This is a genomic window from Caballeronia sp. NCF2 (assembly GCF_023631205.1).
Classification (GTDB): Bacteria; Pseudomonadota; Gammaproteobacteria; order Burkholderiales; family Burkholderiaceae; genus Caballeronia; species Caballeronia zhejiangensis.
This window is the reverse complement of sequence record NZ_JALQDN010000064.1, coordinates 1-57,340: the sequence shown is the minus strand read 5'-3', so window position 1 is coordinate 57,340 and position 57,340 is coordinate 1. Positions and strand designations below refer to the sequence as shown.

Genomic DNA, 57,340 nt, shown 5'->3' with positions numbered 1-57,340 from the left:
GCGAAGCCAGCCGATGACCGACAGGCAAGGCGACGAACATCGGCTCGTCGTCCCAGTCATGCTGCTGCACTACGTCCGCGACGCGACGCTCCGGACGAACGATGGCGACATCGAGCTGCCCCGCTTCGATCTCGTCCAGCAGCACGCCGGAAGCGGCTTCGTGCAGCGTCAGTTCCGCATCGGGATACGCTTCGCGAAATTTGCGGATCAGCGCCGACACGCGCTCGTTGAACGCCGCCGTGCCCGTGAACCCGACGCGCAAATGTCCGGTTTCACCCCGCGCCGCGCGTTGGGCCGCTCGCGCTGCGCGTTGCGCGTCGTCGAGCACGCGGCGCGCTTCGTCGGCGAACACGCGTCCGGCCAGCGTCAGTTCCGCGCCGCGCGCGGTGCGCTTGAACAACACGACATCGAGTTCCTGCTCCAGCGCTTTCACTTGCTGGGAAAGAGGCGGCTGGCCGATGCCGAGCATCTCGGCGGCCTTCGTGAAATTCGCGGTTTCGGCCACAGCCAGGAAATAACGCAGATGCCGAAGCTCCATTTTCTTGTTCCTTTTGCATGAACACGATCGAGCCAGTGCTAAAAGATATTGCCGGGCATACTTTCATATATTGGACATATGAGCGCGCATTGGCAAGAATGAATCCGGTTACTTCTCAACCGGCGACGCCCATGTCCTCCCCTTCGATTTCACCGTCGGCGACCCACGAACGCACCGCCGCGACGCGCCCGCTTCCCAGCGGCATTTCTCCTGCTTCGGCCGCGTATCGGCGCATCGCGCTCGCGCTCTTTCTCGCGGGCTTCTCGACGTTTTCGCTGCTCTATTGCGTCCAGCCGCTGCTTCCGGCGTTCGCGCGCGAGTTTCATATCGGCGCGGCGGCGAGTTCGCTGTCGCTGTCGGTTTCGACCGGATTTCTCGCGGTGTCCATTCTGTGCGCGGGCGCGTTGTCCGAGCGCGTCGGGCGGCGCGGGCTGATGTTCGCATCGATGACATCGGCGGCCGTGTTCAATCTGCTGGCGGCGAGCGCATCGCACTGGGACGCGATGCTCGTATGGCGCGCGCTCGAAGGCTTCGCGCTTGGCGGCGTGCCCGCCGTCGCCATGGCGTATCTCGCCGAAGAAATCGCAGCCGAAGGGCTCGGCTTCGCGATGGGCCTTTACGTCGGCGGCACGGCTTTCGGCGGCATGATCGGGCGGATCGGCATGAGCGCGCTCGAGGAATATTTCTCGTGGCGCACGGCGATGTGGACGATCAGCGTCATCGATCTGATCGCGGCCATCGCATTCGTGATGCTGCTGCCGCCGTCACGGCGTTTCGTCAAACGCACCGATCTCACGCTTCGGCATCATTTTCAGCTGTGGAAAGCGCAATTGCTTCACGGACTTCTGCCGCTCGTGTTCGCCATCGGCTTTCTCGCGATGGGCGCGTTCGTGACCGTGTACAACTACGCGGGATTCCGTCTTGTCGCGCCGCCGTTCAACCTGAGCGCGACCGCATGCGGCCTGATCTTCGGCGCGTATCTGTTCGGGATGGTGTCGTCGTCGACGGCGGGCGCGCTTGCCGACAGGTTCGGACGAGCGCCGGTTCTCGTCAGCGGTGTCGTGCTGTTCGCTCTGGGTCTCGCGCTGACGCTTTCGGGCGCGCTCGTGACGATCATCGTCGGCATCGTGCTCGTGACGATCGGCTTCTTCGTCACGCATTCGGTCGCGAGCGGATGGGTCGGGCAACTCGCCGGCAGTGCCAAGGGTCACGCGGCATCGCTCTATCTGCTCGCTTACTACGTCGGGTCGAGCGTGCTCGGATCGATTGGCGGATCTTTCTGGCAGCACGGCGGATGGCTGGCCGTCGTGGGCTATATCGGCGTGTTGCTCGCGGTTTGTCTCGTGGTGGTGAGCCGCATCGTTCAGAAGCGCGACATCCGGTAGCGCTAGAACAACTCCGTTTCGAGCGGGAGCAGGTTGATCCATTTCACGGCGGTGCGCCGCTCCACGCCGTCGTCATGAATCGACCGTATCATCACGCGCTGGCCGCGCGCCTCCCCGAGAACTTCGACGATCCGGTTGCGATATCGCGCAAGCGAGCCGCGTAATGGCTTGCGCTTCCTGCTCTTGCGGGGAGAAACTGCGGGCATGGACGTGACAACGATTTATGACGGCCACATCATAACGATGCTCACGCCTGCACTCAAATATTCAACCTCCTCACTGCGGCCCGCCACACCATGCGTCGAATCACTGTCCGGACATCGCCCGTTCATGGCCGGGGCGTTTTCGCTCTCGCCGACCTTCCCACGGGCGCGCTGCTGCTCGAATACAAGGGTCTGCGCCTGTCGTGGAAGGAGGCGCAGCGCATGCACGCGAAATCGAACGCGGAAGAGGGTCATACCTTCCTCTTCGGTCTCGATGACGGCACGGTCATCGACGGCGCGCGCGGCGGCAATTCCGCGCGCTGGCTCAATCATAGTTGCGCGCCGAACTGCGAAGCGGAGCAGGACGGCGAGCGCGTGTTCATCCGCGCGATCCGGCCGATCGGCAAAGGCCAGGAGTTGTTCATCGACTATTGCCTGACCGTCGATGGCCGGCGCACCGCGGCGCTCAAGCGGCTCTATGCGTGCCGGTGTCTCGCGTCGGGTTGCCGTGGAACGATGCTTTCGCACAAGTAGGGATTGCACCGCGAGACACCTGACCTGCACATGACGGACACCTACTCCGGCGATATCGAACGCCTGCCCCGCGAGCGCATCGACGAGATGCTCACGAACGTCGCGAAGGGCGACGAACAGGCGTTCGCCGACTTGTATCGCGCGACATCGGCGCGAGTGTTCGGCGTGATCGTGCGCATGATCCGCGATCGCGGCGAAGCCGAAGACCTGCTGCAGGAAGTGTTCGCCACGGCCTGGCGTCGCGCGGATACCTTCGATCCGGCACGCGGCAGCGCGATGACATGGCTCGTCGCGCTCGGGCGCAATCGCACGATCGACCGCATGCGTCAGCATCGCGAAGAACTGCTTGGCGAAGGCGATGCGCCCGAAATCGCCGACGAAGCGCCCACGCCCGCGGCCGCGGCGGAATCGAGCGAGGAACGGCGGCGGCTCGAATCGTGTCTCGACCGGCTGGAGCCGCAGCAGAAGAGCGCGATCCGCGAGGCGTTCTTCACCGGCGCGACGTACAACGAACTGGCGCAAAGGCTCGCCGTGCCGCTCGGCACGATGAAAAGCTGGATTCGCCGCAGCCTGATGCAGCTCAAGACCTGCCTCGAACAATGAACACGCCCGCTCGCGACGACGACGATCTGCGCTGCGCCGAATATGCGCTCGGCGTGCTCGACGCGCGCGAACGCGCAGCGCTCGAAGCGGACGTGTCGCGCGATCCCGCGTTGCGGCACACGCTCGATGACTGGCAGCGACGTCTTGCCCCGCTCGCCGACGATGTCCGCGCGATCGCGCCGTCGCCGCGCGTGTGGACGCGCATCCGCCGCGATCTGGGATTCATCGCGCCGCAGCCGAAACGCGAACGCTGGCGCGACAGCCTGAACGTGTGGCGCTGGCTGACGATCGGCGCGAGCGTCGCCGCGCTCGTCCTGCTCGGCGTGACCTTCACCTTGCTGCGGCAAGCCCCGCAAACGCCGACGACGGCAGCCGTCTCCGGCGAGTACATGGTCGCGTCGATCGCGCGCAAGGACGGCGTCGTGCACTGGACCGCGACCGTCGATGTGCGGCGCGCGCGCATGGTCGTCGTGCCCGCGTCGCACGTTACGATCCCCGCGAATCGCGCGACGGAACTGTGGCTGATTCCGCCGAACGCGAAGCCGATTGCCCTCGGCGTCTTCCCGCCCGATCGTCCCGCGACGATGACGCTGCCGCCCGAGATCGTCGCGCAACTCAGCGCGCAGGCCGTGCTCGCCGTATCCGACGAACCCCCCGGCGGCTCGCCGACGGGCGCCCCGACCGGACCCGTGCTCGCAACCGGCCAGATGCGTTCGACCTGACGATCGATCGCATCGCGACTCTCGCACAGCGAACGTCCATCTTTCGTTCGCTGCATCCAATCGCACTCGGCATCCGTATGACTCGGTGAACGCCTGTTCGCGGAGCCGCCATGCCTTTCATCGTCACCGTGCTCGTCGTCGTCAGCGGATTCGTGCTGGTCTTTTTTGCCGCGTGGCTCTGGCAGTTGCGCACGGAAAACGCGGGCATGGTCGATCCGCTCTGGGCCGCTTCGCTCGGCGCGGCCGCGCTCGTCATCACCGCGTGCGGGACAGGCGCGACGGTCAATCGCGTATGCGTCGCGGCGGGCGGCGGGCTCTGGAGCGCGCGGCTCGCGCGGCATCTGTGGCGGCGCAATCGCGGCAAGCCGGAAGACACGCGCTATCGCGCGTTTCGCGAACGCTGGGGCGAACACGCCGCGCGCAACATGCTCGGCTTCTTCCAGTTGCAGGCGTTCATTTCGATGCTGCTTGCCATCGCGTTCTTCGTGCCCGCCTATGCGCGCGAGGCGGCGAGTCCGCTGTGCATCGCGGGATTCGCCGCCGTGTGGATCGTCGCGGTCGCGGGCGAAGCGGCGGCCGATCGTCAACTCAAGCGCTTCGCCGCCGATCCCGCGCATCGCGGAAAAGTGTGCCGCAATGGCTGGTGGCGCTATTCGCGCCATCCGAATTACTTCTTCGAATGCGTGCATTGGCTCGCGTACGCGGTGCTCTCGATCGGCATGCCGTGGGGCTGGGCGACGCTCGCGCCGCCCGTGCTGATGGCGTGGCTGCTGTTGAAGGTATCGGGCATTCCGATTCTCGAAGCGCATCTCGCTGATACGCGCGACGGCTATCGCGACTACATGCGAACGACGAGCGCGCTGATTCCGTGGCCGCGTAAACGCGCATGAACAAAGCAAGGACACGCCGATGAACATCACCGCCCGCGATACCTCATCCGCGCCCGCCGCACCCGCCGACATGCCCGCGCTCGACGAAAGCCGCATCATTCGCGCGTGCGAGCGCGGCCTCGTGCCTGATGCGCTCGTGCGCGCCGGCATGCGCCTGCTGATCCGTCAGCGTCTCATCGACGAATATGCGAACGACAACGCACAACGCACGCAGGCGTTCGAGCGCTTTCTGAACGAACTGCGCGCGAGCCCGATCGCGATCGATACGCACGCCGCCAACGCGCAGCATTACGAGCTGCCCGATGCGTTCTTCGAAGCGCACCTCGGCCCGCGCCTGAAGTACTCGTGCGGTCTGTACCCGCGCGGCGACGAAACGCTCGCGCAAGCCGAACTCGCGATGCTCGAACGCTATGCCGAGCGCGCGCAACTCGCCGATGGTCAACGCATCCTCGATCTCGGCTGCGGCTGGGGCTCGCTCGCGCTGTGGATGGCGGAGCGTTATCCGCGCGCACAAATCGTCGCGCTGTCTAATTCGGGCGGGCAACGCGCGTTCATCGAAGCGCGGGCGCAGCAGCGCGGCCTTCGCAACTTGCGCGTCGTGACGGGCGATGTCGTCGATTTCGATTTCGCGCACGACGAGACGCCGTTCGATCGCATTCTGTCGATCGAAATGTTCGAGCACATGAAGCATTACGGCCTGTTGCTCGCGAAGATCGCGCGCTGGCTCGCCGATGACGGACGACTTTTTGTCCACCACTTCGCGCACGCGACGCTTGCGTATCACTTCACATCGCGCGACGGCGGCGACTGGATGTCGCGCTATTTCTTCACCGGCGGCACGATGCCATCCGCGTCCTTGCTGCTGCACTTTCAGGACGATTTGCGCGTCACGCGTCAGTGGTGGATGAACGGCACGCCCTACGCGCGCACGGCGAATCAATGGCTCGCGAATCTCGATGCCGCTCGCGATCGCGTCATGCCGATGCTGCGCGACGTCTATGGCGATGCGGCCGCCATCTGGTTTCAGCGCTGGCGCATGTTCTACATGGCGGTGGCCGAGTTGTTCGGCTACGCGCGCGGCCGCGAATGGGGCGTCGCGCACTATCTGTTCGAGAAGCGTCCGATAAAGGTGATGCCATGACAAACACGAAGCGGGCGCTCATCGTGGCGCTGGTGGCGGCCGGCGTCGTCGTGGCGGTGGCGAGCTGTTCGAGTCCGCCGAATCCGAATCCGCGAGCGAACCGACCGCTCGAAACCGTTGCCGTGGACGTGCCGCGCTACATGGGGCGCTGGTATGTCATCGCGAATATTCCGTACTTCGCGGAACGCGATTTCGTCGGCACGCATGTCGAATGGTCGCTGCGCGCGGACGGAAAAATCGACGACGTCTTTTTCGGCCGCAAGAACGGCTTCGGGCAAGAGGAAACGACGCATCGTTTCGTCGATACCGTGAAGCCCGGCAGCAACGGCGGCGAATGGAGCGTGCAACTCTTCTGGCCGATACGCGTGACGCAACTCACGCTCTACGTCGATCCGGATTATCGCTACACGATCCTCGGCTATCCGAACAGAAAGCTCGGCTGGATCTTCTCGCGCGAGCCGGCGATGAGCGACGACATCTATCGCTCGATGCTCGCGCGCCTCGACGCGATGGGCTACGACACCGCGCGTTTTAGCCGCGTGCCGCAATCGCCGGAGCAGATCGGTCAGCCGGGATTTCAAAGTCCCGGTCAGCGCGACTGAAGCAGCGCGGCGCGCGTGCATCCGCGCGCGCGTCTTTCTCGTATTTGATCTCGCACTCGTCTGGAACAGCCACGTCCACGCGGCGCGAGGAGACCTTTTGGCGCGAGGAGACCGCCCGTCATGGAATCATCGACAAAAGAAAGACAGCAGCGCATCGCGGTGATCGGCGCGGGGATCGCCGGTCTCGCGAGCGCGTACCTGCTCTCGCGCGCGCATCGCGTGACGCTTTTCGAAGCCGCCGATTATCTCGGCGGCCATACGCATACCGTCGATGTCGCGCTCGACGGCGTGCAGCATCCCGTCGATACGGGCTTTCTCGTGTTCAACGACCGAACGTATCCCAATCTCATCGCGCTGTTCGATGAACTCGGCGTCGCGGCGCATCGCAGCGGCATGACGTTTTCCGTTTCGCTCGACGGCGGACGCTTCGAATGGGCGGGCACAAACCTCAACACCGTGTTCGCGCAGCGGCGCAATCTCTTCTCGCCGTCGTTCATCGGCATGCTGGGCGACATTCTGCGCTTCAATGCATCGGCTCATAGGCAGCTCGAACGCGTGAGCGCGACGCGCTGCTCGGTCGGCGAACTGCTCGTCGAGGGCGGATACGGCGCGCCGTTTCAGCGCCACTATCTTCTGCCGATGGCCGCGGCGATCTGGTCGAGCGCCGCGCACGACATCCTGCGCTTTCCCGCCGCCACGTTCCTGCGCTTCTGTCTCAATCACGCGCTATTGCAGGTGAACGGCCGGCCGCCGTGGAAGACCGTCGCGGGCGGCGCGCGCGAGTATGTGCGGCGCATCGCGGCCACGCTCGACGACGTACGCACGCGCGCGCCCGTGCGAGGCGTGCGCCGCGACGACAACGGCGTCACCGTGATGACCGACGATGCCGGTCCCGAGCGCTTCGATGCCGTCGTGCTCGCGACGCACGCACCGACGAGCCTGCGCCTCATCGACAACGCATCCGCCGATGAGCGCGCAGTGCTCGGCGCCGTGCGGTATCAGCGCAACATCGCGGTGCTGCATACGGATTGCGCGCTCTTGCCGCGCCGCCGCCGCGTGTGGTCGGCCTGGAACTACATCGGCGCGCGTGCGGCGCTTGCGCGCGACGCGGCCGCGCCCGTCTGCGTGAGCTATCTGCTCGATCAGCTTCAGCCGCTTCCTTTCAGGATGCCGGTCATCGTCACGCTCAATCCCGTCGATGAACCCGCGCCTCGCACGCAACTCGGCCGCTACGAATACGAACATCCGCTCTTCGATCTCGCCGCCATCGATGCTCAGGCGCGTCTGCCGCGCATTCAGGGCGTGCGCCGGACGTGGCACGCGGGCGCGTGGACCGGCTACGGCTTTCACGAAGACGGCCTGAAATCGGCGTTGCGCGTCGCGCGCGATTTCGGCGTCCAGCCGGCATGGGCGCGACCATGAAGACGGCGCAATGGCTGACGGGCCGCGTGATGCACGAGCGGCTGCGTCCGGCGCGGCATCGCTTCGAGTATCCGGTGCGCTACGTGCGTTGCGACGTCGCGCGTCTCGACGCGTTGCGCTGTGCGTGGTTCGGCATCGACCGCATTCGGCCGCTCGCGCTGTTTCGATGCGATTACGGCGCGCGCGAACACTGCGATCTCGATCTATGGATGCGCGCGTGCCTCGCGCAGTCGCGCATTCCCGCCGACGGCGAAATCCATCTTCTGACGATTCCGCGCGTCTTCGGCTACGCGTTCAATCCGGTGAGCTTCTGGTTCTGTCATGACCGCGCAGGCGCGTTGCGCGCGCTTTACGCCGATGTGCGCAACACCTTCGGCGAGCATCGCGGCTATTTGCTGAGCGCGCAGGATCATGCGCCGATCGTCGAAGACACCGTGCTCGTCTGCCGCAAGACGCTGCACGTTTCGCCCTTTTGCGATGTCGCCGGCGACTACGCGTTTCGCGTGCGGCAGCGTGGCGACCGCTTGAGCATCTCGATCGATTATCGCGACCGCGACGGGCTGCTGCTGCGCACCGCGATCGGTCTCGTCGCGCGGCCGCTCACCGGCGCGCTCGCGTGTCGCACGCTCTTGTGCGCGCCGCTCTTCGCCGCGGGCGTCATTGCGCGCATTCACTGGCAGGCGCTGCGGCTGTGGATAAAGCGCGTGCCTTTTTACGGCAAGCATCCACCGACGAGGGACGAGACGGGACCATGAACCTGCTGCGATCTTTCTCCGCGACATCGGCGATGCCGATGTCCGCGCGGATCTTTCTCGGCCTTCTGCGTCGCATCAGCGTCGGACATCTCGTGCTCGTCATGCCGGATGGCGGGCGCTCTGTGTTCGGCGATCCGCTGATGCAACCAGCCGCGCTTCTTTTCATCCGCGACTGGCGCGCGTGCCGGGCGATTCTGCGCGCGGGCGACATCGGCTTCGCGCGGGCGTATCGGGCGAAATGGCTCGATACGCCCGATCCGTGCGCCCTGCTGCGGCTCGCGATCCGCAACGAGACGGCGCTCGCGCGCACGGTCGCGGGCGGCTTTGTCGCGCGGTGCTGGCACAACGTGCGGCATCGTCTGCGCCTGAACACGCGCGCGGGGAGCCGCCGCAACATTCACGCGCATTACGACATCGGCAACGCGTTCTACGGGCTCTGGCTCGATCCGACGTGGACGTATTCGAGCGCATGGTTCGATGGCGACGCCGGTCTTCCGCTCGAAGCGGCGCAGGAACGGAAGTATCGGCGCATCGTCGATACGCTCGGACTCACGGCGGGGATGCGCGTGCTGGAGATCGGCTGCGGCTGGGGCGGCTTCGCGCGGCACGCGGCGCGTCTCGGCATACGCGTGCACGGCGTGACCGTTTCGACCGCGCAGCATGCGTTCGCCGTGGAACGCGTGGCGCGCGAAGGTTTGAGCGGGCTTGTCGATATCGAACTGCGCGACTATCGCGATGTGTATGGACAGTACGACGCGGTGGTGTCGATCGAAATGTTCGAAGCCGTGGGCGAACGGTTCTGGCCGGCGTATTTCCGCGTGCTGCGCCGCTGTCTCGCGCCGGGCGCGAAGGCGCTCGTGCAGTCGATCACCATCGACGATGCGCGCTTTGCCGCGTATCGCGCGTCCAGTGACTTCATCCGCGAGACGATCTTTCCGGGCGGCATGCTGCCGAGCCCGGAGCGCTTCGCACGCGCGGCGCGGCGCGCGGGACTCGATGCACGCGCGACGCTTTCGTTCGGCGCGGATTACGCAAGGACGCTGAGGTGTTGGCGAGACGCGTTCGAGATGCACGCCGATGCAGTCCGCGCGCAAGGATTCGATGAAGCCTTCGTGCGGACGTGGCGGCTGTATCTGGCTTATTGCGAAGCGGGCTTCGACGAGGCGCGCACCGATGTCATGCACTTTGTGGTGTGGAGGGAGGGGTGAGGACGTCGATCGGGCGAAAAAAAGCCCCGACCCTGTCGGGGCAAAGGTACGAGACCACCTTGTAGCGTTGCAGCTACCCGGCGAGCATAGGCGACTGCGCGCGCACTTCCCACCAGTAAAGTCCGAAACCTCACGCGCGACTTCAGAATCGGCGGACGTTGCCGATAACACACGCACACGTCCACCAGGCATCGCCGCCACCGCACACGATGAATCGCGCCCCATCCGACAGTTCGCTCCAGGCCGCTTTCCTGCGGCACGAAGACACACTCGCGCCGCCCGAGCGCGCGCTCGGCGAGGACGATCACGCCGTCTATCGCACGCTGCTCGAATCGACCAAGGCGATTCCGTGGAAGATCGACTGGGCGACGATGGAATTCGCCTACATCGGCCCGCAGATCGAGGCCTTGCTCGGCTGGGCGCCGTCGTCGTGGAAAACGGTCAACGACTGGGCCGAGCGCATGCATCCCGACGACCGCGAAGCAGTCGTCAACTTCTGCGTCTCTCAATCGAAGGCGGGCACGGATCACGAAGCGGATTACCGCGCGCTCACCCGCGACGGCGGCTACGTGTGGCTGCGCGATGTCGTGCACGTCGAGCGCAACGAGAAAGGCGAGGTCGAGGCGCTGATCGGCTTCATGTTCGATATCAGCGAACGCAAGCGCACCGAAGAAAAGCTCGCGCAAATGCAGCGCGAACTGGAACGCCTGTCGTTCAGCGACAGCCTGACCGGCGTCGGCAATCGCCGCCGCTTCGACGACGTGATGGCGCGCGAATGGCATGCCGCGAAGGATTCGGGCAAGCCGCTGTCGCTCGTGATGATCGATATCGACTTCTTCAAGTCGTACAACGATTACTACGGCCACGTTCAGGGCGACGAGTGTCTGAAGCGCATTGCGCGCGTGCTCGGCGAGGCGGCGGGTCCGCAGCACTTTCTCGGCCGGTTCGGCGGCGAGGAATTCGCGCTGATTCTCGCCGATACCGACGCCGAATCCGCGATACGCGTCGCGGAGCGTTGCCGCGCGCTGATCGCCGAGGAAGCGATTGCGCACGTGCGCTCGCCGCACGATCAGCGAGTGACGGCGAGCTTCGGCGTGGGCACCGTCGTTCCGGGCGAGCGCATGGACGTGACGGCGTTCATCAATCTGACCGACGCGCAGTTGTATCAGGCGAAGGACAACGGCCGCAACCGCATTGCGGCGGTGGATCGCGCGGGCATGCAGGGCGAAGGCTTCAAGGCGCAGTCGCGCTGAAACGTCAGACGCGTCCCGTCACCGGAATCGCCGCGCCCGTGATGCATTGCGCATCCGGCGAAAGCAGGAACGCGATCACCGCGCCGAGCGCTTCGGGCCGCACCCAGCGGGAGAAATCGGCGTCGGGCATGTCGCGGCGATTGGGCGCGGTATCGATGATCGACGGCAACACCGCGTTCACCGTCACGCCCGTGTCCTTCAACTCTTCGGCGAGCGCTTCGGTCAGGCGCAACAGCGCGGCCTTCGATGCCGCGTAAGCGCCCATCCCCATGCCCGCTTTCATCGCCGCGAGCGCGCCCACATTGACGATGCGCCCGCCTTCCTTCGCGCCCAGTTGCGCGAGCGCGGCCTTCGATGCGTTGAGCGCGGTCTTCACGTTGACATCGAACATCGCTTGCCAGGTGTCGGCGCTGCCGTCCGCGACCGTTTCCCAGGCGAATGCGCCGGCGACGTTCACGAGCGCATCGAGGCCGCCCGTCCGCTGAACGACCGTATCGATGGCTTGTTGCGCCGATTTCGCATCCGTCAGATCGATGCCGGTCACGATGCACGCGTCGCCGAGCGGCGCGGGCAACGCTTCCGACGCCGCGCCGTGGCCGATCAGCGCGACCCGCGCGCCGCGTTGCGCGAGCACGCGCGCCGTCGCGAGTCCGAGACTGCCGAAGCCGCCCGTGATGGCGACGATCTTTCCTTCGAGGCTGTTCATGACGTTGTCGCTCCCTTCGATGGCGCCTGATGAAGCATAGGACGGAACGCGGCGATCTTCAGGGCGCGTGTCGCGCATCGCGTTTCACCGCGCGCTGGACCGCGAACACGGCCACCGCCGTCGTCGTGCCGGTGACGAGCACGCCATACAAGCCCAGCAACATCGACAAGGCTCGCCCGATGCCCGTCGTCGCGACGACATCGCCGTATCCGATGGTCAGCGCCGTCACGCCGCAGTAATAGACGGTTGCGCCGAACGAAACGCGCGCGTGCGTCGCGGTTTCGACGGGCGCGCCGAGCCAGAACATCGCCGCGCAGAGCGCGAAGAACGCCATCAGCAGCGTGCCGAGCAGCGAGCGCAAATGCCACAGCGCGCGGATGAACTCGACCGTCACCTCGCGTGAATTGATCGTTTCGACCTTGAAGAGTTTCGTGATGCTATTCATTCGGAATGGACCTGCGGCGCGTGAACGAAAGCCGTCATCCTACCTTCGCCTGCATCGGCCCGAAGCATCCGGGCGCGTTATTCAGCCAGCGCCGATCTCGTCTTTCCGGAAGCCTTCGCGCCGCTTTCGGCGGCCGTCAGGTCGTATCCGGATTTCGCGTCTTCATGGCCCGAGCGCCGATCGCGCGACACGCTCGAATCCCGCCCGATGCGCCTTCGCGAGCGCCGATGCCGTCTCGCGAAGCGCCGCGCGATCCATCGCCCGCGCTTCGTGCATGGCGGGGTGCAATTCGGCGATGCTCACCACACCCGGCGCGCCCGCGATCTCCCACGTCGAGGCGTACGCGCGCTGCTTGGCCGCGTCCGCGTGCGCCACATTCACGCGCGGCAAGCCGTACGCCATCGCGACGATCCGGCCATGCAGGCTGCTGCCCGCGTAACCGTCGCTTTTCGCGATCAGCGCGCAGATGTCCCAGACGTCGAGCGAATCGAAGATCGTCACCGACGGATGGCGCATACGCGCCGCCATGCGCTCGTAGACCGCGATGTCGTCGTGCCACGGCGCCGCGCCCGCGCGAAACAGCGCGATGCCCAGTCCCGTCGATGCGCCGATCAGATCCAGTTGATGCGCGATCTGCGCGAGCGTCGCGTCGTCGCCGAAATCCGCGCTGAACTGGACGGCCAGATAACCGCGCGGGAACGCGCGGCATGCGCCGGCGCGCGTCCGGATGCGCGCGTCGAAAAGCTCGGCGACCATCGATGCCGGATCGGGGACGAGGCGCGCGTCGATTCCCGCGCGCTTCAGGAAGGCTTGCGTGTGCGTGTCTCGGACGCTGATGTCATCGGCTGAACGGAGCTTGGCCAGCACTTCGGCCTGAAACGCGGCATCGCGGGCGTCGAGCGTCGCGCCGCCGATCGCATCGAAGGAAATCGACGCCGCTCGCGGAAACATCTCGCGGCCGATGACGTACGGCGCGAGCGCGTCCATGCCGAGTTCGGCGCGCGCCCACGCGTTTCGATCCGCCGCGCGCGACTCGTATCGGGCGATGCAGGCTTGCGCTTCGTCGGGATGCTTCAGCATCACGGCGGCTTCCCACGCGTCGCACGTCAGCAACTCGCCGCCCGCGTGGATCAGCACGACGGGCTCATCGCGCCAGCGCGCGGCCAGTTGCGAAAGCGCGGCGACGCCGTGGCCGCCGTGCGCGCGCAGTTCGCGCCGCGCGCATCCGGCGAATATCGGTTCGACGTTCGGACGGCGTTCAGCGAGCAAGGCCGCGACGACATGCGCGAACAACATGTCGCCGAAGTTATGCCGGTCGAACGCGCCGAACACGATGATCCGCCGATTGCTTCCCATCCGAACGCACCTCACGATCCGCTCATTCTGCACGTTCACACTTCCTTCACACGATCACGCCGTCACGCGCGTGATGCCGCCGCTCGACAGCAAACGCACGCGCTGGCCGGCGTAGAACATCTGGCCATCGGCGGCCTGGGTGATCGCGCGCAAATCGCCGTTGTCGAGACGCACGGTGATTTCGAGTCCCTTCTGCCGTTCGAGATGGTCCTGAATTTGATCGCCCGCGACCGCGCCCGCAACGCCGCCGATCACGCCGGCGAGCAGCGAGCCGTGTCCTTCTCCGACCGCGCTGCCCGCCACCGCGCCGAGCAGGCCGCCACCGATCGCGCCGAACGGAGCCGGATGGCCGTCGTTGTTCTCGATCGTCACGCCGCGCACGCTTTCGACGGTCGCCATACGCACCGTTTCCTCGTGTTGCGTCTGCATGCTGTCGTAGATGTCGGCGGAACTTCCCATCGATGCGCAACCGCTCATGCCCACCGTGCAGGCGACGGCCAAAGCGCAGACCGCGATAGTCGACTTGTTCATGTTCTTGCTCCTCAGATCGGACGATGTCTTGTTGGTTTCGGCTCGCGTTTCGCGTATCGCGTTGCCATGCAAAGCATCGTAAAGAGGCTGAATGAGCGCTGAATGAGCCGGCGCGACGCGCTTGACCTGCATGATTGAAGCGCTTATACAGGACTCTCATCGCTCGCGACCGGAGTGCAGAATGACAAGAAACGCAATTCCCTTCGTGGTTTGCGCCATCGCTCTCGCTGCATGTTCCACCGGCGGTTCCAACTCCGCGCCGCCGCCCGGCGCCGTTACGACGACGCTACCTTCGGGCGGCGTCTACAAAGGCTCGCTCACGGGCAGCACGGCGCAAGCCACGCTTCTCATGCTTTTCGACGGCACCGCCTATCTCTTCTACGCAAGCGCGGGCGGCGCGGGACTCGCGGGCGTCGCGGTCGCGAAGAGCGGCAAGCAATCGGGCGATGGCCGCTTCATCAGCGACGCCGCATTCGACTATCGCGTGGGCAAGGCGCCTGCGTCGGCGGCCGTTTTCAGCGTGAACTTCGCGCGCGCGCCCGCCGTCGACGGAACTGTCGCGAACAAGGACGGCGGCGCGGGGCTCGCGTTTTCCGCCAACGCCGCGCCGATGCTCGACATCGCGCCGAGCCGCGCCAACGCGGGCGGCCTGTACAGCGGACGCGGCATGTCGCTCGGCGGAACGACGCAGACGCGCATCACGGTCGCGGGCGACGGCTATCTCGCCGGCACGACGACATCCGGCTGCATCTTCAAAGGCACGACGGCGCCGCACCAAGGCGCGAACGCCTACGACGTCTCCGTGACCTTCGGCCCCGCGCCCTGCCCGCTTCCCGATACGACCGTGACCGGTCACGCGGTGCTCGACGGCGCGCGTCTACTCGTCGCGTTGCCGAGCCCGGACCGCACCGACGTCTTTCTCTTCGACGGCCGGAAATAGATGCCGCATGCAACCGCGCGCCGCAGCGAAACTTAGTCATCCGCTGCTTACTTAAGCGATTTCTATCCTAAGATTGTTTTCATTGCCGAAGCGTCGTGCGATGCGCGCGTCGGCGGAAGTGGCCGTGTTTTGTTCAGTGCAATTCCGAGAGCACCTTTTGCTTTGCATGGAACCGGACGGCGCCACCGAAACGTCCGCTCCGGTTATTAACAACAACAGGAGACAAACCGGATGAACGCAACGTTCAAGCTTTTGCCGTTGGCCGTCGGCGCGATGATCGCCTGCGTGCCGCACGCGAACGCCGCGCAGGACAACATCAACGCGCTTTCGAATTTCCGGCAGACGGGCAATGCCGCACCGCCGGAAACCATTCCGCAAGCTGGCCAGACGGCCGATGCGCTGCGCAAGAATCTCGAGCAGATCAAATTGCCGCCCGGCTTCAAAATCGAGCTATACGCCGTCGTGCCCGAGGCCCGCGCGATGACGATCGAGCCTTCGACGGGCGTCGTGTTCGTCGGCAGCCGCAAAAATCGCGTGTGGCAGGTGACTGACCGGACCAAGCAACGCGTAGCGAGCGATGTCGTGCAGTTCGCGTCGTCGGTGACGTTCAAGGTGCCCAATGGCGTCTGCTTCTCGCCGGACGGCGTGCTCTACGTGGTCGAGCAGAACCGCGTGCTCGGCTTCCCGGCGGCGCAGTTCTTCGGCGAAGGCGGACCGGATGTCGCCGCGGCGGTCGTCGTCCCGCAGGGCAAGCTGATCCCGACGCAGTTCGAAAGCTTCAATCACGGCGCGCGCTACTGCCGCGTCGGGCCGGACAAGAAGCTGTACATCGCGCTCGGCCAGCCGTGGAACGTGCCGCCGAAAGACAAGCTCGCCGAACTCGACAGGAATGGGCTCGCGGGCATCATCCGTCTGGATCAGGACGGCAAGAACCGCGAAGTCTACGCGCACGGCGTGCGCAATTCGGTCGGTCTCGATTTCAATCCGAAGGACAGGACGCTCTGGTTCACCGATAACCAGGTCGACGGCATGGGCGACGACACCCCGCCGGGCGAGTTGAATCGCGCGACCAAGGGCGGCGAGAACTTCGGCTTTCCGTGGTACGGCGGCGGCAAGGTGCGAACGGTGGAATACAAGGACCAGAATCCGCCGGCGGGTCTCGTGTTTCCGCAGGTCGAGTTCGCCGCGCATGCCGCCAATCTCGGCATGTCGTTCTACAACGGGAAGATGTTCCCGCAGAAGTATCAGGGCGGCATCTTCGTTGCGGAGCACGGCTCGTGGAACCGCACGAAGCCGATCGGCGCGCGCATCATGTTCACGCCGATCAAGGACGACGGCACCGCAGGCGAGGCGGAAGTCTTCGCGGAAGGCTGGCTGACGAGTAGCGGTGAGTACATGGGCCGTCCCGCCGACGTGCAGATGCTGCAAGACGGCTCGATGCTCGTCTCCGATGACTACGCGGGCGCGATCTATCGCATTTCGTATTCGGGGGCCAAATGAGGGTCGCGCTGACGGCGGCGGTGCTCGCGGGCGTTCTGGCGGCGGGCGCTTCCGCGTCGTTCGCCGCCGGCGACATCAAAGCCGGGCGCGCGAAGGCGACGGCGTGCGCGGCCTGTCACGGCATCGACGGAATGTCGAAACTGCCGGAAGCGCCCAATCTCGCCGGGCAGACGGAGGAATATCTCGTGAAGGCGCTCAACGATTTCCGCACGGGCGAGCGCAAGAACGAAATGATGTCGATGATGGCGAAAACCTTGTCCGACGCGGACGTCGCCAATCTGGCCGCCTACTATCACAGCCTCGGCAAGCAGTGACCGCCGCCGATGTGTTGCAAATTTGCTGCGGTCGATTACCGATTGCGATTTTTTTTGTTTTAGGTGTTGACGTGGAGGCTTAAGGGTTTATACTAACACCTGTCTCCTCCATGTCTCAACCGATGTGGATTCAAGCCCGCTCAACTGAAGCGGGCTTTTTTTTGGCCTAATTTTCTGGCCGCTTCACCGCTCGTCTGGCATGTCGCCGCGCAATTCGGCCTCGATCTGGTCGATCGAAGGCAGGGTCGTCTCCAGCGATGCCGGAACTTCACGCAGCAGCTGATATTCGGCGACGCCCATCGGCTTCGCGACGCCGCGCAGCGCATATTCGGCGACCAGCCGGTTCTTCTCCTTGCACAGCAAAAGCCCGATCGTCGGCTGATCGTCGGGCGCCTTCAGTTGCGCATCGACAGCGGAGAGGTAGAAATTGAGCTGGCCGGCGTATTCGGGCTTGAACGGCGTCGTCTTTAGTTCGACCACCACGTAGCAGCGCAGCTTCAGGTGATAGAACAGCAGATCGATGAAGAACTCGTCGCCGCCCACATCCAGCCGATACTGCCGTCCGACGAACGCGAAGCCTGCGCCCAGCTCCAGCAGAAAGCGTGTGATGTGCTGGGTGAGCGCCTGTTCGATATCGCGTTCCTGCGCGTTTTCGGCGAGTCCGAGGAAATCGAAGATGTATGGATCCTTGAGCGCGTCGCGCGCCAGATCGGATTGCGGCGGCGGCAGGCGCTCGTCGAAATTGGTGATCGCGCTGCCGCTGCGCGTGTGCGCGGCGGTTTCGATCTGCATCACGAGAATCTGGCGCGACCAGCCGTGCTCCAGCGCCTTCGCCGCGTACCAGCTTCGATCGTTCTGATTCTTGAGCTTGTCGAGCAGCGTGCAGAGATGGAACCACGGCAATTGTGCAGCAGGCTGCTGCACGAATGCCTCGTCCGGCCACGCCTGCGCGAGCGCGCGCATGTATTTGAGATTGCGCGGTGAAAAGCCGCGCATGTCGGGAAACGCCGATTTCAGATCGCGCGCGAGCTGATCGATGACGCCCGCGCCCCAGCCCTGTCGCCGCTGACGATCGAGAATATCGCGGCCGATCTGCCAATACAGCGTGACGAGCTCCCGGTTCGCGCTGGCCGCCGCCCGCTGGCGCGCGCGCTCGACACGCAGTTTCAGTTCGGCGAGCCAGCGCCGGTAATCGTCGTCCCAGACGTTGGGAAGATTGGCGGTCATGCGGTTCCTGGTTCGACGCCGGTTGTCGTGGAACCGTCATTATCGGCGGATTCTGCTGCTGCGTCGGTTGGTCTCCTGACGCGCCCGTGGCGCCTGGCTTGGGGTTATCTTCCCAGGCTCTTCGGCCTCGATGCTTTATGTTGTCCACAGAAACTGGGCACAAGCCTGTGGATATCGTTTCAGATTTTGCTGCAACGCATTGATTCGACAACACTTACTTCCGCCGCCCAACGACGCGCCCCGCGCGCGCCGCCGTCGTCGTCGTCGTCAGTCGGCATTCGGCATGCACGACGCGAGCACCGCGTCGAAGCGATTCATCTCGATGCTGAAAATCGATTGCGGCGCGGTGGCGTTCAGTTCGTCCGCGGGGGATGTCGGCAGCGCCATCGCAATGGTGGCCGTCGCGAGCAGCGCAACGACAACCGACAGGAACCAGGAAAGAACGATCATCGCCAACCTCGTCAAGTAAGACTCTCTGAATCGGCGCGCGTGAACGTCAGCGCGTGATGTGAAGAGTACGGCTGCGCGGCGCTTCGCACAGCCCTACGGACGGGGGGACGTGAAGGAGGGTAACTAGGGACGCAGCAGTGGCGACGCCGTCGTCGATACGCCTTGCGCGAGCGCCGCGGCTTCCTGCGCCTCGAGCGCGCGGACGAAGCCTTCGCGTTCGCGCAGACGCCGCCAGTATTCCGCGATCGATGGCGCGAAGTGCGCGCTCTGCCCCAGCAATTCCGCGAGCATCAGCGCGTAGCCGACGGAAATGTCCGCCGCCGTGAAACGCCCCGCGCACAGATACGGCTGCGCGTCGAGCAGCGGCGCGAGCGTGCGCAGACGCGCGTGGAACCAGCGCGCGTAATCCTCGACGATCTGCGGCTGCAGACGCTCCGGCGGCTCCAGATGCGCGTAGCGAAGCACGAGCGTCTGCGGAAACGTGAGCGTCGCTTCGCCGAAATGCACGAAGTTGAGATAACGGCCGAAATCGGCCTCGTGCGGCGCGACATCGAGCGCGCCCGGCGAATAGCGCGCCGCCAGATACTGGCAGATCGCCGACGATTCGGTCATGAAAAGCGCGTCGTCCGCATCGTCGGTGAGCGCCGGAATCGTGCCGAGCGGATTCACGTCCTTGAAACCGCGCGCGAACACGCGCGGCGGAAACGGCAGCATCTTCAGTTCATACGGCACGCCGATTTCTTCCAGCGCCCACAGCGGCCGGAACGAGCGCGCGCTCACGCAGTGATGCAGCGTAATCACGTCGATTCCTCCGGTGCTTCAAACGAGCCAGGACGGCTTGCGCTTCTCGAGGAAGCTGCGCACGCCTTCGCGCCCTTCGTCCGATGCGCGGATGCGCGCGATGCGCTCCGCCGTCTCGCCGATCGACGATTCGTCGATCTCCTTGCCCGCGAAATCCGCGACGAGCTTCTTGCATTCGCGCACGGCGTTCGGACTGTTCGCGGCGATGCTCGCGGCGATCGCTTCGACGCGCGCATCGAGCTGATCGGCGGCGACGGCTTCGTGCACGAAACCGAGACGCAGCGCTTCGGCGGCATCGAAGCGCTCGGCCGTCACGAAATAGCGATGCGCCGCGCGCGCGCCCATCGCGCGGACCACGTACGGCGCGATCGTCGCGGGCATCAGGCCGAGCTTCGCTTCGGAAAGACAGAAGTGCGCCGTGTCCGCCGCGACCGCGATATCGCACACGGCGACGAGTCCCATGCCGCCCGCGTAGGCGTCGCCCTGCACGCGCGCGATGACCGGCTTCGAGCAGGCGTAAATCGTGTTGAGCATGGTGGCGAGACCGAGCGCATCGGCGCGATTTTCCGCTTCCGAATAGCCCGCCATGCGCTTCATCCAGTTGAGATCGGCGCCCGCGCAGAATGCCGGACCGTTCGCGGCAAGCACGATGACGCGCACGTTGGCGTCGTCGTCGAGCGCGCGGAAGGCGGCGGTCAGCTCGACGACGGTCGCGTCGTCGAAGGCGTTGCGCACGTCGGGGCGATCGAGCGTCACGCGCGCGACGTGGCCTTCGATGCCGAGCTTCAGGCGTTGCAGATTCGCTGCGTCGGTCATGCTTCGTCTCCTGCGCGCTCGAATTGAGCGCGGCTCAGTTTATCGTGGCTGGCAATTTACCTTTCGGCGATCAGTTTCATCGGAAAACATGAAAACGGTCAACTCATATCTTTGAGTGTCACTCACAATGAGTCCATCAAACAATCATCCGACGAGTCGCGCCGAAACCCATGCACCGACGCAATATACTCGTATATATTACGGTGCTCGCCGGACCCTGCGGCCACACGCTCGCGGCCTCCAACGCGCCGCCTGAAGTCGTTCCATAAGCAGAATTTCAACTCGATTCAAGGAGCTTTACGTGATGACTCGTATTCTGCGCGCTTTGCTTTGCGCGTTCGTTCCGCTCGCGGCGGGCATTGCTTCGGCATCCGCGCTGGCCGGCGAAGTGCAGGTCGCGGTCGCGGCCAACTTCACGGCGCCCGTGCAGGCGATCGCCGCCGACTTCGAGAAAGACACCGGCAACAAGGTCGTCGCATCGTTCGGCGCGACGGGTCAGTTCTACGCGCAGATCAAGAACGGCGCGCCGTTCGAAGTGTTCCTCGCCGCCGACGACGCCACGCCCGCCAAGCTCGACAGCGAAGGCGCGACCGTTCCCGGCAGCCGCTTCACCTACGCGACGGGCGCGCTCGCGCTGTGGTCCGCGAAAGACGGCTACGTCGACGATAAAGGCGACGTGCTGAAGAAGAACGCGTTCAAGCACATCGCGATCGCGAACCCGAAGGCCGCGCCGTACGGTCTCGCCGGCTATCAGACGCTCGACAAGCTCGGCCTCGCAGCAGAAATCAAGCCCAAGGTCGTCGAAGGCCAGAACATTTCACAGACGCAGCAGTTCGTCGCGACCGGCAACGCGGAGCTCGGCTTCGTCGCGCTGTCGCAGATCTACAAGAACGGCAAGGTCACGAGCGGCTCGGCGTGGATCGTGCCGGCGAACCTGCACGAGCCAATCAAACAGGACGCGGTTATCCTGAACAAGGGCAAGGACAATCCGGTCGCGAAGCAGTTCATCGAGTACCTGAAGGGTCCGAAGGCCGCCGAAGTCATCAAGTCCTACGGTTATCAACTCTAATTTCGCCGATGCCGCTCGATAGCGCCGATCTCCAGGCTATTACGCTGACGCTCGAACTCGCGTCGCTGACAACGGTGCTCCTGCTCGTCGTCGGCACGCCGATCGCGTGGTGGCTCACGCATACGCGTTCGAAACTGAAGGGCGTCGTCGGCGCGGTGGTGGCGCTGCCGCTCGTGCTGCCGCCGACGGTCATCGGCTTCTATCTGCTCCTGCTGATGGGGCCGAACGGTTATGTCGGCAAGATCACGCAGGCGCTCGGTATCGGCTTGCTGCCGTTCACGTTCACGGGGCTCGTCGTCGGCTCGGTGATCTATTCGATGCCGTTCGTCGTGCAGCCGCTGCAGAATGCGTTCGAAGCGATCGGGCGCCGTCCGCTCGAAGCCGCCGCGACATTGCGCGCCGGTCCGTGGGACACGTTTCTCACGGTGGCGCTGCCGCTCGCGCGGCCGGGCATCGTCACGGCGACGATTCTCGGCTTCGCACATACCGTCGGCGAATTCGGCGTCGTGCTGATGATCGGCGGCAATATCCCGGGGCGCACGCGCGTCGTGTCCGTGCAGATCTTCGATCACGTCGAGGCGCTCGAATACGCGCAGGCGCACTGGCTCGCGGGCGGCATGGTGATATTCTCGTTCGTGGTTCTTCTGCTGCTCTACTCTGGCCGACGTTCCGTCACGGCTCATGTCTGAACTCACTTATCAACGCGTGATGCTCGACCGCGCGCATACCCGTTCCGACGAAGCCATCGAAGCGCGCTTTCTCGTCCAGCACGAGGGTTTCGCCTTCGATATCGATCTCGCGCTGCCCGGTCGCGGCGTCACCGCGATCTTTGGCCATTCCGGCTCCGGAAAAACCACGCTGCTGCGCTGTCTCGCGGGACTCGCGCGGCCGCGCGCCGGGCGGCTCGTCGTCAACGGCGAAGTCTGGCTCGACACCGAGCGCCGCATTTTTCTGCCGACGCACAAGCGCCCGCTCGGCTACGTCTTTCAGGAAGCGAGCCTCTTTCCGCACTTGAGCGTGAAGAAGAATCTGCGCTTCGGGCTGGAGCGCGTGAAACCGGCAGAGCGGCGCGTGGATCTGTCGCAGGCGGCGGACTTGCTCGGCATCGCGCATCTGCTGGAGCGCATGCCGGCCGGATTGTCAGGCGGCGAACGGCAACGCGTGGGCATCGCGCGGGCGCTCTTGACGAGTCCGCGTCTGCTTTTGCTCGATGAACCGCTCGCGTCGCTCGATCAAAAACGCAAGCAGGAAATCCTGCCGTATCTCGAACGCCTGCACGATGAACTCGACATTCCCGTGATCTACGTGAGCCACGCGCCCGAAGAAGTCGCGCGCCTCGCGGATCATCTCGTGCTGCTCGAAGGCGGCCGTGCGCTTGCGAGCGGGCCGATCGCCGATACGCTCGCGCGGCTCGATCTGCCGCTCGCAATGGCCGACGACGCATCGGTCGTGTTTGAGGGAATCGTCGACGGATACGACAGCAAGTACGGCCTGCTCACGCTCGCGCTGCCGGGCTCGCGCGCGAAGCTCGCCGTCGTGCATACGCCTTTGTCCTGCGGCAAGACGATGCGCGTCGCCATCAAGGCGCGCGACGTGAGTCTCGTCACCGGCACGCACGAGCACGAGCGCAGCAGCGTGCTGAACGTGCTGCCCGCGACGGTGATCGGCATCGCGAAGGACGCCCATCCGTCGCAAGCCGTGGTGCGGCTCGACGTCGACGGCTCGCCGCTGCTCGCGCGCGTCACGCGTTATTCGCTGGACCGGCTAGGCATCGTCGAAGGCATGCGCCTGTGGGCGCAGGTGAAGACGGTGTCGCTACTCGCCTGAACGCGCCGCGAGCGCGGCGTATTGCAGCAGCATGATCGTCTTGCCGTCCATGATTTCGCCGCGCTCGATCATCTGCATGGCGGTTTGCAGCGGGACTTCGATCGTCTCGATTTCCTCGCCCTCTTCCTCTACGCCGCCGCCGTCCGAAACGCGCATCGAGCTGTCGTAATCGCCGACGTAGAAATAGAGCTTCTCCGTGACCGATCCCGGGCTCATGAACGCCTCGAAGATCTTCTCGACGCGATGCACGCGATAACCCGTTTCCTCCTCGACTTCCGCGCGAATGCGCTCTTCGGGCGTGGCGTCGTCGAGCAGGCCGCCGGGCGACTCGATCAGCATGCCGTCGTGTCCGTTGACGAACGCGGGCATGCGGAACTGGCGCGTCAGCAGCACGTTGCCGGTCTTGCGATCGCGCAGCAGAATCGTCGCGCCGTTGCCGCGATCGTAGGTTTCGCGGCTCTGACGCTGCCAGACGCCATCGCGGCGCTGAAAATCGAAAGTCACTTTTCTGAGGACGTACCAGTCGTCCGACAGCACTTCGGTTTTGAGGATGCGGACGCGCTCGCTCGTTTGCATCGGTTCACCCGTTCGACAAGTTGTTGAACTCATGGTAGCGTGCAGTTTCGTGCAATATCAAGAAATTTCGTGCAAACAATGTTGACCAGTCAGCGCAAGAAAGCGATTCTCGATGCCCTCAAACGCGACGGCCAGGTGCTCGCCGCCGAACTGAGCGCGCGCTTCGGCATTTCCGAGGACACGGTGCGGCGCGATCTGCGCGAACTCGCGGCCGAAGGGCTGCTGCAACGCGTGCACGGCGGCGCGCTGCCTGCTTCGCCCGCGATCGCGCCGTTCGCGCGGCGCGAGGACATGGAATCGGAGGCGAAGCGGCGCATCGCGAAGAAAGCGGCGGACATGATCGCGCCGGGGCAGATCGCGATCATCGACGGCGGCACGACGTCCGCGCTGCTCGTGCGTCAGTTGCCGGCGAATCTGTCCGCGACGATCGTCACGCATAGTCCGAGCGTCGCCGTGGCGCTGGCGGAGCACGCTTCGGTCGACGTCGTGCTGATCGGCGGCAAGCTCTACAAGCATTCGATCGTCACGGTCGGGGCCGCTGCCGTCGAAGCCATGTCGCACATTCACGCCGATCTCTATTTCATGGGCGTCACGGGCGTACATCCGACGGCAGGCCTCACCACCGGCGATTTCGAGGAAGCGCACGTCAAGCGCGCGCTCGCGGCGCGCGCGGCGGAAACCGTCGTGCTGGCGTCGGCGGCGAAGCTCAACGCGGCTTCGGCCTACAGGATCGGCGGGATCGATCTGGCTCAGACGGTCATCGTCGAGGAAACCGCCGACGCGAAGCTCGTCGAACCGATCGAACGCGCCGGAATTACCGTGCTGCGCGCATGAATTCACGACACTTTGTTACCGGGTAACGCGCCGAAAAATACGCGCCGTTCCGCGTAATTGAAAATCTCCGGCAAAGGGAATAGCGTTCGAGGATGCGCTATGTCAGGTCAACTGCGGAGGTCGGATTTCCGTTGGTGCCATCGACATCGCAAACATTTTTTCTGGAGAAGGACGTGAATCGCCTGAAGGCTTTTATCGCGCTATCGCTGATCGCGAGCGCGGGCGTGACCGCCAACGCGTACGCCTGGGCGCGCGTCGGCGTGTGGGTCGGCGGACCCGTGTATTACCCGTATCCCGTCGCGCCGGCGCCGTATTACTACTATCCGCCGCCGCCCGTCGTCGTTCAGCCTGCCGCGCCGGTTCAATACGTCGAGCAGGGTCAGCCCGCCGCCGATCCGGGCGCGCCCGCGCAGCAGCCAGGCATGTGGTACTACTGCGACTCCGCGAAGGCCTATTACCCGTACGTGAAGCAATGCGCCAACGCATGGCGTCCGGTTCCGGCGACGCCGCCGCCATCGAACTGATGCTGTTCGGCACTTTGAAAACCGATAACGAAGCGAATTCGCAAGAATCCATGAACTACTCGAGGCTTGGCCTTTTACTGGCGGCAATCGGCGTGACGGGCCTTTCGGCCTGCACCGTGATGCCTACCGGCCCCAGCGTGATGGCGCTACCCGGCAGCACCAAAACGTTCGACCAGTTCCGCGCCGATGACAACTCCTGCCGCCAGTTTGCCCTTCAGCAGGTCGGCGGCGTGGACGCCAATCAGGCGGCGACCAACAGCGCGGTCGGCAGCGCGGTCGTCGGCACCGCGCTCGGCGCGGCGGCGGGCGCGGCCTTCGGCGGCGGATCGGGAGCGGCCATCGGCGCGGGCGCGGGCCTTCTGACCGGCAGCGCGTTCGGCGTCGGGGCATCGCAGGCATCGGGCTACAACGTGCAGCAGCGCTACGACTACGCGTATCTGCAATGCATGTACGCCGCCGGCGACAAAGTGCCGGTACGCGGCTCGACCCGCATGGTTCAGCCGTCCGGCGGCGCGTATTCCACCACGCCTCCGCCGCCTCCGCCGCCGCCGGGCTGGCAGCCGCCGCCCGGAACTTACTGACAGACTGAGTCAATGCCGCACGCGCCGGTCATCGCCGCCGGCGGCGAGCGGCGCATCGGGCACGAACGACGGCGCCACGAGCAAGCCCGTCACCCAGCCGATATAAAACCGCAAGTCGCTCCAGAACTCCGATCGCTCATACACGCGAAACGCCTGTACGTGCGCGAGCCATAGCGCGAGTTGCAGCGCGCCCGTCAGCACGAGCCAGGCGAGCGCGATCACGCCGGTCGCGCGGGCGCAGCGCCTGAACGTGAACGCATCCCACTGTTCCCGCACGATGAGACATCCCGCGATCAGCACGGCTATCGTGGGAATCGCGCTCGTCACGAGCACATGCGCGCTCCAGCCGAATATCACGCCGACCAGCAAACCGACGATGATCGACAGCGCCGCAATCGGCCACGCGATCCACGACGGCGCGCGCGCGGCCATCCACGCAATCGTGATGAAAAACGGCGTGATCGCCCATTGCAGCGCCTGCGCCACGGCTTTCACGAGGTTCTCGCTTGCCTGCTCGTTGGAGTGACTCGCTGCGACATACACGGTGATCGCCTCGTGCACGCAGACGGCGACGATCGCAAAGCTCAACGCCTCGCACGCGGCGAAAGCGGGAGATTTCTCGGCGGGCTCGTGCGCGTCGGACAGACCGCGCAAGCGCTCCAGCACCGGCTCGACGAAGAACGCGAGAATCGCGCCGATCAGGAGCGCGGCGGCGGCATCGGTCAGCGAAAAATGGCCGAAGAGCGAAAACAGCCCTTGCCACAGAAATTCGGGCGCGGCCGCGCACACGGCCACCCAAAGCGCGAAGAAGAACCCGTTTGAAGCACTTCTGAGCGGCATGGCCACCTCGATGCGTTTTTATTGTTCCGGCGGCGACGCATCCTTCACGCGGTCGATCAATGTCGCGCGCACGCGCTCGCGCAGGTCGGCGGGCATCGAAAAGCATTCGTAGGCGAGCGCCTGCGCAACGGTCACGATCCGCAGTTCTTCGTAGCGGCGTCCGCTTTCGATCATCGCTTCGAAGGCGTTGGCGCGCTCGTTGATTTCGATCGGATCGGCATCGACGAGCAGGACGGCGTGCGCAAGCACCGCATAGAGCGGCTGGTCCTTGTCGCCGTGCGGCACGCGCCGCCAGTACTGCGCGGTGCCCGCGATCTTGCGGGCGTCGTCGCCGGGGCCCCAGGCGAGATTGAAGCGGCCGTCGCAGAAAGAACCTTCGACCGCCTGCCAGTGCGTCAGCACGCCGAGCGAGCTGAGCGCATCGGCGAGAATCCGGCACAGATGCACGTAGACGGTTTCGGACAGCGCGCCCATCGGCGCGCGCACCGGATACGCGAGGCTCAGATTGAGCACGCCCGGACCCTGCGGAACGAGACCGCCGCCGGACAGACGCAGCCACACGGGACAGCCGCGCGCAGCAAAAGCCTCGCGCGCGTCGGCGAGCGCCGCGTAACGCTGATAGCTGCGCGGCACGACGAGCGATGCAGGCGCGTCCCAGACATGCGCGACGGCATCGCCCGCCGCCGCGCGCGCGAGGAGCGCTTCTTCGGCTTGCAGCGGATCGTGCGGATCGCCGGAAAGCGCGGCGGGATCGATCAGTTGGAAGGGCATGGCATCGAAGGAATGACGCGCCGACGCAGACGCGATCCCGACATGGTAGTCAAGAACGCGCGGACGCGCCGCGACGGTGTCCTGCTCCGCCGCGGCGCGCGCCGGGCGATCAGCCGCCCTTGCCTACGTGCTCCTTCAACAACGCGTTGACTTCGTTGGCCTTCTCCATTTGACTCATGTGCCCGGCGTCGTCGAACACGCGAACGGTCGCGCCTTCCGGTGCATGCTTCGCGTGCGCGGCGGGAATGATCTGGTCCTTTTCGCCCCAGATCACGAGCACCGGCTTGCCCGACGCAGCCAGCTTGCCGCCCGGCAGCGCGCTCTGCTTTCCGCCCGCGAACAAGCCGCCGTTGAGCGATGTCAGCGCGTCGCTGACGCCGTCGAGCCGCTTGTACTTCAGGAGATCGTCGAGCATCTGGCGGCTGACGAGTTCGGGATTCGCGAACAGCAGCTCGACCACCGGTTTCAGCTCGCGACGCGATTCGGCCGTGACGAAGCCTTCGGTGTACGCATTGTTCACTTCATCGCCGAAGCCGGCAGGCGAAATGAGCGACACGGACTGCACGCGCGACGGCTGGTCGACGGCCATCTGCGCCGCGATGCCGCCGCCCATCGAATGGCCGACGAGATGCGCCGCTTCCAGACCCACGGCGTCCATGAACTTGCCGACGAACGCGGCCAGCGCTGCCAGAGACGTTCCAGGCACTTTAGGCGTCGATTGTCCGTGGCCCGGCAGATCCAGCGCGAATACGCGGTTCCTTTCGGCGAGCGCATCGAGGTTGAACAGCCAGTTGTCGAGATCGCCGCCGAAGCCGTGGATGAACAACACCGCGGGCCGGCTCGCATCGTCGCCGCCGCGCGAGGCGTAGCGCACGCGGATGCCATCGACATCGACGAAGTGATACGCCGCCGCTTCCTCGCCCGCTTCCTCATCTTCGGCGGGCGTGACGTAGGACGAAACGTACGCGTCGATATCGGCGTCGCTCACGTCGGACGGCGCGAGCACGCCGAGCAGCGCCTTGACCGGCAGCGTATCGCCCGCCGACGCGACCCGCCGACGCAGCAAACCCGCGTCGGGCGCTTCGACGGCGTTGGCGATCTTGTCGGTTTCGACATCGAGGATCGGCATGCCGACGGTAATCTCCGTGCCCTCCTCCACGAGCCATTCGTTGACCGTGCCTTCCTTCATCGACAAGCCCCATTTGGGCATCACGATCGGTGTGATTGCGGCCATCAGTGCTTTCCTCCCTTCATGGTTTTTCGTGCGGCGTCGGCGATCTGCGCGGCGCTCGGTATGTAAAGATCTTCGAGCGTCGGCGAGAACGGCACCGGCGTATGCGGTGCGCAGACCATCTGGATGCCCGCTTTCAGCGCGCCGAACGCCTGCTGCGCGACCTGCGCGGAAATATCCGTGGCGATATTGCAGCGTGGGTTCGCCTCATCGACGACGACGAGCCTGCCCGTGTTCTCGACCGTCTCCAGCACCGTATCGAGATCGAGCGGCGACAGCGTGCGCAGATCGACGACTTCCGCTTCGATGCCTTCCTTCGCGAGCGTCGCGGCGGCCTCCAGCGCGCGATGCACCATCAAGCCGTACGTGACGATCGACACGTCCTTGCCGTCGCGCACGACGTTCGCTTCGCCGAACGGAATCGCATACGAGTTCTCGGGCACTTCGCCTTCGAAGCCGTAGAGATTCTTGTGCTCGCAGAAAATGACCGGATCGTTGTCGCGGATCGCCTGAATCAGCAATCCCTTCGTGTCGTAGGGCGTCGACGGGCACACGACCTTCAGCCCCGGAATGTGCGTGAACAGCGAGGTCAGCATCTGGCTATGCTGCGCGGCCGCGCGAAAGCCCGCGCCGACCATCGCGCGGATCACGACGGGCGTTTCCGCCTTGCCGCCGAACATGTAGCGGAACTTCGCCGCCTGATTGAAGATCTGGTCGAAACACACGCCCATGAAGTCGATGAACATCAGCTCCGCGACCGGACGCATGCCGCACGCCGCCGCGCCGATCGCCGCGCCCACGTATGCCGATTCCGAGAGCGGCGTATCCAGAAGGCGATCGCCGTGCTTCGCGTACAGACCTTTGGTGACGCCGAGCACGCCGCCCCACGCGTCTTTCTCGCCGTCCGCGCCTGCGCCGCCGACGATGTCCTCACCCAGCACGATCACACTCGGATCGCGCGTCATTTCCTGATCGATGGCTTCGTTGATCGCCATCTTCATGCTCAGTTTGCGGGCCATGGTGTTTGTCTCCTCGAATCAATATTTGACGTAGACATCGGTGAGCAGATCGGCGGCGGTCGGCAAAGGCGCGTCCTTCGCTTCCTGCACCGCGCGGTCGATCAGCGCGGCGACCTCCTTGTCGATCGCGTCGAGTTCTCCCGGGGAGATCACGTCGGCTTGCGTGACGGCGGCCGCGAACTTCTTCAGGCAATCCTTGTTCGAGCGGATATCGTCGATTTCGCCGGGCGCGCGGTACGTCTGCGCGTCGCCTTCGAAGTGACCGTAGAAGCGGATCATCTTGCATTCGAGCAGCGCCGGCCCGCCGCCTTCGCGCGCGCGTTTGATGACCTCGCCCGCCGCTTCGTACACCGCGAAGAAATCGGTGCCGTCGACGGTCACGCCCGGAATGCCGAAGCCCGCCGCGCGATCGACGTAGCTATCGACGGCCGTGCCGTAGTCACGCGCGGTCGATTCGGCATAGCCGTTGTTCTCGATCACGAAGATCACCGGCAGGTTCCACACGGCCGCGAGATTCAGGCTTTCGAGAAACGTGCCCTGGTTCGACGCGCCATCGCCCGCGAACGTGATGCCGACTTCGCCCTTGCCGCGAAACTTCGCCGCGAGCGCCGCGCCGCAGATCAGCGGCGCGCCCGCGCCGAGAATGCCGTTCGCGCCCATCATCCCTTTCGACAGATCGGCGATATGCATCGAGCCGCCCTTGCCGTTGCACGAGCCGCCTTTCTTGCCGTAGATCTCCTTCATCATCGCGACCGGATCGACGCCTTTCGCGATGCAGTGTCCATGTCCACGATGCGTGCTCGCGATGCGGTCGCCATCGTTCAAATGCGTCATGATGCCGACGCCCGCCGCCTCCTCGCCCGCGTACAGGTGCACGAAGCCGGGAATGTCCCCGCGTCCGAAATCGACGTGCAGGCGCTCTTCGAAATCGCGGATCGTGCGCATCTTGCGATACGCACTCAGCAGTTCGTCCTTGGAGAGCGGCAAGCCGCCCGCATGTTGCGTCGCTGTCATCTCTGTCTCCTTTGATGTCTTCCGTGGGTTGGCCTAGCGGGTGTGGCTGCTGGACTGACGCATCAGCCCGGACGCCGCCGCGTAACGCATGCACGCGGCGACATCGATGCTGCGAAAAGCGCTTTCCCTGAGCGTGATGCTCACTTCGTCGCCGGGTCCGAAGGCGAGCTCGCGTTCGCCGTCGAGCGCGACGATGCCGCTCTTCTGCTTCACGCGATGCGGCACGCCGTCGGCGAGGCGCGTCCAGTTCGCGATCGGCACGGGTTCGACGAGGCCGGGCGCGATCGGCGCGCGCAGTTCGAATTCGCAGTCGCCTGGTCTGCCGAGCTCGATCGCGAGTCCGCCCTTGTCGTGCCGCCCGAGCGGTTCGAGCAGACCGGCGATCGCCGACATGCCGATCGCCTGCGGATCGGCGTAAGAGACGTAGACGGCGGCGAGCGTGTCGATCTTCCACAGCGCCCGCGCGCCGATGAAATGCTCGTGCGAAATCACGGCATCGACGAGCGCGATGTCGCGGCGCACGCTGCCCTTCGCATCGCGAATTTCGATGTCGAGCAGCTTGTTCGACGCGAGCGCTTGGCGCGCGGGGACGCGGCCCGTTGCGTAGAGCCCCGTCGCAAGTCCGGAGATGGTCGGCTCCCGCATTTCCGGATAGGCGTTGTTCGTGCCCGTCGACAAGCCTGCGATCGGCACCTGGCCGCACTCGCGCACGACCGCGCGATGCGTGCCGTCGCCGCCGAGCACGATGAGCGCATCGGCGCCGGCGTCGTGCATCATGCGCGCGGCGCGAAACGTGTCGTCGACGCGCGCGGTCACGGGCATGTCGAGGAATTCGACGTGAGCGAGCGCGGCGTCCGGACCTTGCTTGCGCGAAAGATGCCGTTGGAGCATGACCTTGAGACCTTCGCGGTCCGGCATCATCAGCACGCGCGAAGCGCCGCACGACGCGAGCGACGACAGCAGCCGCAACACAATATTCACGCGATCCGCGAGCTGCAGGCTGTTCGCATTCGCGATGACGCGCCGGATGTCCCGCGCCGAAACAGGATTGGCGATGATGCCGACGAGCGGCGCCGCGCTGTCACGCATGCCAGTGTCTCCGTTGTGTGTTTTGTGCGGCGGATAAAGGCAAGCGCCATGCCAATCTGAAGACGGCTTTCGCGCGCGAAAAAGCGAGGGATTACCCGCGGAAATCGGGCGCTTTGGAGGGTGTACGGGGCGCCGCCGTGACAGGTGTCACAGCGGCAGGTGTATCGGCGGGAGTACAGGCGTATCGCGCGTTAGTGACCCGCGTCGCGCTGATTCGGCGACTTGATGCCGTAGCGCGCCATGCGCCGGTAAAGCGTCATGCGGCTCACGCCGATCTGCCGCGCGACCGCGCTCAGATTCCAGCTCGCCGCGCGCAGATACTGCATCAGCAGCATGCCTTCGGGCGGCAGCCGATGCGGATCGAAATCCCCGACGACGGCGCGCGCCGGCTCGGCTTCGACTGGCGTCGGCGCGCCGTCGAATCCTTCCGGCAGATCATCGACATCGATCGAACCGTTCGCGCACACCGCGCGCGCATAGCGCAGCACGTTGCAAAGCTCGCGCAGATTGCCCGGCCACTCATGCCGATGCAGCCGTTCACGCGCCGCCGGCGTCAGCGTGACCGCGCCTTCGAGCAGCTTGTCGACGAGCCAGTCGAGATCGCTTCGTTCGCGCAGCGGCGGCAGCGTGAAGCGCGCGCCGTTCAGGCGATAGTAGAGATCCTCGCGGAAGCGTCCGTCGTGCATGAGCGCGTCGAGCGAATGATGGGTGGCGGAAATCACGCGCACATCGACCGATACGGGCCGCGACGCGCCGATCGCGAGCACTTCGCCTTCGGCCAGTACGCGCAGCAGCCGCGATTGCAAGTCGCGCGGCATGTCGCCGATTTCATCGAGAAAGAGCGTGCCGCCGTCCGCTTCCTGAATGAGCCCGCGCTTGCCCTTCGCGCCCGCGCCCGAAAAGCTGTTCGGCAGATGCCCGAACAATTCGCTTTCGATGAGCGTCTCCGGAATCGCCGCGCAATTCACCGCGACGAACGGCCCCGCGCGCCGCGCGCTCGCGCGATGCAGCGCCTTCGCGAAAAACTCCTTGCCGCTGCCGGTTTCGCCATTGACGAGCAGGTTGATCGGCGAATCGACGAGCTTCGCGGCGCGTTCCAGTTGACGCCTGAGCGCGGCATCGCCACCGCACAGCGCGGCGAGCGGCGCGGGCACTTCCACGCTGCGCGCCGCAGTCGCGTTGGTCGACGGCGTGACGCACGGCGCGGGCGGCATCACGCTCAGATAAAGCAGCGCGCCGGATTTTGCGAGCGGCACCGCGCGCAATTCGCTCGGGCGCGAATAGACGAAGCGGCCCAGCTCTTCGATGCGCGCGTCGAAAAGCGTATCGAACGGCACGCCGATCAGCGACGTCGCCCTTTCTCCCGGCGCGACCGGACGGCCGATTTCGGCGGCGAGCATCGTATGCGCGCGGCGATTGTGTCCGACGATGCGTCCGCTCGCATCGAGCGCGATCAGATATTCGGGGTTCACATCGACGAATTCCGGCGCGGTGTTCAGCTTCAGAATCCAGTCCTGCCGATGCGTGCGCAGAAAATTCGCGTTCTCGATGTGCCCCGCGTAAATCCGCACGAGTTGCAGCGCGAGATTCTGGCTGTCGCGCGCTTGCGGCGACACGAGCGCGGAAATGTCCAGGATCGCGGAAAGCGCGCCGCGCGAATCGTAGAGCGGCGCGGCGGTGCACGTGAGCGGAATGTGCGTGGCGTCGAAATGATCGATCTGATGGACGGTGAGCGCCTGCCCCGTCGTGAGCGCGGTGCCGACCGCGCAGGTGCCCGCGCCCGCTTCGCTCCACTCCGCGCCGAGATAGAGACCCGCGCGGCGCAGCGAGGAATCGGTGTTCGCATCGCCGATGTAATCGACGGTCACGCCGAGCGCATCGGTGAGCAGCACGACATAACCCATGCCCGCGACCTGCTCGTACAAGGCTTCGAGACCGTGACGCGCGATGCGCGCGAAGTCGTCGATGCGCTGCTGATGCTCGCGCAGGCGCGTCTGCGGCAGGATGCGCGCTTCCTGCATGCGCGACGGATCGAGTCCGTACTGATGCACGCAACGCCGCCATGAAGACTGAATGATGCCGTCGTGCGCTCGCGCCGTACCGAGCGCGTCCGCCCGCGTGGTCGCCGCGACGACTGCCTCGATGTGCTCGCGTTGCCGCATGTCCATCGTGCTCTCCTTGGCGTTCTCGTGCCGCCCGCACGCGGAATTCACCGATTCGCACGAGCGTGTCTCAGGCCATATGATGCTCGAATCGGCAGAACGCGTCATGCGGCGATAGCGCTGCGCCGCAACATATACGACCGCTGATACATCGGCGCATCAGAACGAAAATCAGGAGACAGCGGATGGCGAAGATCGCTTACGAAGACTTCGAGCGACAGATCGTGCAGCATCACCTCATCAAGGGCAACGTGTACGAGAACGGCGCGGCGCTCGTCGAGCGCGCGAACAGGTGGATTGCCGAGAACGACGTCGACGTGCTGAACGTCGAGAGCCTCTCGACGTTCGGCGCCGGCGACGATACCAGCGTGAGCCATTGGTACTCGGGCATTCGCGTCTGGTATCGGATCGCGTAGAAGAAGAATCAGCCGCGGCCGACGAACGGCATCTTGGTGGCCATCACGGTGTGGAACAGCACGTTGGCTTCGAGCGGCAGGTTCGCCATGTAGAGCACCGACTGGCCGACGATCTTCACGTCCATCATCGGTTCGATGGCGATCTCGCCGTTCGCTTGCGGCACGCCCTTCGACATGCGCTCCGACAGCTCGGTGAAAGCATTGCCGACATCGATCTGACCGACCGCGATGTCGTACTTGCGGCCATCGAGCGATGCGGTCTTCGTGAGACCTTGCACCGCGTGCTTCGTCGCCGTGTAGGCCGCCGAATTGGGGCGCGGCGCGCTCGCGGAAATCGAACCGTTATTGATGATGCGGCCGCCCGTGGGCGTTTGCGCCTTCATCGTGCGGAATGCTTGCTGCAGGCAATAGAACATGCCGTTCAGATTGATATCGACGACGTTCTTCCATTGCTCGGGCGTCCAGTCCTCGAACGGTCCCGGCGGATTCGTCACGCCAGCGTTGTTGAACAGCAGATCGACGCGGCCGAAGCGCTCGACCGCCGCCTTGAAGAGCTTCTCGACCGATTGCGGATCGGAGACGTCGGTCGGCACGGCGAGCGCGCGCTCCGCTGCATTCGATTCGCCGATCACCGCGTCGAGCGGCGCGGGACGTCTTCCGGCAAGCACGACCGACCAGCCGTCGCCGAGCAAGGCCAGCGCCGCCGCACGGCCGATCCCGCTTCCCGCTCCGGTGACGATGGCGATTCGTTGAGACTGCTTGGCTGCGTCAGACATGTCGGCGTTCTCCTGTTGTCGGGCGCGCGACACTTTGCGCGCGCTTTTGGGGAGAACATTATCGGCGATGATTCAGCGATTCCGCGACGCTTCCGTCGTAACGGCGCCGGCCGTCGTCTTGCTCGCGCCGCTGCCGTCGCAGAAGACGGCGGTCATCATCATCGGCACGACCTGTTTGACGACCGCCGTGCTGCCCGATTCGCGCACCTTCGCCTCGACCGTTTCCGACGCGGCGAGCACCACGACGCCATACGCGGAATCGTTGATCGGCTGGCCGCTGCCGCGCTTGAACATGTCGTCGCCGTGCTCGTAGCCCAGCACGGCATAGACGCGAAAGCCGTAAGCGGTGAGCTCGCTTCCCTGGGTCGGCTTGAACGCGTTGACCGAATTCGCCTCGACGCGCATGGGGCGGGCGTCGATGGATTTATCGGCGACGAGCGGTGCGATGAAGTTGTGCGCGCTGGACTTGCAGTCGAGCTGGCTTTCGAGAGACGCGGCGGTGCACAGGCTGGGCAGCAGTCCCCCGACCACGGCAGCGATTGCGGTAAGCGTTGCGAGAGGAGCGGTTTTCATGGCAGCGTAACCAACGGTTCGTAAGGCCGGCACGGATTCCCGGGCACCCGTGCCGATGCAATAACCGAGCCAGTGGACCGGCCCGCACGTCGCGTTCGCGCTGCACATTCCCGCAAGGGCTTGGTTTCTTCGTTGTTCGTTGACTTCTTGACCTTCGCGCTGCGCGCAATCCTCGTATCGATGCTGCGATTCCTACAATCGCTTTTGTAGTCGAGGCAAGAACAGATTCCGCGTTTCGACATACGTCGTCTGTACGAGATCCCTCAATCTTTTCCTGTCGATGCGGCGAGCGGATGACAGCGCGCGCGATGGTGTCTTCGACGCAGGAAAGCCGCGAAATCGTTATATTCGGCGCTTCGACCTTCGAGGACTCTAAATGACCGCGCTTGCCGATTTCCCCATCACCCGCAAATGGCCCGCTCAGCATCCCGAGCGCATTCAGCTCTATTCGCTGCCGACGCCCAATGGCGTGAAAGTCTCGATCATGCTCGAGGAAACCGGCCTGCCTTACGAGCCGCATCTCGTGCGCTTCGACAAGAACGATCAGATGTCGGACGAGTTCCTGTCGCTCAATCCGAACAACAAAATTCCCGCGATCATCGATCCGGACGGACCGAACGGCGAGCCGATGCCGCTCTTCGAATCCGGTGCGATTCTTGTCTATCTCGCGGCGAAGAGCGGCCAGTTGATGCCCGACGATGTGGCGAAGCGCTACGAAACGCTGCAATGGCTGATGTTCCAGATGGGCGGCGTCGGCCCGATGTTCGGGCAGGTCGGCTTCTTTCACAAGTTCGCGGGCAAGGATTACGAGGATAAGCGTCCGCGTGCGCGCTACGTCGCCGAATCGAAGCGGCTTCTTGGTGTCCTCGACAAGCGGCTCGAAGGTCGCGACTGGATCATGGGCGACGAGTACAGCATCGCGGATATCTCCACGTTTCCGTGGGTGCGCAATCTGATCGGCTTTTACGAAGCGCGCGAGCTGGTGGATTTTCACGAGTTCAAGAACGTCGAGCGCGTGCTCGACGCGTTTCTCGCGCGGCCTGCGGTGAAGCGCGGACTGGAGATTCCGAAGCGCGATTGATTGCGGGGCATCGGTCGCTTTCGTTGGGAACGCGCACGCAAAGGTTTGCGGCGCGTGACCGCGGCGCTTGTCACACAAACGTCGTCGACGATCGGTAGATTGTGCTCTCCATAAAAGTCCGATGATTGGTCGCTGCGCGCCTCCGGACTTCTCCGCGCACGTTTCTCTTCTACCGAACATGTCAAAGTTCACCGTCAAGGCGCGCCTCGCGATCGTCATGGGCGCGGTCGCCGCCGTGCTCGTTGCGGTCGGCAGCGTCGGATTATTCGGCGTCCAGCGAAGCAATGCCGCGCTACGCCACGTCTTCGAAGGGCGCGTGCAAGCGCTGCAGACCATTTCCACGATCGACGAACTCATCACGCAAAGCCAGTTCGCGATCAGCGATGCCGTGCTCGATCCATCGGCGCAAAAGACGCAAGCCGTGGTCGCATCGACGCAGCAGCGCGTCGCAAATATCGATGCCCTGCTGGGCCGCTATCTGCGCTATCCGCTCGATTCGACCGAAGCGCCGCTCGCAAAGCGCCTCGCCGCCGACTGGGCGACACTGCGCGACAAAGGCTTTCGTCCGTCGACGGATCTGCTCGCCGCCAACAATTTGGCCGAAGCACAGTGGATCGTCACGCAGCAGATCGAGCCGCAAGCGAAGCGCGTCAAGAAGGAAAGCACCGATCTGCGCGCGTTTCAGCTCACCGCCGCACAGCAGGAATACGACGACGCGCAACGCGTGAGCCGCATCGTGCAATGGAGCGTGGGCGCGTGCATCGGGGCGGGCGTGGCGCTCGTCGGCTGGCTCTGCTTTTCGTTGGCGCGCTCGCTCATGCGCCAGCTTGGCGGCGAACCGGGACTCGCGGCAAGCGTCGCGCGGCGCGTCTCGCAAGGCGATCTGCTGACCGATGTGCCCGTCGCGCGCGGCGACACGGAAAGCGTGATGTACGCGATGAGCCTGATGCGCAGCCAGCTCGCGTCGATGGTCGGCGACATCAAGCGCTCGACGCAGACCATCGGCGTCGCGGCGGCGGACATCACCGAGGGCAACCACGCGCTGTCCGCGCGCACCGAGGAACATGCGGCGAGCTTGCAGCAGACGTCGGCGAGCATGGAGCAGATCGCATCCACCGTTCGCGCCAACGCCGATCACGCGAATCGCGCGCGCGAGTTGGCGAGGGAAGCGTCCGAGCGCGCGAAAGATGGCGAACGCGCCGTCGCCGATGCAATCGCGCGCATGATGGATTTGTCGTCGCGTTCGGCGCAGATCGGGCAGATTACGAACGTGATCGAATCCATCGCGTTTCAGACGAATCTGCTCGCGCTGAACGCGGCGGTCGAAGCGGCGCGAGCCGGGTCGCTCGGACGTGGCTTTGCTGTCGTCGCCGAGGAAGTTCGCGCGCTCGCGCGACGCTCGTCGGCCGCGGCGAAGGAAATCTCGCAATTGACCCGCGAAGTGAACGCGCACGTCGAATCGAGCGGCTCGACGGTCATGCGCGCGGGCACGACGCTCGCCGATCTGCTCGCTTCCGTCGACGCCGTGTCGATGCTCGTCGAAGCGATCGCGACGGCTTCGCGCGAGCAAAGCAGCGGCATCGACGAAGTGAACGACGCGGTATCGCAGATGGATCGTTTGATGCAGAAGAATGCCGCCCTCGTGAACGAAGCGGCGACGGCCGCGCACGCGCTCGACGCGCAGGCGCGCGAACTCGGGCAAACCGTCCAGGCATTCCGCATTTAGGCTTTTTTGACGCGGCCGGCGCGAATTTTTTTACCGGTTCAGAATGGGAGACGAAGCAACGCGCGAATTTCGTACGCCGGGTCAAATGCGTTACGCATCAACACGTTGGCCCGGCGATGCTCAGGATATCCACAATCTTGCCCACCGATTCTGTGGACAAGCATTCGTCCGTTCCAGCCGTCACGAGTTCGCCGAACGCATGATTTGTCAATGCGAATCTGACGATGGTGACGCCAATGGATGCCCTCCTCTACCCTTCTCGACGCCGCGCCCGGCGCCTTTCGCTAGCTGCGGCTGCCGGCATGATTTGCATGGCGGCTCACGCGCAAACGCAATGCCCCGGCTACGTCGAAACCGACGCCGGCAGCGCGTTCGATATCGCATCGATGATTCGCGACGCCGGCTCGCCGCAATCCGCGCTCGACAAGCTGCGCAACGCGGTGGCGAAAGTGAACGCCGGCGGCGGATGCTCGATCTTTCGCGACCGCCTCGCCTGCGAGGAAACGCTCACGCTCGCAAACAAGGCGATCGTCGCGTTGCAGGCGTGCGCGTCGTCAAGGATGCCTAAAGGCACGACGCACGGCTGATGTCATCGCGCAAATAAAAAAAGCGCGTGCCGCCATTTCTGGCGGCACGCGCTTCAGAGTTCGCCCGAACGTCAGTCCAGGCGGCCCGTAGGATCAGCGATCCAGGAACGGACGCAGCTTGTCGGCGCGGCTCGGATGCATGAGCTTGCGCATCGCCTTGCTCTCGATCTGGCGAATGCGCTCGCGCGTCACATCGAACTGCTTACCCAGTTCTTCGAGGGTATAGTCCGAAGCCGTGTCGATGCCAAAGCGCATGCGCAGCACCTTCGCCTCGCGCGGCGACAGCGCGTTGAGCGCATCGTCGATCGCGGCGCGCATGTTCGCGTGCACGGCGGCCTCTGCCGGAGAAGCAGCGCCCTGATCTTCGATCATGTCGCCAAGCGTTGCATCGGCATCTTCGCCGACCGGCGTTTCCAGCGACACCGGTTGCTTCGCGATCTTGAGAATGCCGCGGATCTTCTCTTCCGGCATTTCCATGCGCTCGGCCAGCACCGACGGATGCGCTTCCAGGCCCGTCTGCTGCAAGATCTCGCGCGAGATGCGGTTCAGTTTGTTGATCGTTTCGATCATGTGCACCGGCACGCGGATCGTGCGCGCCTGATCGGCGAGCGAACGCGTCACGGCCTGACGAACCCACCACGTCGCATACGTCGAGAACTTCCAGCCACGGCGATATTCGAACTTGTCCACCGCCTTCATCAGACCGATGTTGCCTTCCTGAATCAGATCCAGGAACTGCATGCCGCGATTGACGTACTTCTTCGCAATCGAGATGACGAGACGCAGGTTCGCTTCGATCATCTCGCGCTTGGCCTGACGCATCTTCAATTCGGCAGCCGTCATCTGACGGTTGATCTTCTTCAGTTGCTGCAGCCGCATCTCGACGACGCCTTCGATGTCGATGAGCTTCTGCTGCTCTGCCTGAATCGCCGGCAGGCTGCGCTCGAGCGACGCGCCGTATTGCTTCGAAGCCGCCGACGCACGTGCCGTCCATTCGAGATCGGTCTCGTGACCGACGAACGATTCGACGAACTTGTCGCGCGGCATGCCGCAACGATCCACCGCGATCTGCAACACGCGACGTTCGATGTCACGCACCTGCGCGACCTGCTGCTGAACGTTCGCGCACAGGCGGTCGATGGTCTTCGCCGTGAAGCGGATCGAACCGAGCTCGCGCTGGATTTCGGCTCGAGCCTTTTCGACAGCCTTCGCCGCAGCGGCACCCGAACCCTTAGGACTGCTCGCCTGTTCCGCCAGCTCGCGCACGCGTGCGAAGATCTCCAGACAGTCGGCCTTCAGTTGCTTCAGACGCGCTTCGTTCGATGCAGCGGAATCGCCAGCGCCATCGAGATCGTCGTCGTCGTCTTCGTCGCTGTCGGATTCGTCGGTATCCGTATCGATTTCGGCGGAGTCGGTCGTATCGGAAGCCGACATGTCTTCATCTGCCGTGTCCTCTTCCTTCAGGCCATCGACCAGTTCGTCGATCTTCAGCTCGCCCGATTCGACTTGCGCCGCGTCCGCGAGAATCGTCGCGACCGTCGACGGGCACGCCGCGATCGCCTGAATCATCTCGTGCAGCCCGTCTTCGATGCGCTTCGCAATCGCGATTTCGCCGGCGCGCGTGAGCAGCTCGGTCGCGCCCATTTCACGCATGTACATGCGAACCGGGTCGGTCGTGCGGCCGAATTCGGAATCGACGGTCGACAGCGCGTTTTCCGCTTCTTCGTCCGATTGCTCGTCCGTCACGACGCTTGGGGCGTTGTCGCTCAGCAGCAGCGTTTCGGCGTCCGGCGCCTGCTCGTAGACCGCGACACCCATATCGTGGAACGTACTGACGACGGTTTCCATCGCCGCCGTTTCAGCGAAGTTATCCGGAAGGTGGTCGTTGATCTCGGCGTGCGTGAGATAGCCGCGCTCCTTGCCCAACTGGATGAGCGCGCGCATCTGACGCTGACGCTCTTCATTCTGTTCGGCGGTCATCGCGACATCGGGCTGTATCGTGCCGGCCTGGCCCTTCCCTTTGTTCGCCCGCCGGCCCGGTGCCTTGCGCGCCGGCGCGACGATATCCAGCTCCGAATCTTCCCGATCAAAACTTGCCATACTTTCTCCTCGACAGGTTTGCTCGGCGACGACAGATCCCCGGGAGCGAGCGTAACGGCTCGCGATGATTTCGATGACAGCTTCGACCACGGACGGCTTGCTGAAAATCGCATCGAGCAAAGCACGCAAACCGCATCCAGACGCGGTGTTTGCGTTTTCCAATCGCCCATTCAGGCGCAACCTTAGAGTATATCAGCTTTTGCTGCGACGCAGCAGCCTAATTCAAAAAAGTTTCCGGGCGCGGTCTCACCTCGATTCATCTGATGTTTTGGCCGCCCGTTCAGCACGAACTCGTACCCGCTGAATCGCGAAAATTGGTTGATGGCGCCGCACGGCGCACCGCCTGCAAAAGCGAACTCAAAGGGGCGATAGCGGACTTGTCCTTCAGCATTGGTCGCGCCACGTCCCTTGGTTTCGCAGATGGGGTCCCGCCCACGCTCTTCAAGCGGAGAAGCGCTTTGATGTCGCTCAGGCGCGCTTCGGATTTGCGCTGGAGGTCGGTCGGGACTGCGGCTAGAGGCGTCGGGAAATCGACGTGAGAGCCGAAGCGATCTTTGTCGTCGAGCAGGATGTGACCTGCCTCAAAGGCCGCAACGAAATCTTTCTGCCATGTGCCCGCATGGACGCGCGGATGCGGCTCGTCGCGATGACAGATCACGATGGAACGGGCGTCGTCGGAGACGCGGTAGCGGCGCAAGCCGTCACGGCTGACGAATGACCGGCCGGCCAAACCGCCTACAACTTCATCTGTGCGCGCAGAAGTCGTTCGCTCGATTTGCTGCTGCACGTGGGCTTCGCGCTGGCTTCGCGCCCGATAGGCGAAGTCGACCGGGACTCGCAGAAGGGTGCGAAGGTAGCTGATCGGATGCGTTGCGCGTTGCAAGGGTGCCCAACTTGCTTCGACGACATCGGAGAGAAGCTTGCCGTGGGCTTTCGCTTCTCGCATCAGTTTGAAGATCAGGAATTCACGAAATCCCAGAGGCACGAGGCGTTGGAGATCGGCGGGAAGTCGTCCTGGTTGTCTCTTTTGAGTATTTGGGAGTAGATCCTTATATATAGCACCGTCTGCCACGGTGACAGACGGATGGCCGTCAGAAAAGCCGGCTTGTGCGTCTGACGCGCTCTCCCGATGTTGAGCGGGCTGCGTAGTGGTCGCATCGGCTACGTCAACGAGTCCGAGCAAAGCGGCTGCCTTCTGCGTCAGGTGGATATATGCGCGACCAAACAGGCCGGCAGCGCCATAGCGGGTCTGAGGCGGCCGGATGATAAACCCGGCGCCCTCGAGGTCGTCCATGCTGCGATAGAAGGTCCGCATGGATTGCTGGGCCCGGCCCGTGAGCAGTTCGCGCCGCGCGAAGATGGGTGCGAACGGACGAGATGCGTCGACTGTGCGGGCCAAGGCGGCGAGCAGGGCACGCGCGCGTGCAGGTAGCGCCGTCGTGTGCGTGGCTCGATGAGCGGCCCGGAAAATGACCCAAGGCAGATTCGAACGATCACAAGCGTACTCATCGAGAGCTTCTTGATCGGCTACCGCTGAAGACGGTTCAGAGTTTTTTGGGCGAGAAAGAGCCTCGCCTGCAACGGAAAGTTGCGCGATACGCATGTCAAGTACGTCCATTTCGAAAAATGGAAGACAAATGCTTGACTGCTAATCGCGTTCCGCTAAACTTCGAGTTGCGTACTCGTGACCCGATTGGCGTCGGGAAGCGGACCGGGCGATAAGCAGTTAAGCCCGATATTCAAAAGCCTTCGGTTGGCGCCGAAGGCTTTTGTCTTTGTGGAACTTGTTCGTTACATAGCACCCTCAGGTTTGCCACTACGCTAAGTCTCTGATTTGCAAAGAGGTTCTACTAGGTTCAGTGTCAACGACTTTCCGGTTCTCGTTAAGTCATTGATTTAAAAGAAAACTCTAGTAGAGCCTCAGTCTTGCTCCGATTCACTTAGTGTCTTGTTGATGAAGTCAGCAATGCGCTGTCCCCATTGCTCTGCGTCGCCCGCGTCCTTCTCGAAGAAACGAACTCCCACCACACCATTTCGCGTGGACACTTCGCAGACCTTCCTGCGGCCCGCTCGGACCACTGTTGCGCTTGGAGTCACTGCGCGCGGCTTTTCCGCGACGAGGGCGACCGCCTTGTCCTGCGTAAAATTCTCGTCTTCGACCAACCGTCGGACGGCTTCGACGACCTTTTCCGCCTTGCCGGCTTCTGTTAGCGCCGCGAGCTTTTGCGCGGCATTGCTGCCGAGTCGCTCTGGCTTTTCGGCGAGTGCGGCTTTGGCTGCCTCTGGAAGGGCGTCGAATGAGAAGATTCGCGTGACGTGACTCTTGCTCAATCCGGCGCTTTCAGAAATTTCCGTGCGCGAGAGTCCGCTCAATTCCTGCAATCGTTTGAAGTTCCAATACTTCTCGAAATCCGTAAGCGATGGCGATAGCAGGTTCGAGAAGAACGCCGCGAACTCGATTTCCCCTTCTTCGATCGACGCAACGTTGGCGCGTATCGTCGATCGTCCGAGTTCCCGGTATGCAGCGACGCGGTTATGTCCCGCAACGATCTCGTAACGAGCATCCGGCAAAGCGCGCACCAGAATAGGCGTGGCGAGCGCGTGTTGCGCGAGATTGCTCTTCAACTCCTGGAACTGCTCGGCCGTGAGTTTGCGACGCCGTCCGCTGACTTCCACGAGCGCATCGAGCGGCACTTCGAGCGCCGCTCGTTCCTCGAGTTGCGACTCAAGTTCTTTGATGCGCGCCTGCGCCGTATTGATGCGATGCTGCGCATCCATCAACCGACCGGGAGACGTACGCGGTTCCGTGCTGACTGGACGCGCTTGCGTTCCTTCTGTGGGCTTACTGCCGATGTTCGCTGTCTTGGCGAGGAGTCTGTCCCCGATGCCCATTTAATCCTCCGTCTGATTCCACGCGCGGGCGAACTGCGCGTCGAGATGCTCGGCGAGCCGGTCGAGCGGCTCTTTGAATCGGTTGTAAGCGGCCGTGCTGCCGTCCGGCTTCGACAAGTCATATACCGTCGACAATTGCGCCGACGCACCTTTTGGTACGGTCGACTCCGGAATCTCGAAAGGCAGGACGCGATCGCCGTATGCTTTCTGAAGCCAACCGCGCACAACACGCGACACGTCATCCGACTTGGCTTTAGTCAGAATCACATTCACGAAGTCGAAGCGCTTTTGCTCGAGCACGCCCGGCAGCTTCTTGGCGATATCCGCAAAGAGATGCCAGAACTGTGTCGAGCTTGCGAAATCCAGCGCCTCGGGCGGGCAGGGCAGCAGAATCGCATCCGACGCGAGCAGCGCGTTGATGGTGAGATAGCTGAGCGCCGGAGGCGTGTCGATGACGACCGCGTCGTACTCTTCCGTCAGCGGCATGAGGCCTTTGCGGACGATTTCCCAGAATTCGAACGTGCTGTCGTTCAGCACCTTGGCGGGAATCTCGAACTCCGCATCGAAGAGCGATGACGAAGCCGGGATGAGATCCAAGTTATGCCAGTACGTTTCCTGCACTGCATAGTGCAACGTCTGCTGATCGCCGTAGATCAGCGGAAGAAGGGTCTGATCGTCCGAGATTTCGGCGTCGGGCGCCCAGCCGCATAGCTGTGTCGTCGTGCCCTGCGGATCGCAGTCGATGACCAGCACTCTGCGGCCGAGCAGCGTCAGGGCCTGTGCGGCCGAGACGGCGGTTGTGGTCTTGGCGACGCCACCTTTGAAGTTCGCGACGGTCACGATCCGCCCGCGCTTGCCTTCAGGCCGGCGGGGGCGTTCTTTCGTCGCGCGGACCCATGTGAGCGCTTCTTCGAGCGTGAATTCCTTGCTGCGGCCCGCGCCCTTGGACGTGCCCGCTGGCAGCTCGCCCTTGGTCGTCAGGTACTGGAACCGCTGCTTGTCGATGCCGCAGAGCGACGCGACCTGCGCGCTCGTGAATGTTGGCGCGCTCTTGCGCGGATACGGCTCCAACATTGCATCGCGGATCTGATTGAGAATGTCAGTGGCTTGGGCGGCCACCCCCAAGAGCGTTTCGATCGAAACGGATTGATCGACTTCGGGAAGCCGAGCGCTTAGCATGGAATTCGCAGTCACTGGCGGGCCTGGGTAAGCAAATAATTCTTCGGTTTGTGGAAAACAAGCTGCAAACCGAAGAATAAACGGCGAACCGGTAAACCTCAAGTAAACTCTGAAGTACTTGATCGCCCGCAGCGGACATTTTTACAACGCTCGACGCTCGTGTAAACGCGAATTAGGACCGATCCGAAGGTTTTCGCGTTAACGAGATGCCGCGAATCAACTTCTCGATGCCAAGGAAACGCCCCGCGTCTTCGTTTTCCAGATACAGAGCGGTGGTCGAAACATCGGAATGGCCGAGTCCGGCGCTGACCTCGCGCAGATCCGCGCCGTGTCCGAGCGCGTGCGTCGAATGTGTGTGGCGCAGCCAATGCGTGCTCGCGCGAGTCAGGTGCCTGCCAGCGCCGGGCGCATGAGATTCCATCAATGCGGCCGCGTTCGAGAAAATCGTCTTGAAAATTTTCCCGATGCCGTCGGGCGTCAATGACTGTCCGCCGCGCGCCTGCGCGAGTATTGGCGTGCCTTCGGCGCAATCCAACGGGCGCGGCAGTCCGCGCATCGCCAGGTTTTCGATGAGCGTTTCGACGACGATCGGCGGCAAAAGCACCGACCGCGTCGCGCCGCGGCCGCCATCGACGGCAAGCCGCCAGACCACGCCGTCCACGCCGGAAAGACGCCCGGCGCTGAGCGCGTCGGTGGTTGCGAATGCGAGTTCGGCCCGTCGCAGGCCCGTGGCGTACGCGAGAAGCAGCGCCAATTTGTCGCGATGCTCGGCGAACGAGTATTCGGTCCGTTCGACCGATTGCAACACGCATTTCCACTGCGTCAGATCGAGCGACCGCGTCGCCGAATCGAATACCGGCGGCGTCGCGACACGCGCAAATCCGGCAAACGGATTGGCCGCCAGATAACCTTCGCCGACGAGCCACTCGCACATGGCGCCCAATATCGACCGGGCCGTTTCGCGGCTGCGATCGGAAAGCGGGCCGGCAAAAGGGCGCCAGTCGGCAAAACAACGCTCAGGGCGACCCTTCGCGATCCAGCGCGCCGCCGGCTGCGGATCCGCGAGAAAAACACCGACGTACTCGGCGCAATCGGCTGCATCGAGAGACGAAATCGGCTTGCCTTTCTCGATCAACGCCCACAGCAGCAGGCGTTCCGCCTCCCGCCGATAGGCACGCCGCGTGTGCGTACTGTTTGACCGGGCCTCTAGCCAAGCGGTGATCGCGCGGATGTCCGTATCGAATCGCGGGTGCGCGTGCGCCCGATTCGACCCTTTCGATCCGTCGAGCGCCAGCGGAACCCGCAACGTTTCAAGGGGAGAAATGGCGATCGAGTCGCTTGCGTCGACGTCCGCGCTTTGCGTCGACACGACGTCTCCGGGCTGCCACTGGCGCCGAGGCACGAGCGCGGCCGGCGAAAGCGTGTGCCGGAGTGCCTCGGCGTGGAGTTGCAGCCAGTCGACCACGCGTTGCGCGCCTTTTCGACCGAGCCGTGGCACGGCCGTATACCACCGATGCCGTCGCCGCTCGATGAGTTCGATGACATCCGCGAGCGTCGAAAGTCCGGCGGCAGTCAATCGCGCGGCGACGGCCGGCTCGAACCAGCCATCGACCGGATGATCCGGACGTGGATCCTGTGCGAGCGACGCCTCCATGCGCGCGAGCGCGTCCGCCTGCCGGCGACGCAATCGGGCGTTACGCGCCGCGCGCCGATCGAGAGCAGGCGAGCTCTCGGGCGGATAAGCCTCCTCGTAAAGCGCGAGCAGTTCCGATTCGCCGTACACGCCGTCCGGATCGATTTTTTCGCGGAACGCGTCGAGCGGCGGGGCGACGGCGGCGGGCGGCGGCTCGAACAGCGGGATGCTGCCGGGACGAAGCCGCAGCAGGTGAGCCGCGTCCGTGTCCAGTGCGCGGCGTGCGAGAACGGAAAGCGTGTCGCGCAGCGCCTCGATCAGCCGTCGAGTCGAGCGTACATCGGCGCTGGAATCGCCATACGATGCATGCAACTGTGCTTCGGAAACGCCGTCGAGATAACCGCGATAAAGCGCGAAGTGTTGACGCGTGAGACGGCTCGGCGCATTCGCCTGCCCCGAGTTATCTGCCAAGCGCTCTCTGGAGCGTCCTGTGTCGGCTGGCATTTATCCTTACGTTTCAGTGATTTGGGCCGAGGTTAGCAACCGACTTCGAATTTGACAAGAGAAATCGCTACATCTGATAAGTCCGATTATCAGACGCGAAGCGCAGGGCTACGGCATCTGTAACCAACGCCCGTCCGATGCGCTTGAATGTTCACTCGCCGCGGCGCATATTTTCACAACATCCACAGCAGGTTTCCGCAGGAGAAACGAGCCGATGCTTGATCCTGTACGCCCCGCTTCGAAACCGCCCGAGCAGGACGACGCGTTCCGCCCGAGCCTCCCCGAGGTGTACGCGTCGGTTCATGTGCCCGAAACCGGCCGATGGATTCGGCGCTTCCTCGCGTTCGCGGGTCCCGGCTACATGATTTCGGTCGGCTATATGGACCCGGGCAACTGGGCAACCGACATCGCTGGCGGCTCGCGCTTCGGCTACACCTTGCTCGCCGTCATCCTGTTGTCGAACCTGATGGCGATTCTGCTTCAGGCGCTCGCCGTCCGACTGGGCGTCGCGACCGGGCGCGATCTGGCGCAAGCCTGTCGCGATCATTATCCGAAGCCGGTGAACTTCGCCCTGTGGCTCGCGTGCGAAGCGGCGATCGTCGCGTGCGATCTGGCCGAAGTGATCGGCACCGCGATCGCGCTGCAACTGCTCTTCGGCATCCCGCTGATCGCGGGCGCGCTCCTCACCGCGCTCGATGCCTTCCTTCTGCTGCTTCTCATCAACAAAGGCTTCCGTCTGCTGGAAGCCTTCGTCATCGCGCTTCTGGTCGTGATCGCGAGCTGCTTCGCGTTGCAGATCGCCGCTGCCGCGCCGCCGTTCGCCGAAGTCCTGCGCGGCTTCATCCCGTCGCCGCGCATCGTCGCCGATCGCGAAATGCTGTATGTCGCCATCGGCATCCTCGGCGCGACGGTCATGCCGCACAACCTTTACCTGCATTCGTCGATCGTGCAGACGCGCGCGTATGGCAAGTCCGTCACGGCCCGGCGCGCTGCGATTCGCTGGGCGACGATTGACAGCACCATCGCGCTGACGCTCGCGCTTTTCATCAACGCGGCGATCCTGATCGTCGCCGCCGCGGTGTTTCACGCGAACGGTCATGACGAGGTCGCGGAAATCGGCGATGCGTTCCGCCTGCTTTCGCCGCTCCTCGGCTTGAGCATCGCATCGACGCTCTTCGCGGTGGCATTGCTCGCGTCGGGCCTGAACTCGACCGTGACCGCGACGCTCGCCGGCCAGATCGTGATGGAAGGTTTTCTGCGCCTGCGCATACCGAACTGGGCGCGGCGTCTCATCACGCGCGCGATCGCCATCGTTCCCGTGATCGTCGTGACGGCGATCTACGGCGAAAAGGGCACCGGCCAGTTGCTCGTGCTGAGCCAGGTCATTTTGTCGATGCAACTGCCATTCGCCGTCATTCCGCTGGTGCGCTTCGTATCGGACCGGCGAAAAATGGGCGTCTTCGCGATTTCGCGCTGGACGAGCGCGCTGGCGTGGCTCGTCGCGGCCGTGATCGTCGCGCTCAACGTGAAGCTGCTCGCGGACACGCTGACGTCGTAAGCGCAAGAACAACTTCTATATATAAGGAGACGCAGATATGAGCGGCAGCTTCATCGACATCACGCTTCGCGACGGCACGATCATTCCGGCTTACGTCACGCAGCCCGCGAAAGGTTCGGGACCGGGCATCGTGTTGCTGCACGACGCGGCCGGCCTCGACGAATTCGTCATGCGCTCCGCCGATCTGTACGCCGAAGAAGGGTACGTCGTGATCGCGCCGCAACTTCCCGGGCACGATCCGCGACCCGGCGGTATCGCCGCGGACAATTTCGCGGCGCTCGTCGATGCCCTGCGCGCGTTGCCGCAGCACGCCGGCAAAGTGGGCGTGATCGGGTACGGGCGCGGCGGCCGCTTCGCGACGCGCATCGCCGCGCAGGCCGACGTCGATTGCGCCGCCTGCTACTACGCGGACGATTTCAGCGCCTGTCTCGCCGATATCCCGACGATCCGCTGCCCGATGGTCTTCCACTTCGCCGAACGCGCGGCGCACGATGCGCGCGAAGTCGAGCCGGCGCTCACGGGCAGACCGCACATCGAACGCTATGTTTATCCGGGCGCGTCGGCGGGCTTCATCGTTTCGGATTCCGCGCACTACGACAAACCCGCCGCGCTGATGGCGTACTCACGCACGCTTTCGATGTTGCGCAAGGTGCTCGGTCCGCACTTCGATCTGAATCACTTGTGGGAGCAGCACTGCTATTTCGAATTCGCCACGCGCGACGTCGACGCCGTCATGCCGACGATGGTCGCCGAGCCATACGTGAACCACGTCCCGACGATGACAGGCGGCGTTGGGCACGATCAGTTGAAGCGTTTCTATCGATATCACTTCGTCCACTCGAATCCCGCCGATACGAAGCTGATTCCGGTATCGCGCACGATCGGCGCGGATCGCGTCGTCGACGAATTCGTGTTCTGTGCGACGCATAGTTGCGAAATCGACTGGCTGCTGCCCGGCCTCGCGCCGACGGGAAAATACTTCGAGGTTCCGATGCTAGCCGTTATCCGCTTTCGCGGCGACAAGCTCTACAACGAGCATATCTACTGGGATCAGGCTTCGGTGCTGGTGCAGATCGGTGTGCTGAACCCCGAAGGGCTGCCGGTCGCGGGCCGGCGAACGGCCGAAAAGCTGATCGACGAAACATTGCCGAGCAACGCGTTGATGCCCAATTGGGCATCGAGCGAGGGCAAGCCCATCTGAAGCGGCAAGCGATCAAGCGGACATTGCTGACGCGCAATGCGTGGACTACTCTGAGCAAAAACGTTGACGAGAAGCAGCAATCAGCGGGCCGATCATCGTCGCAACGATGCGAAGCACTGCTGATAAAAATGAAATCGTCAGCGGAGCCGGAGAACCCATGCGCCGCTTTTCGCTTCCGATGCGATCGACGCCGCTCGCTCATGCGTTATCGCTTGCGTTCGGCGTGTCCTGTCTCGTTCGCGTGGCGCCCGCTGTCGCCGGGTGCGACAGGACTGCGCCGCAGTCCAATCAGACCGCGACTTGCGATACACGCTCGCCCAATCCTTCGAACGTATCGGTCATCGCGGTGCCGGGCAGCGTCAACGTGACGATCAATGTGTTGACGGGCGTCGAACTGGACATTGCCGGCAACGGGCTATTCGTGCGCAACACCAGCACGGCGACCAACGAGGGCACGTTGCAAATCACAGGTGACGGTTCCGACGCCATGACGTCGCAAAGCGCGACGACCGGGCGCAACACGCTCGTCAATCGCGGCGCGATCTTCACGGTCGGCACGAATTCGGAAGCGATGTTCAACAACGCCGCCGCCGTCACGATGCGCAACGAGGCAGGCGGCACGCTCACGACGAGCGGTGCAAGCGCTTCGGCTATGAACGACTTCGCCAGTCCGGGCGGCGGCACGTTGGTCAACGATGGCGCGATCGCGACGAGCGGGGCGGGTTCTCATGGCATGGCGGCGCGAACCAGCGGCGACACGCTCGTGAACAATGGCGCCATCACGACGACCGGCGCGAGCGCAAACGGCATGTTCGTGGCCGGTACACCGGGCCAGAACGTCGTGACCAACAACGGCACCATCGACGTGTCGGGCAACAACGCGTCCGGCATCGTTTCGCAGGATGCGACGCCCGGCGCGATCACCAACACAGGATCGATCGTCGCGCGTGGCGCGGGCGGGGCGGGCGTGTCGCTCGCGAATGCGGCGTCCGTCACGAATGCGGCGGGCGCGAGCATCGTCAGCCAGCAGGCGGGCGGCATCGTCGCGAATCGGGGCGGCGCGATCGACAACGCCGGCACGATTCAGGGCGCGACCGGCGTGACGATTGCCAATGGCGCAGAAACGATCGGCAACAGCGGCGCGATTCGCGGCACGAGCGCGGAGGCGATTGCCGCGACCGGCAAGATCAACGTGTCGATCATCAATAGCGGGACGATTGCGGGGGGCGCGGGCGTCGCCGTACGCACCGATACCGGTAACGATACTTTCGACATGAACGGCGGCGTCGTCACCGGACAGATTCGCCAGGGCGACGGCGCCGACACCGCCACGATGACAGGCGGACAGATCGATTCCATCGATCAGGGCGACGGGCGCGACACGTTCTCGATATCGGGCGGGCGCGTGCTTGGCACGCTCGCGAACGGCGACGTCGTGAAGATCACTGGCGGGCGCCTCGCAACGGTGGATTTGAATGTCGGAAACAACGTGTTCGACATGTCGGGTGGACAGGTCGACGGCAACGTGACCGCCGCGCAGAACGACGACACGTTCACGCTGTCGGGCGGGACGATCGGCGGACGCGTCGATCTCGGCAGCGGCACGAACTCGCTGGCGATCGCGGGCGGCTCGATCGGGCAAGGAGTGACGACGACTTTCGGCGTCGATACGCTGACCTGGAGCGGCGGCACGATCGCCGGGCCGGTGTCGCTCGGCGCGGGCAACGATTCGGCGGTGATCCGCAATCTGAACGACGCGACGCTCGCCGCGACCACGAGCTTCGATGGCGGTGCGGGCAGCGATTCGCTCACGTTCGACAACGTGCAGGCAAGCGGCCTCGCGCGCTTTTCGAATTGGGAGACGGTGAACGCGTCGAACAATACGCAACTCACATTCGACGCGAAAGGTCTGACGCTCGGCGATGCCGCGACCGGAACCGGCGCGCTCAATCTCGACGCGACGAGCACGATTTTCGCGGGCGGCATCGGACGCACGTCGATACAGCCGGCGATCGCGGGGCGACTTGTCGCGCTGAACAACGCGGGCACGATCGATCTGACGAACGGCGGTTCGAGCACGAGCGATGCGTTCGTGGTGAACGGCAACTACACCGGCAACGACGGACGGCTTCTCGTGCAGAGCGTGCTCGGCGCGGACGGCGCGCCGAGCGACCGGCTCGTGATCGCACAAGGCGCGGGTGCGGGAACGACGTCGATCGGCGTGACGAATGTCGGCGGCATCGGCGGGCTGACGGTGAACGACGGCATTCTGGTCGTGCAGGCGACGAACGGGGCGACGACGTCGGCGGGGGCGTTTTCGCTCGCACATCCGCTGGAGGTGGGCGCTTACAGGTATTTCCTGTTCAAGGGCGGTGTGAGTGACGGAACGGCGGACAACTGGTATCTGCGTTCGAGCGTGCCGCCCGCGCCTGCTGTGCCTGTGCCTGTGCCTGTGCCTGTGCCGACGCCGACGCCGGTGCCAACGCCAACGCCAACGCCAACGCCAACGTCAACACCGACGCCAACACCAACACCAACACCAACACCAACACCAACGCCAACGCCAACGCCAACGCCAACGCCAACGCCGACGCCAACGCCAACGCCAACGCCAACGCCAACGCCAACGCCAACGCCAACGCCAACGCCAACGCCGACGCCGACGCCGACGCCGACACCAACGCCAACGCCAACGCCAACGCCGCCGTCCCCACCAACACTGACGCCGGCTCCGACGCCCACGCCCACGCCAAGTCCAACACCGACGCCAACGCCAGCCCCAACGCCCGAACCCATACCAACCGCCGCCGCGGGTACACCACCGCTGCCGCCGCCACCGCCGCCCGGCGCGGCGCCGATCCCGCTCTATCGGATGGAAGTGCCCGTCTACGCAGAGCTGTCGCCGATCGTCCGCGAACTCGCGATCCAGCAGATCGGCACATTCCACGAACGTCAGGGCGACCAGTCGCTGCTGACGGAAACCGGCGCGCTGCCCGCCGCGTGGTCGCGCGTTTGGGGCGGCCACGCGACCCAGCACAACAGCGGCGCGGCCGATCCCGAATTCAGCGGCGGCATCGGCGGCCTGCAGGTCGGCCACGATATCCATGCCGATGCGACGCCGGCCGGTCATCGAAATCACTACGGCTTCTTCGTCGGCTTCGCGCGCGCGAGCGGCGACGTCGACGGTTTTGCACTCGGCTTTCCGAACTCGAGCGTCGGCCACCTGTCGATCAACGCGTACAGCGCGGGGCTGTACTGGACGCACATCGGCCCGGGCGGCTGGTACACCGACGCCGTGCTGCTCGGCAGTTCGCTCACCGCCGATCCGCAATCGAACCGCGGCGTCGGCGCGACGACGCACGGCAGCGCGTTCGCCGCATCGGTCGAAGCGGGTCTGCCGATTCCGCTATCGGCCCGCCTCGCGATCGAACCGCAAGCGCAACTCATCTGGCAACACGCGAATCTCCACGACATCGACGACGGCATTTCGTCCGTGTCCTTCGACCAAGCGAGCGGCTTCGTCGGCCGGCTCGGCGTGCGCCTCTACGGTCATTTCGATGCGGCCCGCACGACCTTCGAGCCGTATGTGACCGCGAACCTGTGGCGCTACTTCGGCGCGACGGACACCACGACGTTCGCGGGCACGACCGTCATTCCGACGAACGTCTCCGCGACGACCGCGCAATTCGGCGCGGGCATCGTCGCGAAAGTGAGCGCGCGCGGCAGTCTCTTCGCGAACCTCGTCTATTCGACGAACATCGGCGGTTCGCATCGCGATTCCATCGGCGGAGGATTGGGCGTGCGCTGGAAGTGGTGACGCGTTGCATACTGTGGTCACGCGAAAAAAACTGGAGACGAGCATGACCGCTGCGCCGCATTGCCCATTCCACGTCAAAGCACCGAACGGCTGCCCGATCAGCGCGGGCGCGGCCGAGTTCGATCCGTTCGGCGACGGCTATCAGCAAGACCCGCCCGAATACGTGCGATGGGCGCGCGAACAGGAACCGGTGTTCTACAGCCCGAAGCTCGGCTATTGGGTCGTCACGCGCTACGACGACATCAAGGCGATTTTCCGCGACAACATCACGTTCAGTCCGTCGATCGCGCTCGAGAAAATCACGCCGACCGGCCCGGAAGCGAACGCGGTGCTCGCGTCCTACGGATTCGCGCTGAACCGCACGCTCGTCAACGAGGACGAGCCCGCGCACATGCCGCGCCGCCGCGCGCTGATGGATCCGTTCACGCCAGAAGCGCTCGCGCATCACGAGCCGATGGTGCGTGCGCTCGCGCGCGAGTACGTCGATCGCTTCATCGACGATGGCCGCGCCGATCTCGTCGATCAGATGTTGTGGGAAGTGCCGCTCACCGTCGCGCTGCATTTTCTTGGCGTGCCCGAAGAAGACATGGACACGCTGCGCCGCTATTCGATTGCGCACACGGTCAACACATGGGGACGGCCGAAGCCCGAGGAACAGGTCGAAGTCGCGCACGCGGTCGGCAAGTTCTGGCAATACGCGGGCAAGGTGCTCGACAAGATGCGCGAAGATCCGTCCGGTCCCGGCTGGATGCAATACGGCATCCGCAAGCAGAAGGAGCTGCCCGAAGTCGTCACCGACTCTTATCTGCATTCGATGATGATGGCGGGCATCGTCGCCGCGCACGAGACGACGGCCAACGCGACCGCGAACGCGATGAAACTGCTGCTGCAACACCCCGACGCCTGGCGCGACATCTGCGACGACCCGAGCCTGATTCCCAACGCAGTCGAAGAGTGCTTGCGGCATAACGGCTCGGTCGCTGCATGGCGACGGCTCGCGACGAAGGACGTGACGATCGGCGGCATCGAGATCGCGGCGGGATCGAAGCTGTTGATCGTGACGTCGTCGGCGAATCACGATCAACATCAGTTCGCCGATGCCGATCTTTTCGACATCCGCCGCGAAAACGCCAGCGATCAGCTGACGTTCGGCTATGGCGCGCATCAGTGCATGGGCAAGAATCTCGCGCGCATGGAGATGCAGGTTTTTCTCGACGAGCTCACGCGCCGTCTGCCGCACATGCGCCTCGCCGAACAACGCTTCACGTATGTGCCGAACACGTCGTTTCGCGGGCCGGAGCATCTATATGTGGAATGGGATCCGGCGATGAATCCCGAGCGCGCCGATTCATCGGTGCGCGAGCCGCGCGCGGTCGTGCGGATCGGCGAGCCGTCGTCGCATGCGGTGAGCCGCGCGGTGATCGTCGATTCGGTCGAGACATGCGCGGATCGCATCGTGCGCGTGCGGCTCGTGTCGGCGAACGGACGCGATCTGCCGCGCTGGACGGCGGGCTCGCATATCGATGTCGTGTGCGGCGAGACCGGCATCTCGCGCCAGTATTCGCTGTGCGGCGATCCCGCCGACGCCCGCGCGTTCGAAATCGCCGTGCTGCGCGAGAGCGAGAGCCGTGGCGGTTCGGCGTGGGTGCACGAGAACGTGAAGCCGGGCGCGCACTGGCGCATACGCGGCCCGCGCAATCACTTTCGTCTCGACGAGACCGCCAAGAAGCTCGTGCTGATCGCGGGCGGGATCGGCATTACGCCGATCAGCTCCATGGCGCGTCGCGCGCGTTCGCTCGGCATCGACTACGAAGTGCACTACAGCGGACGCTCGCGCGCGTCCATGGCCCTTCTCGATGAAATGCGCGCGCTGCACGGCGAGCGTCTGCGCGCGTACGTCTCGGAAGAGGGTGTGCGCAACCACTTCGCCGCGCTCGCCGTGGAGGAGGGCACGCGCGTCTATGCGTGCGGCCCGGCGCGTATGCTCGACGCGCTCGCCGACACGAGCGCGTCGTGGCCCGAAGACGCGCTTCGAATCGAGCATTTCGAATCGAAGATCGGCACGCTCGATCCGGAAAAGGAACGCGCGTTCGAAGTCGAACTGAAGGATTCCGGCCTCGTCCTGACCGTCCCGGCCGATCAGACACTGCTCACGACGCTCAGACGCGCGAACGTCGATGTTCAGAGCGACTGCGAAGAAGGGCTGTGCGGATCGTGCGAGGTGCGCGTGCTGGAAGGCGAGATCGATCACCGCGACGTGGTGCTGACCCGGGGCGAACGCCAGTCGAACAATCGCATGATGACGTGCTGTTCGCGCGCGAAGGGCAAAAGGCTCGTTCTGGCGCTGTGAAGGTTTGGCCGAACGTCGGGCGGCTTTTGCTGCCGCCCGGCACAATTACTTTTTGTTGACGGATGTCAAAATGCCGCAGCAATTGGCAATCGATTAATGGCTCGCACTTTCATCATGGCGTCATATGTGTCCGAATAACCACGTCGATTAAAGATCGAATGGTTATACCCAGTAGTTAATTCGAATATAACGTTAAAGACGGCGCAAACCTTTTCAATGTAGCGCATGCTTCAAATCCGGGCTTAGGTATTACCTAATTACCTGAATTCGCGCAAAGTGATCATACAACCGCGCAATTTTCACCGTAATATAGGATGATTATTGAACGTGCGTTCGAGTAATTCGCGAATTTCTTACATGAAAGATAAGCGGTTTTTCCGCGATCTAGGGTTTTTACCTACTAATATGAAATTTTTTACGCATGTTTTGCGTTTAGAATTGTTACTAATTTGGTGCGTCGCACAAGCACGCACGACCGAATAACTTCCGATAAACCTTGCTGCACGACTGCGCGAAATTCGCGCGGTGGAATTGCGTCTGCGCGATTTGCGCGGCAAGGCGAAAGAGAAGGGCGGTGCTGAACCTGAGAGATTTTATTAAAGGCCCATATAAATGGACCACGCAATTGGCTGCACGTTTGCCGCATCCCGTTCGGGATTTTCTATGCGGAAGAGACCGCGTCCTTCAGGCGAGGTCATCCCGCAGTCGGCGCGACGCCCTTTGAAAGTCGCTCGCTCAAGCATCGGACGGTCGGACATCGCTCCGCAATCGACGCTGCGCATCAATCGCCCGGGTTCGAATCGAACTCACCGAATCCATTCGTAATGGATGCGTTTCCGAATCGCGTGCATCGCTTCGCAAACGGAAGTCCGTTGACGCTTTCGCAGTTTCACGAGGATAGAAAATGACTGACGTAGTGATCGTATCGGCCGCGCGTACGGCGGTAGGCAAATTCGGCGGCTCGCTCGCGAAAATCGCGGCGCCGGAACTGGGCGCGACGGTCATCAAGGCCGTGCTGGAGCGCGCGGGCGTGAAGCCGGATCAGGTGAGCGAAGTGATCCTGGGCCA

General features: G+C 64.1%; 53 protein-coding genes (1 of these 53 cut by a window edge). 29 read left to right on the top strand and 24 right to left on the bottom strand.

The window, feature by feature from the left end; genetic code table 11:
* Positions 1–538, bottom strand: partial view of a LysR family transcriptional regulator gene (locus NCS02_RS23365; RefSeq protein ID WP_250503450.1) — the 5' portion only. Its footprint begins 335 nt before the window's first position; the window shows 538 of its 873 coding nt (coding positions 1–538); its start codon is at positions 536–538; its stop codon lies off the left edge, out of view.
* A 131-nt stretch (positions 539–669) separates the two neighbouring features.
* Between NCS02_RS23365 and NCS02_RS23360 the strand changes: the two genes are divergently transcribed.
* The 11 genes from NCS02_RS23360 to NCS02_RS23310 all read left to right on the top strand — a co-directional run bounded on the left by NCS02_RS23360 (position 670) and on the right by NCS02_RS23310 (position 11,256).
* A complete protein-coding gene (locus NCS02_RS23360; protein ID WP_250503449.1) occupies positions 670–1,923 on the top strand; it encodes an MFS transporter in 1,254 nt (417 codons plus the stop codon).
* 296 nt (positions 1,924–2,219) lie between these two features.
* On the top strand, positions 2,220–2,660 hold the full coding sequence (locus NCS02_RS23355) for an SET domain-containing protein (protein ID WP_008347218.1): 441 nt from the start codon (positions 2,220–2,222) through the stop codon (positions 2,658–2,660).
* Positions 2,661–2,690: 30 nt separating this feature from the next.
* Entirely contained in the window at positions 2,691–3,263 is a 573-nt protein-coding gene (locus NCS02_RS23350) for a sigma-70 family RNA polymerase sigma factor (protein ID WP_250523305.1), read from the top strand.
* Entirely contained in the window at positions 3,260–3,985 is a 726-nt protein-coding gene (locus NCS02_RS23345; protein WP_250503447.1) for an anti-sigma factor, read from the top strand. The genes NCS02_RS23350 and NCS02_RS23345 overlap by 4 nt, the downstream gene beginning before the upstream one ends.
* 110 nt (positions 3,986–4,095) lie before the next feature.
* Positions 4,096–4,875, top strand: a complete 780-nt coding sequence (locus NCS02_RS23340; RefSeq protein WP_250503446.1) for a DUF1295 domain-containing protein — start codon at positions 4,096–4,098, stop codon at positions 4,873–4,875.
* A 19-nt stretch (positions 4,876–4,894) separates the two neighbouring features.
* Positions 4,895–6,016, top strand: coding sequence for an SAM-dependent methyltransferase (locus tag NCS02_RS23335; protein WP_250520009.1), 1,122 nt, complete (start codon positions 4,895–4,897; stop codon positions 6,014–6,016).
* Positions 6,013–6,618 carry a lipocalin family protein gene (locus tag NCS02_RS23330; RefSeq protein ID WP_250503445.1) on the top strand — a complete coding sequence of 202 codons (606 nt, stop codon included), beginning with the start codon at positions 6,013–6,015 and terminating at the stop codon, positions 6,616–6,618. Before NCS02_RS23335 ends, NCS02_RS23330 begins: the two co-directional genes overlap by 4 nt.
* A 120-nt stretch (positions 6,619–6,738) precedes the next feature.
* Positions 6,739–8,040 (top strand): NAD(P)/FAD-dependent oxidoreductase, encoded by a 1,302-nt coding sequence (locus NCS02_RS23325; RefSeq protein WP_250503444.1) that lies wholly within the window; start codon positions 6,739–6,741, stop codon positions 8,038–8,040.
* Positions 8,025–8,795: a DUF1365 domain-containing protein gene (locus tag NCS02_RS23320; RefSeq protein ID WP_250503443.1), complete on the top strand. Its 771-nt coding sequence runs from the start codon at positions 8,025–8,027 to the stop codon at positions 8,793–8,795. Before NCS02_RS23325 ends, NCS02_RS23320 begins: the two co-directional genes overlap by 16 nt.
* A complete protein-coding gene (locus NCS02_RS23315) occupies positions 8,792–10,003 on the top strand; it encodes an SAM-dependent methyltransferase (protein WP_250503442.1) in 1,212 nt (403 codons plus the stop codon). Before NCS02_RS23320 ends, NCS02_RS23315 begins: the two co-directional genes overlap by 4 nt.
* Before the next feature lie 209 nt (positions 10,004–10,212).
* Positions 10,213–11,256, top strand: a complete 1,044-nt coding sequence (locus NCS02_RS23310) for a sensor domain-containing diguanylate cyclase (protein ID WP_008347198.1) — start codon at positions 10,213–10,215, stop codon at positions 11,254–11,256.
* Positions 11,257–11,260: 4 nt separating this feature from the next.
* On the opposite strand, the gene NCS02_RS23305 is transcribed toward NCS02_RS23310, so the two are convergent.
* From NCS02_RS23305 to NCS02_RS23290, 4 genes are all read right to left on the bottom strand, one after another.
* A complete protein-coding gene (locus NCS02_RS23305) occupies positions 11,261–11,962 on the bottom strand; it encodes an SDR family NAD(P)-dependent oxidoreductase (RefSeq protein ID WP_008347197.1) in 702 nt (233 codons plus the stop codon).
* 58 nt (positions 11,963–12,020) lie between these two features.
* Positions 12,021–12,407: a potassium channel family protein gene (locus tag NCS02_RS23300; protein ID WP_175982074.1), complete on the bottom strand. Its 387-nt coding sequence runs from the start codon at positions 12,405–12,407 to the stop codon at positions 12,021–12,023.
* 162 nt (positions 12,408–12,569) lie between these two features.
* Positions 12,570–13,763, bottom strand: a complete 1,194-nt coding sequence (locus tag NCS02_RS23295; protein WP_250503441.1) for a polysaccharide pyruvyl transferase family protein — start codon at positions 13,761–13,763, stop codon at positions 12,570–12,572.
* Between the two features lie 54 nt (positions 13,764–13,817).
* Positions 13,818–14,294 carry an outer membrane lipoprotein gene (locus NCS02_RS23290; protein WP_250503440.1) on the bottom strand — a complete coding sequence of 159 codons (477 nt, stop codon included), beginning with the start codon at positions 14,292–14,294 and terminating at the stop codon, positions 13,818–13,820.
* 181 nt (positions 14,295–14,475) lie between these two features.
* Here NCS02_RS23290 and NCS02_RS23285 point away from each other — a divergent pair, with 181 nt between their 5' ends.
* The 3 genes from NCS02_RS23285 to NCS02_RS23275 all read left to right on the top strand — a co-directional run bounded on the left by NCS02_RS23285 (position 14,476) and on the right by NCS02_RS23275 (position 17,048).
* Entirely contained in the window at positions 14,476–15,234 is a 759-nt protein-coding gene (locus NCS02_RS23285; protein ID WP_250520008.1) for a hypothetical protein, read from the top strand.
* A 231-nt stretch (positions 15,235–15,465) separates the two neighbouring features.
* On the top strand, positions 15,466–16,734 hold the full coding sequence (locus tag NCS02_RS23280; RefSeq protein ID WP_250520007.1) for a PQQ-dependent sugar dehydrogenase: 1,269 nt from the start codon (positions 15,466–15,468) through the stop codon (positions 16,732–16,734).
* Positions 16,731–17,048: a c-type cytochrome gene (locus NCS02_RS23275; protein ID WP_008347185.1), complete on the top strand. Its 318-nt coding sequence runs from the start codon at positions 16,731–16,733 to the stop codon at positions 17,046–17,048. The genes NCS02_RS23280 and NCS02_RS23275 overlap by 4 nt, the downstream gene beginning before the upstream one ends.
* A gap of 183 nt (positions 17,049–17,231) precedes the next feature.
* Here NCS02_RS23275 and NCS02_RS23270 read toward each other — a convergent pair whose 3' ends face one another.
* From NCS02_RS23270 to NCS02_RS23255, 4 genes are all read right to left on the bottom strand, one after another.
* Entirely contained in the window at positions 17,232–18,275 is a 1,044-nt protein-coding gene (locus NCS02_RS23270) for a PDDEXK nuclease domain-containing protein (RefSeq protein ID WP_250503437.1), read from the bottom strand.
* Between the two features lie 267 nt (positions 18,276–18,542).
* Positions 18,543–18,725, bottom strand: coding sequence for a hypothetical protein (locus tag NCS02_RS23265; RefSeq protein WP_250503436.1), 183 nt, complete (start codon positions 18,723–18,725; stop codon positions 18,543–18,545).
* A gap of 123 nt (positions 18,726–18,848) precedes the next feature.
* Positions 18,849–19,526, bottom strand: a complete 678-nt coding sequence (locus tag NCS02_RS23260; protein WP_008347180.1) for a glutathione S-transferase family protein — start codon at positions 19,524–19,526, stop codon at positions 18,849–18,851.
* 18 nt (positions 19,527–19,544) lie between these two features.
* Positions 19,545–20,342, bottom strand: a complete 798-nt coding sequence (locus NCS02_RS23255) for an enoyl-CoA hydratase/isomerase family protein (protein WP_250503435.1) — start codon at positions 20,340–20,342, stop codon at positions 19,545–19,547.
* 304 nt (positions 20,343–20,646) lie between these two features.
* On the opposite strand from NCS02_RS23255, the gene modA reads away from it, so the two are divergent.
* From modA to modC, 3 genes are read left to right on the top strand one after another with little or no spacing between them, the layout of a single operon-like run.
* On the top strand, positions 20,647–21,411 hold the full coding sequence (gene modA / locus NCS02_RS23250; RefSeq protein WP_008347177.1) for a molybdate ABC transporter substrate-binding protein: 765 nt from the start codon (positions 20,647–20,649) through the stop codon (positions 21,409–21,411).
* Positions 21,412–21,419: 8 nt separating this feature from the next.
* Positions 21,420–22,100 (top strand): molybdate ABC transporter permease subunit, encoded by a 681-nt coding sequence (modB, locus tag NCS02_RS23245; RefSeq protein WP_250503434.1) that lies wholly within the window; start codon positions 21,420–21,422, stop codon positions 22,098–22,100.
* A gap of 19 nt (positions 22,101–22,119) precedes the next feature.
* Positions 22,120–23,238, top strand: a complete 1,119-nt coding sequence (modC, locus tag NCS02_RS23240; RefSeq protein WP_250503522.1) for a molybdenum ABC transporter ATP-binding protein — start codon at positions 22,120–22,122, stop codon at positions 23,236–23,238.
* Here the strand turns inward: modC and NCS02_RS23235 are convergent.
* Positions 23,227–23,814, bottom strand: a complete 588-nt coding sequence (locus tag NCS02_RS23235) for an NUDIX domain-containing protein (protein WP_250503433.1) — start codon at positions 23,812–23,814, stop codon at positions 23,227–23,229. The genes modC and NCS02_RS23235 overlap by 12 nt on opposite strands.
* 78 nt (positions 23,815–23,892) lie before the next feature.
* Here NCS02_RS23235 and NCS02_RS23230 point away from each other — a divergent pair, with 78 nt between their 5' ends.
* The 3 genes from NCS02_RS23230 (at position 23,893) to NCS02_RS23220 (ending at position 25,753) form a co-directional block, all read left to right on the top strand.
* The gene (locus tag NCS02_RS23230; protein WP_008347169.1) at positions 23,893–24,648 is read left to right on the top strand and encodes a DeoR/GlpR family DNA-binding transcription regulator; all 756 of its coding nucleotides are present in this window, start codon (positions 23,893–23,895) and stop codon (positions 24,646–24,648) included.
* Positions 24,649–24,821: 173 nt separating this feature from the next.
* Positions 24,822–25,172 (top strand): hypothetical protein, encoded by a 351-nt coding sequence (locus NCS02_RS23225; RefSeq protein ID WP_033535906.1) that lies wholly within the window; start codon positions 24,822–24,824, stop codon positions 25,170–25,172.
* 50 nt (positions 25,173–25,222) lie between these two features.
* Positions 25,223–25,753 (top strand): YMGG-like glycine zipper-containing protein, encoded by a 531-nt coding sequence (locus tag NCS02_RS23220; RefSeq protein WP_033535907.1) that lies wholly within the window; start codon positions 25,223–25,225, stop codon positions 25,751–25,753.
* 9 nt (positions 25,754–25,762) lie between these two features.
* On the opposite strand, the gene NCS02_RS23215 is transcribed toward NCS02_RS23220, so the two are convergent.
* The 7 genes from NCS02_RS23215 to NCS02_RS23185 all read right to left on the bottom strand — a co-directional run bounded on the left by NCS02_RS23215 (position 25,763) and on the right by NCS02_RS23185 (position 33,885).
* A complete protein-coding gene (locus NCS02_RS23215) occupies positions 25,763–26,593 on the bottom strand; it encodes a hypothetical protein (RefSeq protein ID WP_250503432.1) in 831 nt (276 codons plus the stop codon).
* Positions 26,594–26,611: 18 nt separating this feature from the next.
* The gene (locus NCS02_RS23210) at positions 26,612–27,364 is read right to left on the bottom strand and encodes a lipoyl protein ligase domain-containing protein (protein ID WP_250458098.1); all 753 of its coding nucleotides are present in this window, start codon (positions 27,362–27,364) and stop codon (positions 26,612–26,614) included.
* 109 nt (positions 27,365–27,473) lie between these two features.
* On the bottom strand, positions 27,474–28,598 hold the full coding sequence (locus tag NCS02_RS23205) for an acetoin dehydrogenase dihydrolipoyllysine-residue acetyltransferase subunit (RefSeq protein ID WP_008347159.1): 1,125 nt from the start codon (positions 28,596–28,598) through the stop codon (positions 27,474–27,476).
* Positions 28,598–29,614 (bottom strand): alpha-ketoacid dehydrogenase subunit beta, encoded by a 1,017-nt coding sequence (locus NCS02_RS23200; protein WP_008347157.1) that lies wholly within the window; start codon positions 29,612–29,614, stop codon positions 28,598–28,600. The genes NCS02_RS23205 and NCS02_RS23200 overlap by 1 nt, the downstream gene beginning before the upstream one ends.
* Before the next feature lie 18 nt (positions 29,615–29,632).
* Positions 29,633–30,628: a thiamine pyrophosphate-dependent dehydrogenase E1 component subunit alpha gene (locus tag NCS02_RS23195; protein WP_008347155.1), complete on the bottom strand. Its 996-nt coding sequence runs from the start codon at positions 30,626–30,628 to the stop codon at positions 29,633–29,635.
* Between the two features lie 33 nt (positions 30,629–30,661).
* Positions 30,662–31,717: an ATP-NAD kinase family protein gene (locus tag NCS02_RS23190; protein WP_250503431.1), complete on the bottom strand. Its 1,056-nt coding sequence runs from the start codon at positions 31,715–31,717 to the stop codon at positions 30,662–30,664.
* Between the two features lie 191 nt (positions 31,718–31,908).
* Positions 31,909–33,885 (bottom strand): sigma-54-dependent Fis family transcriptional regulator, encoded by a 1,977-nt coding sequence (locus NCS02_RS23185; RefSeq protein ID WP_250503430.1) that lies wholly within the window; start codon positions 33,883–33,885, stop codon positions 31,909–31,911.
* Between the two features lie 179 nt (positions 33,886–34,064).
* On the opposite strand from NCS02_RS23185, the gene NCS02_RS23180 reads away from it, so the two are divergent.
* On the top strand, positions 34,065–34,295 hold the full coding sequence (locus NCS02_RS23180) for a hypothetical protein (protein ID WP_008347150.1): 231 nt from the start codon (positions 34,065–34,067) through the stop codon (positions 34,293–34,295).
* Positions 34,296–34,303: 8 nt separating this feature from the next.
* Here the strand turns inward: NCS02_RS23180 and NCS02_RS23175 are convergent, their stop codons facing one another.
* Positions 34,304–35,071: an SDR family oxidoreductase gene (locus NCS02_RS23175; RefSeq protein WP_008347148.1), complete on the bottom strand. Its 768-nt coding sequence runs from the start codon at positions 35,069–35,071 to the stop codon at positions 34,304–34,306.
* 72 nt (positions 35,072–35,143) lie between these two features.
* Positions 35,144–35,644: a hypothetical protein gene (locus NCS02_RS23170; RefSeq protein WP_250520006.1), complete on the bottom strand. Its 501-nt coding sequence runs from the start codon at positions 35,642–35,644 to the stop codon at positions 35,144–35,146.
* Positions 35,645–36,020: 376 nt separating this feature from the next.
* Between NCS02_RS23170 and NCS02_RS23165 the strand changes: the two genes are divergently transcribed.
* From NCS02_RS23165 to NCS02_RS23155, 3 genes are all read left to right on the top strand, one after another.
* Positions 36,021–36,725 (top strand): glutathione S-transferase N-terminal domain-containing protein, encoded by a 705-nt coding sequence (locus NCS02_RS23165; protein ID WP_008347144.1) that lies wholly within the window; start codon positions 36,021–36,023, stop codon positions 36,723–36,725.
* 178 nt (positions 36,726–36,903) lie between these two features.
* Entirely contained in the window at positions 36,904–38,451 is a 1,548-nt protein-coding gene (locus tag NCS02_RS23160) for a methyl-accepting chemotaxis protein (RefSeq protein ID WP_250503429.1), read from the top strand.
* A 311-nt stretch (positions 38,452–38,762) separates the two neighbouring features.
* Complete coding sequence (locus NCS02_RS23155) at positions 38,763–39,038, top strand: hypothetical protein (protein ID WP_008347139.1); 276 nt, start codon at positions 38,763–38,765, stop codon at positions 39,036–39,038.
* Between the two features lie 93 nt (positions 39,039–39,131).
* Here the strand turns inward: NCS02_RS23155 and rpoD are convergent, their stop codons facing one another.
* From rpoD to NCS02_RS23130, 5 genes are all read right to left on the bottom strand, one after another.
* Positions 39,132–41,138 carry an RNA polymerase sigma factor RpoD gene (rpoD, locus tag NCS02_RS23150; protein WP_250503428.1) on the bottom strand — a complete coding sequence of 669 codons (2,007 nt, stop codon included), beginning with the start codon at positions 41,136–41,138 and terminating at the stop codon, positions 39,132–39,134.
* Between the two features lie 280 nt (positions 41,139–41,418).
* Complete coding sequence (locus NCS02_RS23145; protein WP_250503427.1) at positions 41,419–42,741, bottom strand: replication protein O; 1,323 nt, start codon at positions 42,739–42,741, stop codon at positions 41,419–41,421.
* Between the two features lie 317 nt (positions 42,742–43,058).
* Entirely contained in the window at positions 43,059–44,030 is a 972-nt protein-coding gene (locus tag NCS02_RS23140; RefSeq protein WP_008347132.1) for a ParB/RepB/Spo0J family partition protein, read from the bottom strand.
* Complete coding sequence (locus NCS02_RS23135) at positions 44,031–45,209, bottom strand: ParA family protein (RefSeq protein ID WP_250503426.1); 1,179 nt, start codon at positions 45,207–45,209, stop codon at positions 44,031–44,033. It abuts the gene before it with no gap.
* Positions 45,210–45,381: 172 nt separating this feature from the next.
* Positions 45,382–47,313, bottom strand: coding sequence for a site-specific integrase (locus tag NCS02_RS23130; RefSeq protein ID WP_250520005.1), 1,932 nt, complete (start codon positions 47,311–47,313; stop codon positions 45,382–45,384).
* Between the two features lie 247 nt (positions 47,314–47,560).
* Here NCS02_RS23130 and NCS02_RS23125 point away from each other — a divergent pair, with 247 nt between their 5' ends.
* From NCS02_RS23125 to NCS02_RS23105, 5 genes are all read left to right on the top strand, one after another.
* Positions 47,561–48,904 (top strand): Nramp family divalent metal transporter, encoded by a 1,344-nt coding sequence (locus NCS02_RS23125; RefSeq protein ID WP_250458105.1) that lies wholly within the window; start codon positions 47,561–47,563, stop codon positions 48,902–48,904.
* 37 nt (positions 48,905–48,941) lie between these two features.
* On the top strand, positions 48,942–50,105 hold the full coding sequence (locus tag NCS02_RS23120; RefSeq protein ID WP_250503424.1) for an alpha/beta fold hydrolase: 1,164 nt from the start codon (positions 48,942–48,944) through the stop codon (positions 50,103–50,105).
* Between the two features lie 157 nt (positions 50,106–50,262).
* Positions 50,263–53,922, top strand: coding sequence for an autotransporter outer membrane beta-barrel domain-containing protein (locus NCS02_RS23115; RefSeq protein WP_250523304.1), 3,660 nt, complete (start codon positions 50,263–50,265; stop codon positions 53,920–53,922).
* A gap of 43 nt (positions 53,923–53,965) precedes the next feature.
* Complete coding sequence (locus NCS02_RS23110; protein WP_250503422.1) at positions 53,966–56,272, top strand: cytochrome P450/oxidoreductase; 2,307 nt, start codon at positions 53,966–53,968, stop codon at positions 56,270–56,272.
* A 904-nt stretch (positions 56,273–57,176) separates the two neighbouring features.
* A partial coding sequence (locus tag NCS02_RS23105) for a thiolase family protein (RefSeq protein WP_502800870.1) occupies positions 57,177–57,340 on the top strand: 164 nt, incomplete at its 3' end.

Coding starts and splice junctions, on each gene's coding strand:
- NCS02_RS23145 (WP_250503427.1), bottom strand. CDS start 42,741: ATGCGTATCGCGCAACTTTCCGTTGCAGGCGAGGCTCTTTCTCGCCCA.
- rpoD (WP_250503428.1), bottom strand. CDS start 41,138: ATGGCAAGTTTTGATCGGGAAGATTCGGAGCTGGATATCGTCGCGCCG.
- NCS02_RS23205 (WP_008347159.1), bottom strand. CDS start 28,598: ATGGCCGCAATCACACCGATCGTGATGCCCAAATGGGGCTTGTCGATG.
- NCS02_RS23115 (WP_250523304.1), top strand. CDS start 50,263: ATGCGCCGCTTTTCGCTTCCGATGCGATCGACGCCGCTCGCTCATGCG.
- NCS02_RS23140 (WP_008347132.1), bottom strand. CDS start 44,030: ATGGGCATCGGGGACAGACTCCTCGCCAAGACAGCGAACATCGGCAGT.
- NCS02_RS23360 (WP_250503449.1), top strand. CDS start 670: ATGTCCTCCCCTTCGATTTCACCGTCGGCGACCCACGAACGCACCGCC.
- NCS02_RS23180 (WP_008347150.1), top strand. CDS start 34,065: ATGGCGAAGATCGCTTACGAAGACTTCGAGCGACAGATCGTGCAGCAT.
- NCS02_RS23165 (WP_008347144.1), top strand. CDS start 36,021: ATGACCGCGCTTGCCGATTTCCCCATCACCCGCAAATGGCCCGCTCAG.
- NCS02_RS23355 (WP_008347218.1), top strand. CDS start 2,220: ATGCGTCGAATCACTGTCCGGACATCGCCCGTTCATGGCCGGGGCGTT.
- NCS02_RS23345 (WP_250503447.1), top strand. CDS start 3,260: ATGAACACGCCCGCTCGCGACGACGACGATCTGCGCTGCGCCGAATAT.
- NCS02_RS23155 (WP_008347139.1), top strand. CDS start 38,763: ATGGCGGCTCACGCGCAAACGCAATGCCCCGGCTACGTCGAAACCGAC.
- NCS02_RS23135 (WP_250503426.1), bottom strand. CDS start 45,209: ATGCTAAGCGCTCGGCTTCCCGAAGTCGATCAATCCGTTTCGATCGAA.
- NCS02_RS23285 (WP_250520008.1), top strand. CDS start 14,476: ATGACAAGAAACGCAATTCCCTTCGTGGTTTGCGCCATCGCTCTCGCT.
- modA (WP_008347177.1), top strand. CDS start 20,647: ATGACTCGTATTCTGCGCGCTTTGCTTTGCGCGTTCGTTCCGCTCGCG.
- NCS02_RS23350 (WP_250523305.1), top strand. CDS start 2,691: ATGACGGACACCTACTCCGGCGATATCGAACGCCTGCCCCGCGAGCGC.
- NCS02_RS23120 (WP_250503424.1), top strand. CDS start 48,942: ATGAGCGGCAGCTTCATCGACATCACGCTTCGCGACGGCACGATCATT.
- NCS02_RS23295 (WP_250503441.1), bottom strand. CDS start 13,763: ATGGGAAGCAATCGGCGGATCATCGTGTTCGGCGCGTTCGACCGGCAT.
- NCS02_RS23170 (WP_250520006.1), bottom strand. CDS start 35,644: ATGAAAACCGCTCCTCTCGCAACGCTTACCGCAATCGCTGCCGTGGTC.
- NCS02_RS23195 (WP_008347155.1), bottom strand. CDS start 30,628: ATGACAGCGACGCAACATGCGGGCGGCTTGCCGCTCTCCAAGGACGAA.
- NCS02_RS23290 (WP_250503440.1), bottom strand. CDS start 14,294: ATGAACAAGTCGACTATCGCGGTCTGCGCTTTGGCCGTCGCCTGCACG.
- NCS02_RS23200 (WP_008347157.1), bottom strand. CDS start 29,614: ATGGCCCGCAAACTGAGCATGAAGATGGCGATCAACGAAGCCATCGAT.
- NCS02_RS23315 (WP_250503442.1), top strand. CDS start 8,792: ATGAACCTGCTGCGATCTTTCTCCGCGACATCGGCGATGCCGATGTCC.
- NCS02_RS23310 (WP_008347198.1), top strand. CDS start 10,213: ATGAATCGCGCCCCATCCGACAGTTCGCTCCAGGCCGCTTTCCTGCGG.
- modB (WP_250503434.1), top strand. CDS start 21,420: ATGCCGCTCGATAGCGCCGATCTCCAGGCTATTACGCTGACGCTCGAA.
- NCS02_RS23280 (WP_250520007.1), top strand. CDS start 15,466: ATGAACGCAACGTTCAAGCTTTTGCCGTTGGCCGTCGGCGCGATGATC.
- NCS02_RS23220 (WP_033535907.1), top strand. CDS start 25,223: ATGAACTACTCGAGGCTTGGCCTTTTACTGGCGGCAATCGGCGTGACG.
- NCS02_RS23190 (WP_250503431.1), bottom strand. CDS start 31,717: ATGCGTGACAGCGCGGCGCCGCTCGTCGGCATCATCGCCAATCCTGTT.
- NCS02_RS23235 (WP_250503433.1), bottom strand. CDS start 23,814: ATGCAAACGAGCGAGCGCGTCCGCATCCTCAAAACCGAAGTGCTGTCG.
- NCS02_RS23320 (WP_250503443.1), top strand. CDS start 8,025: ATGGGCGCGACCATGAAGACGGCGCAATGGCTGACGGGCCGCGTGATG.
- NCS02_RS23185 (WP_250503430.1), bottom strand. CDS start 33,885: ATGGACATGCGGCAACGCGAGCACATCGAGGCAGTCGTCGCGGCGACC.
- NCS02_RS23175 (WP_008347148.1), bottom strand. CDS start 35,071: ATGTCTGACGCAGCCAAGCAGTCTCAACGAATCGCCATCGTCACCGGA.
- NCS02_RS23125 (WP_250458105.1), top strand. CDS start 47,561: ATGCTTGATCCTGTACGCCCCGCTTCGAAACCGCCCGAGCAGGACGAC.
- NCS02_RS23300 (WP_175982074.1), bottom strand. CDS start 12,407: ATGAATAGCATCACGAAACTCTTCAAGGTCGAAACGATCAATTCACGC.
- NCS02_RS23210 (WP_250458098.1), bottom strand. CDS start 27,364: ATGCCCTTCCAACTGATCGATCCCGCCGCGCTTTCCGGCGATCCGCAC.
- NCS02_RS23160 (WP_250503429.1), top strand. CDS start 36,904: ATGTCAAAGTTCACCGTCAAGGCGCGCCTCGCGATCGTCATGGGCGCG.
- NCS02_RS23325 (WP_250503444.1), top strand. CDS start 6,739: ATGGAATCATCGACAAAAGAAAGACAGCAGCGCATCGCGGTGATCGGC.
- NCS02_RS23215 (WP_250503432.1), bottom strand. CDS start 26,593: ATGCCGCTCAGAAGTGCTTCAAACGGGTTCTTCTTCGCGCTTTGGGTG.
- NCS02_RS23230 (WP_008347169.1), top strand. CDS start 23,893: ATGTTGACCAGTCAGCGCAAGAAAGCGATTCTCGATGCCCTCAAACGC.
- NCS02_RS23335 (WP_250520009.1), top strand. CDS start 4,895: ATGAACATCACCGCCCGCGATACCTCATCCGCGCCCGCCGCACCCGCC.
- NCS02_RS23275 (WP_008347185.1), top strand. CDS start 16,731: ATGAGGGTCGCGCTGACGGCGGCGGTGCTCGCGGGCGTTCTGGCGGCG.
- NCS02_RS23270 (WP_250503437.1), bottom strand. CDS start 18,275: ATGACCGCCAATCTTCCCAACGTCTGGGACGACGATTACCGGCGCTGG.
- NCS02_RS23255 (WP_250503435.1), bottom strand. CDS start 20,342: ATGACCGACGCAGCGAATCTGCAACGCCTGAAGCTCGGCATCGAAGGC.
- NCS02_RS23340 (WP_250503446.1), top strand. CDS start 4,096: ATGCCTTTCATCGTCACCGTGCTCGTCGTCGTCAGCGGATTCGTGCTG.
- NCS02_RS23265 (WP_250503436.1), bottom strand. CDS start 18,725: ATGATCGTTCTTTCCTGGTTCCTGTCGGTTGTCGTTGCGCTGCTCGCG.
- NCS02_RS23330 (WP_250503445.1), top strand. CDS start 6,013: ATGACAAACACGAAGCGGGCGCTCATCGTGGCGCTGGTGGCGGCCGGC.
- NCS02_RS23305 (WP_008347197.1), bottom strand. CDS start 11,962: ATGAACAGCCTCGAAGGAAAGATCGTCGCCATCACGGGCGGCTTCGGC.
- NCS02_RS23110 (WP_250503422.1), top strand. CDS start 53,966: ATGACCGCTGCGCCGCATTGCCCATTCCACGTCAAAGCACCGAACGGC.
- modC (WP_250503522.1), top strand. CDS start 22,120: ATGCTCGACCGCGCGCATACCCGTTCCGACGAAGCCATCGAAGCGCGC.